This is a genomic window from Streptomyces camponoticapitis (genome assembly GCF_014646115.1).
In the GTDB taxonomy this organism is placed as follows: Bacteria; Actinomycetota; Actinomycetes; order Streptomycetales; family Streptomycetaceae; genus Streptomyces; species Streptomyces camponoticapitis.
Map to the genome: position 1 here is coordinate 1 of NZ_BMMV01000033.1, position 57,183 is coordinate 57,183.

At 70.9% G+C, this 57,183-nt stretch carries 55 protein-coding genes and 1 riboswitch (1 of these 56 only partly in view); of the genes, 42 read left to right on the plus strand and 13 right to left on the minus strand.

Translation table 11 applies throughout. The annotated features are described in order from the left end of the window. Window positions 1–298, plus strand: a 298-nt coding sequence (locus tag IEY79_RS33545; protein ID WP_189111432.1) for a transposase, incomplete at its 5' end; no start/stop codon positions are given. Between the two features lie 69 nt (window positions 299–367). Here IEY79_RS33545 and IEY79_RS33550 read toward each other — a convergent pair. Then, window positions 368–1,315, minus strand: coding sequence for a hypothetical protein (locus IEY79_RS33550; protein WP_189111507.1), 948 nt, complete (start codon window positions 1,313–1,315; stop codon window positions 368–370). A 465-nt stretch (window positions 1,316–1,780) separates the two neighbouring features. Between IEY79_RS33550 and IEY79_RS33555 the strand changes: the two genes are divergently transcribed. From IEY79_RS33555 to IEY79_RS33700, 31 genes are all read left to right on the plus strand, one after another. Next, entirely contained in the window at window positions 1,781–2,464 is a 684-nt protein-coding gene (locus tag IEY79_RS33555; RefSeq protein WP_189111433.1) for a TetR/AcrR family transcriptional regulator, read from the plus strand. 80 nt (window positions 2,465–2,544) lie between these two features. Next, window positions 2,545–2,829 carry a TcmI family type II polyketide cyclase gene (locus tag IEY79_RS33560; protein WP_229701352.1) on the plus strand — a complete coding sequence of 95 codons (285 nt, stop codon included), beginning with the start codon at window positions 2,545–2,547 and terminating at the stop codon, window positions 2,827–2,829. Then, a complete protein-coding gene (locus tag IEY79_RS33565) occupies window positions 2,826–4,097 on the plus strand; it encodes a beta-ketoacyl-[acyl-carrier-protein] synthase family protein (protein ID WP_189111435.1) in 1,272 nt (423 codons plus the stop codon). Before IEY79_RS33560 ends, IEY79_RS33565 begins: the two co-directional genes overlap by 4 nt. Further along, window positions 4,094–5,305: a ketosynthase chain-length factor gene (locus IEY79_RS33570; protein ID WP_189111436.1), complete on the plus strand. Its 1,212-nt coding sequence runs from the start codon at window positions 4,094–4,096 to the stop codon at window positions 5,303–5,305. The genes IEY79_RS33565 and IEY79_RS33570 overlap by 4 nt, the downstream gene beginning before the upstream one ends. Before the next feature lie 118 nt (window positions 5,306–5,423). Beyond that, entirely contained in the window at window positions 5,424–5,693 is a 270-nt protein-coding gene (locus IEY79_RS33575; RefSeq protein ID WP_189111437.1) for an acyl carrier protein, read from the plus strand. A 151-nt stretch (window positions 5,694–5,844) separates the two neighbouring features. Then, window positions 5,845–6,630 carry a 3-oxoacyl-ACP reductase FabG gene (gene fabG, locus IEY79_RS33580; protein WP_189111438.1) on the plus strand — a complete coding sequence of 262 codons (786 nt, stop codon included), beginning with the start codon at window positions 5,845–5,847 and terminating at the stop codon, window positions 6,628–6,630. 41 nt (window positions 6,631–6,671) lie between these two features. After that, the gene (locus tag IEY79_RS33585) at window positions 6,672–7,640 is read left to right on the plus strand and encodes an aromatase/cyclase (RefSeq protein ID WP_189111439.1); all 969 of its coding nucleotides are present in this window, start codon (window positions 6,672–6,674) and stop codon (window positions 7,638–7,640) included. Between the two features lie 2 nt (window positions 7,641–7,642). Further along, complete coding sequence (locus IEY79_RS33590) at window positions 7,643–10,126, plus strand: SDR family oxidoreductase (protein WP_189111440.1); 2,484 nt, start codon at window positions 7,643–7,645, stop codon at window positions 10,124–10,126. A gap of 97 nt (window positions 10,127–10,223) precedes the next feature. Then, the gene (locus IEY79_RS33595; RefSeq protein ID WP_229701353.1) at window positions 10,224–11,747 is read left to right on the plus strand and encodes an MFS transporter; all 1,524 of its coding nucleotides are present in this window, start codon (window positions 10,224–10,226) and stop codon (window positions 11,745–11,747) included. A 15-nt stretch (window positions 11,748–11,762) separates the two neighbouring features. Further along, window positions 11,763–12,335 carry an acyl carrier protein gene (locus IEY79_RS33600; protein WP_189111441.1) on the plus strand — a complete coding sequence of 191 codons (573 nt, stop codon included), beginning with the start codon at window positions 11,763–11,765 and terminating at the stop codon, window positions 12,333–12,335. 65 nt (window positions 12,336–12,400) lie between these two features. Further along, window positions 12,401–13,174: a 4'-phosphopantetheinyl transferase family protein gene (locus IEY79_RS33605; RefSeq protein WP_189111442.1), complete on the plus strand. Its 774-nt coding sequence runs from the start codon at window positions 12,401–12,403 to the stop codon at window positions 13,172–13,174. Between the two features lie 18 nt (window positions 13,175–13,192). Further along, on the plus strand, window positions 13,193–14,737 hold the full coding sequence (locus tag IEY79_RS33610; protein ID WP_229701354.1) for an acyl-CoA carboxylase subunit beta: 1,545 nt from the start codon (window positions 13,193–13,195) through the stop codon (window positions 14,735–14,737). Next, window positions 14,734–15,474 (plus strand): hypothetical protein, encoded by a 741-nt coding sequence (locus tag IEY79_RS33615; RefSeq protein WP_189111443.1) that lies wholly within the window; start codon window positions 14,734–14,736, stop codon window positions 15,472–15,474. The genes IEY79_RS33610 and IEY79_RS33615 overlap by 4 nt, the downstream gene beginning before the upstream one ends. Then, window positions 15,471–15,605: a hypothetical protein gene (locus IEY79_RS38115; RefSeq protein WP_268240658.1), complete on the plus strand. Its 135-nt coding sequence runs from the start codon at window positions 15,471–15,473 to the stop codon at window positions 15,603–15,605. The genes IEY79_RS33615 and IEY79_RS38115 overlap by 4 nt, the downstream gene beginning before the upstream one ends. Window positions 15,606–15,681: 76 nt before the next feature. Further along, entirely contained in the window at window positions 15,682–16,953 is a 1,272-nt protein-coding gene (locus IEY79_RS33620) for an MFS transporter (RefSeq protein ID WP_189111444.1), read from the plus strand. Then, window positions 16,950–17,822 carry an alpha/beta hydrolase gene (locus IEY79_RS33625; RefSeq protein ID WP_189111445.1) on the plus strand — a complete coding sequence of 291 codons (873 nt, stop codon included), beginning with the start codon at window positions 16,950–16,952 and terminating at the stop codon, window positions 17,820–17,822. Before IEY79_RS33620 ends, IEY79_RS33625 begins: the two co-directional genes overlap by 4 nt. 286 nt (window positions 17,823–18,108) lie before the next feature. Next, window positions 18,109–19,578 carry an FAD-dependent monooxygenase gene (locus IEY79_RS33630; protein ID WP_189111495.1) on the plus strand — a complete coding sequence of 490 codons (1,470 nt, stop codon included), beginning with the start codon at window positions 18,109–18,111 and terminating at the stop codon, window positions 19,576–19,578. A gap of 265 nt (window positions 19,579–19,843) precedes the next feature. Then, entirely contained in the window at window positions 19,844–20,080 is a 237-nt protein-coding gene (locus IEY79_RS38505) for an acyl-CoA carboxylase subunit epsilon (protein WP_189111446.1), read from the plus strand. A gap of 122 nt (window positions 20,081–20,202) precedes the next feature. Next, entirely contained in the window at window positions 20,203–20,796 is a 594-nt protein-coding gene (locus IEY79_RS33640; protein WP_189111447.1) for an NADPH-dependent FMN reductase, read from the plus strand. Between the two features lie 103 nt (window positions 20,797–20,899). After that, window positions 20,900–21,817: a hypothetical protein gene (locus IEY79_RS33645; protein WP_189111448.1), complete on the plus strand. Its 918-nt coding sequence runs from the start codon at window positions 20,900–20,902 to the stop codon at window positions 21,815–21,817. 89 nt (window positions 21,818–21,906) lie between these two features. Further along, entirely contained in the window at window positions 21,907–23,532 is a 1,626-nt protein-coding gene (locus IEY79_RS33650) for an MFS transporter (protein WP_189111449.1), read from the plus strand. 237 nt (window positions 23,533–23,769) lie between these two features. Then, window positions 23,770–24,390 (plus strand): DsbA family oxidoreductase, encoded by a 621-nt coding sequence (locus IEY79_RS33655; protein WP_189111450.1) that lies wholly within the window; start codon window positions 23,770–23,772, stop codon window positions 24,388–24,390. A gap of 524 nt (window positions 24,391–24,914) precedes the next feature. Next, a complete protein-coding gene (locus IEY79_RS33660; RefSeq protein ID WP_189111451.1) occupies window positions 24,915–26,180 on the plus strand; it encodes an activator-dependent family glycosyltransferase in 1,266 nt (421 codons plus the stop codon). A 116-nt stretch (window positions 26,181–26,296) separates the two neighbouring features. Beyond that, entirely contained in the window at window positions 26,297–27,448 is a 1,152-nt protein-coding gene (locus IEY79_RS33665) for a DegT/DnrJ/EryC1/StrS family aminotransferase (RefSeq protein ID WP_189111452.1), read from the plus strand. A 3-nt stretch (window positions 27,449–27,451) separates the two neighbouring features. Continuing rightward, window positions 27,452–28,051: a dTDP-4-dehydrorhamnose 3,5-epimerase family protein gene (locus tag IEY79_RS33670; protein WP_189111453.1), complete on the plus strand. Its 600-nt coding sequence runs from the start codon at window positions 27,452–27,454 to the stop codon at window positions 28,049–28,051. A 13-nt stretch (window positions 28,052–28,064) separates the two neighbouring features. Continuing rightward, the gene (locus IEY79_RS33675; protein ID WP_189111454.1) at window positions 28,065–29,132 is read left to right on the plus strand and encodes a glucose-1-phosphate thymidylyltransferase; all 1,068 of its coding nucleotides are present in this window, start codon (window positions 28,065–28,067) and stop codon (window positions 29,130–29,132) included. Beyond that, window positions 29,129–30,118 carry a dTDP-glucose 4,6-dehydratase gene (rfbB, locus tag IEY79_RS33680; protein ID WP_189111455.1) on the plus strand — a complete coding sequence of 330 codons (990 nt, stop codon included), beginning with the start codon at window positions 29,129–29,131 and terminating at the stop codon, window positions 30,116–30,118. The genes IEY79_RS33675 and rfbB overlap by 4 nt, the downstream gene beginning before the upstream one ends. A gap of 1 nt (window position 30,119) precedes the next feature. Further along, window positions 30,120–31,424: a lipopolysaccharide biosynthesis protein RfbH gene (gene rfbH / locus IEY79_RS33685; protein ID WP_189111456.1), complete on the plus strand. Its 1,305-nt coding sequence runs from the start codon at window positions 30,120–30,122 to the stop codon at window positions 31,422–31,424. Window positions 31,425–31,426: 2 nt separating this feature from the next. After that, the gene (locus IEY79_RS33690; protein WP_189111496.1) at window positions 31,427–32,896 is read left to right on the plus strand and encodes an NDP-hexose 2,3-dehydratase family protein; all 1,470 of its coding nucleotides are present in this window, start codon (window positions 31,427–31,429) and stop codon (window positions 32,894–32,896) included. Beyond that, window positions 32,890–33,882 (plus strand): Gfo/Idh/MocA family protein, encoded by a 993-nt coding sequence (locus tag IEY79_RS33695; RefSeq protein ID WP_229701356.1) that lies wholly within the window; start codon window positions 32,890–32,892, stop codon window positions 33,880–33,882. The genes IEY79_RS33690 and IEY79_RS33695 overlap by 7 nt, the downstream gene beginning before the upstream one ends. Before the next feature lie 97 nt (window positions 33,883–33,979). Continuing rightward, window positions 33,980–34,489 carry a nuclear transport factor 2 family protein gene (locus tag IEY79_RS33700; RefSeq protein WP_189111457.1) on the plus strand — a complete coding sequence of 170 codons (510 nt, stop codon included), beginning with the start codon at window positions 33,980–33,982 and terminating at the stop codon, window positions 34,487–34,489. A 42-nt stretch (window positions 34,490–34,531) separates the two neighbouring features. Here the strand turns inward: IEY79_RS33700 and IEY79_RS33705 are convergent, their stop codons facing one another. After that, on the minus strand, window positions 34,532–35,815 hold the full coding sequence (locus tag IEY79_RS33705) for an MBL fold metallo-hydrolase (protein WP_189111498.1): 1,284 nt from the start codon (window positions 35,813–35,815) through the stop codon (window positions 34,532–34,534). 338 nt (window positions 35,816–36,153) lie between these two features. Here IEY79_RS33705 and IEY79_RS33710 point away from each other — a divergent pair, with 338 nt between their 5' ends. The 3 genes from IEY79_RS33710 (at window position 36,154) to IEY79_RS33720 (ending at window position 39,111) form a co-directional block, all read left to right on the plus strand. After that, a complete protein-coding gene (locus tag IEY79_RS33710; protein ID WP_189111458.1) occupies window positions 36,154–37,335 on the plus strand; it encodes a Glu/Leu/Phe/Val dehydrogenase dimerization domain-containing protein in 1,182 nt (393 codons plus the stop codon). Between the two features lie 67 nt (window positions 37,336–37,402). Beyond that, a complete protein-coding gene (locus tag IEY79_RS33715; protein ID WP_189111459.1) occupies window positions 37,403–38,023 on the plus strand; it encodes a TetR/AcrR family transcriptional regulator in 621 nt (206 codons plus the stop codon). A 209-nt stretch (window positions 38,024–38,232) separates the two neighbouring features. Continuing rightward, window positions 38,233–39,111 (plus strand): carbohydrate kinase family protein, encoded by an 879-nt coding sequence (locus IEY79_RS33720; protein ID WP_189111499.1) that lies wholly within the window; start codon window positions 38,233–38,235, stop codon window positions 39,109–39,111. 18 nt (window positions 39,112–39,129) lie between these two features. Here the strand turns inward: IEY79_RS33720 and IEY79_RS33725 are convergent, their stop codons facing one another. Next, window positions 39,130–40,131 (minus strand): DUF6745 domain-containing protein, encoded by a 1,002-nt coding sequence (locus IEY79_RS33725; RefSeq protein WP_189111460.1) that lies wholly within the window; start codon window positions 40,129–40,131, stop codon window positions 39,130–39,132. Window positions 40,132–40,241: 110 nt separating this feature from the next. Continuing rightward, the gene (locus tag IEY79_RS33730) at window positions 40,242–40,571 is read right to left on the minus strand and encodes a DUF8820 family protein (protein WP_189111461.1); all 330 of its coding nucleotides are present in this window, start codon (window positions 40,569–40,571) and stop codon (window positions 40,242–40,244) included. 169 nt (window positions 40,572–40,740) lie between these two features. Here IEY79_RS33730 and IEY79_RS33735 point away from each other — a divergent pair, with 169 nt between their 5' ends. From IEY79_RS33735 to IEY79_RS33760, 6 genes are read left to right on the plus strand one after another with little or no spacing between them, the layout of a single operon-like run. Next, window positions 40,741–41,688: an STM4015 family protein gene (locus IEY79_RS33735; protein WP_189111462.1), complete on the plus strand. Its 948-nt coding sequence runs from the start codon at window positions 40,741–40,743 to the stop codon at window positions 41,686–41,688. Continuing rightward, a complete protein-coding gene (locus IEY79_RS33740) occupies window positions 41,685–42,653 on the plus strand; it encodes an STM4015 family protein (RefSeq protein ID WP_189111463.1) in 969 nt (322 codons plus the stop codon). Before IEY79_RS33735 ends, IEY79_RS33740 begins: the two co-directional genes overlap by 4 nt. Next, window positions 42,634–43,800 (plus strand): STM4014 family protein, encoded by a 1,167-nt coding sequence (locus IEY79_RS33745; protein ID WP_189111464.1) that lies wholly within the window; start codon window positions 42,634–42,636, stop codon window positions 43,798–43,800. Before IEY79_RS33740 ends, IEY79_RS33745 begins: the two co-directional genes overlap by 20 nt. A 55-nt stretch (window positions 43,801–43,855) precedes the next feature. Next, the gene (locus IEY79_RS33750; RefSeq protein ID WP_189111500.1) at window positions 43,856–44,665 is read left to right on the plus strand and encodes an STM4013/SEN3800 family hydrolase; all 810 of its coding nucleotides are present in this window, start codon (window positions 43,856–43,858) and stop codon (window positions 44,663–44,665) included. Beyond that, complete coding sequence (locus IEY79_RS33755; RefSeq protein ID WP_189111465.1) at window positions 44,665–46,026, plus strand: STM4012 family radical SAM protein; 1,362 nt, start codon at window positions 44,665–44,667, stop codon at window positions 46,024–46,026. The genes IEY79_RS33750 and IEY79_RS33755 overlap by 1 nt, the downstream gene beginning before the upstream one ends. Before the next feature lie 7 nt (window positions 46,027–46,033). Then, window positions 46,034–46,888 (plus strand): STM4011 family radical SAM protein, encoded by an 855-nt coding sequence (locus IEY79_RS33760; protein WP_189111466.1) that lies wholly within the window; start codon window positions 46,034–46,036, stop codon window positions 46,886–46,888. A gap of 19 nt (window positions 46,889–46,907) precedes the next feature. On the opposite strand, the gene IEY79_RS33765 is transcribed toward IEY79_RS33760, so the two are convergent. Next, on the minus strand, window positions 46,908–47,708 hold the full coding sequence (locus tag IEY79_RS33765) for an SGNH/GDSL hydrolase family protein (protein ID WP_189111467.1): 801 nt from the start codon (window positions 47,706–47,708) through the stop codon (window positions 46,908–46,910). Window positions 47,709–47,877: 169 nt separating this feature from the next. Beyond that, a complete protein-coding gene (locus IEY79_RS33770; protein WP_189111468.1) occupies window positions 47,878–48,804 on the minus strand; it encodes a LysM peptidoglycan-binding domain-containing M23 family metallopeptidase in 927 nt (308 codons plus the stop codon). Between the two features lie 2 nt (window positions 48,805–48,806). Further along, a riboswitch (cyclic di-AMP (ydaO/yuaA leader) is annotated at window positions 48,807–48,974 on the minus strand. A gap of 406 nt (window positions 48,975–49,380) precedes the next feature. Here IEY79_RS33770 and IEY79_RS33775 point away from each other — a divergent pair. Continuing rightward, the gene (locus IEY79_RS33775) at window positions 49,381–50,181 is read left to right on the plus strand and encodes a tyrosine-protein phosphatase (RefSeq protein WP_189111501.1); all 801 of its coding nucleotides are present in this window, start codon (window positions 49,381–49,383) and stop codon (window positions 50,179–50,181) included. A 34-nt stretch (window positions 50,182–50,215) separates the two neighbouring features. Here the strand turns inward: IEY79_RS33775 and IEY79_RS33780 are convergent, their stop codons facing one another. From IEY79_RS33780 to shc, 7 genes are all read right to left on the minus strand, one after another. Next, a complete protein-coding gene (locus IEY79_RS33780) occupies window positions 50,216–50,401 on the minus strand; it encodes a DUF6126 family protein (protein WP_229701357.1) in 186 nt (61 codons plus the stop codon). A gap of 56 nt (window positions 50,402–50,457) precedes the next feature. Next, entirely contained in the window at window positions 50,458–51,057 is a 600-nt protein-coding gene (locus IEY79_RS33785) for a helix-turn-helix domain-containing protein (protein WP_373292678.1), read from the minus strand. A 156-nt stretch (window positions 51,058–51,213) separates the two neighbouring features. After that, the gene (locus IEY79_RS33790) at window positions 51,214–52,662 is read right to left on the minus strand and encodes an aspartate aminotransferase family protein (protein ID WP_189111469.1); all 1,449 of its coding nucleotides are present in this window, start codon (window positions 52,660–52,662) and stop codon (window positions 51,214–51,216) included. A 30-nt stretch (window positions 52,663–52,692) separates the two neighbouring features. Continuing rightward, window positions 52,693–54,591, minus strand: a complete 1,899-nt coding sequence (gene dxs, locus IEY79_RS33795) for a 1-deoxy-D-xylulose-5-phosphate synthase (RefSeq protein ID WP_189111470.1) — start codon at window positions 54,589–54,591, stop codon at window positions 52,693–52,695. 128 nt (window positions 54,592–54,719) lie between these two features. Beyond that, window positions 54,720–55,739: an adenosyl-hopene transferase HpnH gene (hpnH, locus tag IEY79_RS33800; RefSeq protein ID WP_189111471.1), complete on the minus strand. Its 1,020-nt coding sequence runs from the start codon at window positions 55,737–55,739 to the stop codon at window positions 54,720–54,722. Window positions 55,740–55,744: 5 nt separating this feature from the next. Then, a complete protein-coding gene (locus tag IEY79_RS33805; protein WP_229701358.1) occupies window positions 55,745–56,392 on the minus strand; it encodes a phosphorylase family protein in 648 nt (215 codons plus the stop codon). 65 nt (window positions 56,393–56,457) lie between these two features. Beyond that, on the minus strand, window positions 56,458–57,183 hold the 3' portion of the coding sequence (gene shc / locus IEY79_RS33810) for a squalene--hopene cyclase (RefSeq protein ID WP_189111473.1). The gene runs 1,347 nt beyond the window's last position; only the last 726 of its 2,073 coding nucleotides appear in the window; its start codon lies beyond the right edge, outside the window; the stop codon is at window positions 56,458–56,460.

Genomic DNA, 57,183 nt, shown 5'->3' on the forward strand with positions numbered 1-57,183 from the left:
GCTACGGGCCGCCAGAGCCGAGCAGCAGACCGATGCCTGGAAGGAGCGCTACAAGATCCGCGCCGGGGACGAGGGGACCATCGCGCAAGGCATCCACCGCTGCGGCCTGCGCAGATCCCGCTACCGCGGCCTTGCGAAGACCAGCCTCCAGCACCAGCTCACCGGCGCTGCGATCAACCTCACCCGGATCGACGCGCACCTCACCGAAACGCCCCGGGCCCGCACTCGCACCAGTCACTTCGCAGCACTTCGCCCCGCCGACCAACCAGTCGACGGGGCGAAGCGAGGCCCGAATTAACCAACAGCGTCCGGGTGTCCGGTACGGGCCACCGGCGTCGTCGTCGCGGTCGTGTCCGGTGCGCGCGGGTCAGCGGGCGGTCGCGCCACGACCCGCGCGGTCGAGCGTCTGACGTACATCGGAGTCGTGGTAGTAGGTGCGCCCGGCACGGGTGCTGCGGCGCCAGCGGCGCTCGCTCGCGTGGCGGTAGACGCTGCCCGGCGCGATGCCCCACAGGCGGGCTATGTCGGCCGCGCTGACCCAGCGGGTGTCCGACGGGGAGTCGGCCCGCGCGTCCGACCCGGCGTCCGGCCGTGCGTCCTCGGCGGACCGCCCGGCCGCCGATCGGCCCGGCGTCGGTGAGGAGGCCTTCGCACGGCGGGAGTTGATGCGGTGGCTGAGCTGTAGCCACTCGTGGCCGAGCCAGCGGTGGGCCGGGTCGGCGTCGCAGATGATCTCGGCGGGGACCTGCGGCTTCCGCGGATCGACGCGGGCGGCCAGGGAGCCGGCACAGGACTCCTCGACGCAGACCCCGATCGGCACCCGGCGCGCCTCCGAGGGGTCGATCACCCGGCGGGCACGGCGTACGACCCGCGCCAGCTCCTCGGAGAGATCACCGGCGGCGTCGTGCGCGCCCAGCCAGTCGGCGTGCCGCGTGAGGAATTGCGCGAGCGCGTCGACCGAGCGGGGCGGGGCGCTGAGACGCCGCTCCTCGACGACCAGCCCGACCCAGGTCCAGAGGGTCGAGGCGAACGCCGAACGGGCCTCGGCCGCCGCCATGTTGAACGGCATGCCCGGCAGCGGCCCCCCACTCGTCCTCTCGCGCGGCTGGTCGGAGCCGCCGAGCAGCCGCCCGCACTCCTCGTACAGCCCCGCCGCCGCCTTCAGTTCGGCCAGCAGCCGTCTCTCGCACCCCGGGCACAGCCGGCGCCCGGCCTCGGCACGTCGGCGGACCAGCCCCGATGCCTCCCGGGTCGCGCAGCCGGCTCCCCCGCACACCGCTGTCGCCGCGGCGGCACGAATCGTGTGGTTACGCATGGCGGACTCCCCCTCAGTCGAATTGTCGCCACGCTAGTTCGGGAGTTCGACCCGGGCAACCGAGCCACCGGGAGTTGCAGGACACTTGACACCGATTTCGCAGGCACTTTCCATCTGCCATGACTCTGACGTGATTTGACATTTCCCTGTAGGGCCGGATCTTGACCGGGGCCGTACGAGCGAAGAGAGTCGTGGCTAACGTCCTTCGAACTGTGCCCGGTCGGCGGAGAGTTCACGATTCCGCAGACCGCACACCGTTCTGACGTCGAATTCACACAGCTCTGAAAGTGGACCGCTTGACGCGGGCTGCCGCCCCGAAGAGGCTATTGAATACCGTCCGCCGACGTGTGCTGAATCCCCGGTGAATGCCGCGCGCCGCGCTCGCCGGACCACAGCGACTCCGTCCGCGCCTCTTCCGGTCGGTGACCGACGACCGACCAACGAAACCATTCGGAGGAGCCGCTGATGGCTACGCAGGAAGCAACGATCCAGGTACCGCACGCGGGCCCGGCCCATGAGCGCCGGGCCATCGCGCGCAGCGCGCTGCGCGTCTTCGCCCGGGAGGGCTGGCAGCGCTCCGACACCGAGGCCGTGGCGGCCGAGGCCGGAGTCGACGCGAGCACGGTGCGCCGGTACTACAAGGACAAGGAGCAGCTCTTCCTCGGTGTCCTGCTGGAGAGCACCGCGTCGGTGTCGGCGGCGCTCACCGCGATCGCCGAGCGGCACCTCACCCGGATCACGGATCTCGAACCCGATCTGATCGCCTTCGGTCTCGCCTGGCAGTCGCCGATCGCCGACTATCCGGACCACTTCGCCCTGGTGCGGCGGATCTCGGCGGAGGTGTCGGTCCTCCCGCAGATAGTCATGGAGATCTGGCAGAACGCCGGACCGCGGCCGGCCCGGCGCGAGCTGGCCCGCCATCTGCAGCGGCTGTCCGAGGAGGGAGTGCTGGCCATCGAGGACGGCGACGCGGACCTGGCGGCGGGCCGTTTCATCCTGCTGACCTCCACCGGGATCGTCCAGCGGACGTTCCACGGGACCGTGCCGCTCGGCGACCGGGAGATCGAGCAGCACATCACCGACGGTGTGCGGGACTTCCTCAGCCTCTACCGGCCGGCCGACCGGCCGTCGCCGGACGCGAGCGCGTGAACCGGAACGGTCCCTGTCCGAAGGAGAGACGAGTGAGGCACAGCACGCTGACCGTGGCTCGGACGGATGTTGATCCGAGCGTGGACGTCGCCCGTCTGATCGGGGATTTCGACGCCACAGAAATGCCGCACCGGACGGGTACGCGGCGGCGGCGGCTCTTCGCGTACCGGGGGCCCCATTTTCACCTCCGGGATTTCGACGACGACAACGGCGGCCGGCTGATCGAGGAGGCGAAGTCGAATTCTCGCTCCATACGGATCAGTGACGAACTGAAGCCCCTTATCGATGCTTACGACCCGGCCACTCGGCGGTCCCCGAAGGATGCCATGGCCAGGCGTTTCTACAACTGGGAGGCGAAGGCGTGACACATCGTCGAGTGGTGATCACGGGAATAGGTGTCACCGCCCCGGGTGGGATAGGCCGCAAGAACTTCTGGTCCTTGCTGAGCGAGGGCCGCACCGCCACCCGCGGAATCACGTTCTTCGACCCGTCGCAGTTCCGTTCGCAGGTGGCGGCGGAGATCGACTTCGATCCGGAGGCCCATGGGTTCTCGCCGCACGAGATCCGGCGGATGGACCGGGCCGCGCTGCTCGCGGTGCTCTCCGCGCGCGAGGCGGTCGCCGACAGCGGGCTGGACTTCGCGGGCGTCGACCCGCACCGGATGGGGGTGACCATCGGCAGTGCGGTCGGCGCGACGATGGGCCTGGACCAGGAGTACCGGGTCGTCAGCGACGGCGGCCGGCTCGACCTGGTCGACCACCACTACGCCGTCCCGCACCTCTACAACCACTTCGTACCGAGCTCCTTCGCGGCCGAGGTCGCCTGGGAGGTGGGGGCCGAGGGCCCGGCAACCGTGGTCTCCACCGGCTGTACATCGGGCATCGACTCGGTGGGCCACGCGGTCGACGTGATCCGCGAGGGCACGGCCGATGTGATGGTCACGGGTGCCTCGGACGCGCCGATCTCGCCGATCACCATGGCGTGCTTCGACGCGATCAAGGCCACCACGGCACGCAACGACGACGCGGAGCACGCCTCCCGGCCGTTCGACGGCACGCGCAACGGCTTTGTGCTGGGCGAGGGTTCGGCCGTGTTCGTCCTGGAGGAGCTGGAGTCCGCGCGGCGGCGGGGGGCGCACATCTACGCGGAGATCGCCGGCTACGCCTCACGCTGCAACGCCTTCCACATGACCGGTCTGCGGCCCGACGGCAACGAGATGGCCGAGGCCATCCGGGTGGCGCTGGGCGAGGCCCGGCTGCCGGCCGATTCGGTCGACTACATCAACGCGCACGGCTCCGGTACGAAGCAGAACGACCGCCACGAGACGGCCGCGTTCAAGAAGAGCCTGGGCGATCACGCGTACCGGACGCCGGTGAGCTCCATCAAGTCCATGGTGGGCCACTCCCTGGGGGCGATCGGCTCGATCGAGATCGCCGCGTCCGCGCTGGCGATGGAGCACCACGTGGTGCCGCCGACCGCCAATCTGCACACGCCGGACCCCGAATGCGACCTGGACTACGTGCCGTTGACGGCGCGGGAGCACCGTACGGACACCGTGCTCTCCGTCGGCAGCGGTTTCGGCGGCTTCCAGAGCGCCATGGTGCTGGCCCGTCCCGACAGGAGCGTGGCATGACGAAGGTAGTCGTCACCGGCCTCGGCATCGCGGCCCCCAACGGGACCGGCGCCGAGGAGTACTGGGCCGCCACCCGCGGCGGCAAGACCGGCATCGGCCGGATCACCCGCTTCGACCCCGCACGGTATCCCTCCCAACTCGCGGGTGAGATCAAGGGGTTCGACGCGGAGAGGCATCTGCCGGGCAGGCTGCTGCCGCAGACCGACCGGATGACCCAGATCGCGCTCGCCGCCACCGACTGGGCCCTCGCCGACGCGGGGGTACGGCCGGGCGACATGAGCGACTACGACATGGGCGTGGTGACGGCGAGTTCGTCGGGCGGCTTCGAGTTCGGCCAGAACGAGCTCCGGAAGCTGTGGAGCCTGGGCAGCAAGCATGTCAGCGCGTACCAGTCCTTCGCCTGGTTCTACGCGGTGAACAGCGGCCAGATCTCGATCCGTAACGGTATGAAGGGCCCCAGCGGCGTGGTCGTCAGCGACCAGGCCGGCGGGCTCGACGCGCTCGCGCACGCCCGGCGGCAGATCCGCAAGGGCACCCGGCTCATCGTCACTGGCTCCATCGACGCCTCGATCTGCCCCTGGGGCTGGGTGGCGCAGATCGCCGGTGGGCGGCTGAGCACGAACGACCACCCCGACCGGGCCTATCTGCCCTTCGACGCGGAAGCCGGCGGTCATGTGCCGGGCGAGGGCGGCGCGATCCTCATCATGGAGAACGCGGACGGCGCCCGCGACCGGGGCGCCAGGGTCTACGGCGAGTTCGCCGGTTACGGAACGACCTTCGACCCGAAGCCCGGCAGCGGCCGGCCGCCCGGTCTGCGCAAGGCCATCGAACTGGCGCTGGCGGACGCGGAGGCCGAGCCGGGGGACATCGACGTGGTGTTCGCCGACGCCGCCGCCGTACCGGAGCAGGACCGTACGGAGGCCGAGGCGATCACCGCGGTCTTCGGCCCGAGCGGCGTCCCGGTCACCGCGCCCAAGACGATGACCGGCCGGCTCTACTCCGGCGCGGCCCCGCTCGATGTGGCCACGGCCCTGCTCGCCATCGAGGAGGGGCTGATCCCGCCGACCACCAACGTCGAGCAGTCGGCCGAGTACGACCTGGACCTGGTGACGGGCCGGCCGCGTACCGCCGCGGTGCGCGCCGTGCTCGTACTCGCACGCGGCGAGGGCGGTTTCAACTCCGCCGCCGTGATCCGCGACGCGCGCTGAGACCGCGTCGCGCCGTATGCCACCGGCCGCCCCTCGGCGGCCGGTCGGTGCGCCCCGCCGTGTCGCGGACGCACCAGCTCCACCCATCACCCACGAACGACAGTCCGAAGGGACAGCCATGGCCACGAACACCTTCACCATCGAGGACCTCAAGCGCATTCTCCTGGAGGGTGCGGGCGAGGAGGAGGGCGTCGACCTGAACGGCGACATCCTCGACACCGACTTCGAGGAGCTCGGTTACGAGTCGCTGGCTCTGCTGGAGACCGGCGGCCGGATAGAGCGCGAGTACGGCATCACGCTCGACGACGAGGCGCTGACCGAGAACCGGACGCCGCGGGCGCTGATCGCCGCCGTCAACACCCACCTCGAAGTCCCCGCCGCGGCCTGACCGTGCCGAAGCGGCAGCCGTGGCCGTCCGGGCTCCCTCCCCAACAGGGCCCGGACGGCCACGGGCCGCCGCCCCGCCGCGCGCCCTTCCACCCGCGGCGACCCGTCAACAGCCCTCATCACGCATCAACGTCGTTTGGAGAAGTGAAGTCATGTCGCAGCAGGAGAAGCGTGTTGCTCTGGTTTCGGGTGCCACGAGCGGGATCGGTCTCGCCGTCGCCCGGCTGCTCGCCTCCCAGAACCACCGGGTGTTCATCGGCGCGCGCAACGCCGAGAACATCACCTCGACCGTCAAGCAGCTGCGCGAGGAGGGCCTCGACGTCGACGGAACCGTCCTCGACGTGCGTGACAGCGCCTCCGTCACCGCGTTCGTGGAGGCGGCCGTGGCCCGTTACGGACCCGTCGACGTCCTCGTCAACAACGCCGGACGCAGCGGCGGCGGCATCACCGCCGACCTGACCGACGAGCTGTGGGACGACGTCATCGACACCAACCTCAACAGCGTCTTCCGGCTCACCCGCGAAGTCCTCAACACCGGCCGTATGCGCCACAGCGACCGCGGCCGCATCATCAACATCGCCTCCACGGCGGGAAAGCAGGGCGTGGTCCTCGGCGCCCCCTACTCCGCCTCCAAGCACGGCGTCGTCGGCTTCACCAAGGCGCTCGGCAACGAGCTCGCCCCCACCGGCATCACCGTCAACGCCGTCTGCCCCGGGTACGTCGAGACCCCCATGGCGCAGCGCGTCCGCCAGGGCTACGCCAGCGCCTACGACACCACCGAGGACGCCATCCTCACCAAGTTCCAGTCCAAGATCCCCCTCGGCCGCTACTCCACCCCCGAGGAGGTCGCCGGCCTCGTCGGCTACCTCGCCACCGACACGGCCGCCTCCATCACCGCGCAGGCCCTGAACGTCTGCGGCGGCCTCGGCAACTTCTGACCCGACCCCACCGGCCCCACCACCACAAAGGGAGTACGCGCATGTCCCAGACCGGCCCCGGCCCGCGCGAAGTCGAACACGAGATCACCGTCTCCGCCCCCGCCGCAACCGTCTACCAGCTCATCGCCGACGTCGAGAACTGGCCCCGTATCTTCCCCCCGACCATCCACGTGGACCACGTCGAACAGGGCGAGGCGCACGAACGCATCCGCATCTGGGCCACCGCCAACGGCGAGCCCAAGAACTGGACCTCACGCCGCACCCTGGACCCCGACGCGCTGCGCATCACCTTCCGCCAGGAGATCTCCACACCGCCCGTCGCCACCATGGGCGGCACCTGGATCATCGAACCCGTCACCGCGGACGAGTCCAGGATCCGGCTTCTCCACGACTACACCGCCATCGACGACAACCCCGCCGACCTGGCGTGGATAGACGAGGCGGTCGACCGCAACTCGCGCTCCGAACTCGCCGCTCTCAAGACCAACGTCGAGGCCGCGCACCAGGCCGACGAACTCACCTTCTCCTTCGAGGACACCGTCCACATCAACGGCTCCGCCAAGGACGTCTACGACTTCATCAACGAAGCCGGCCTCTGGAACGAACGTCTCCCCCACGTCGCGACCGTCCGTCTGGAGGAAGACACCCCCGGCCTCCAGACCCTGGAGATGGACACCCGCGCCAAGGACGGCTCGACCCACACCACCAAGTCCTACCGGGTCACCTTCCCCCACCACAAGATCGCCTACAAGCAGGTCACCCTGCCGGCGCTCATGACCCTCCACACCGGCCACTGGACCTTCAACGAGAACCAGCACGAGATCGGCGGCCGGACCGTGGTCGCCGCGACCTCGCAGCACACCGTCGTCATCAACACCGAGAACATCGCGCGCGTCCTCGGTCCGGACGCCACCGTCGGCGACGCCAAGGAGTACGTCCACACCGCGCTCAGCACCAACAGCCGCGCCACCCTCGGCCACGCCAAGAACTACGCAGAACAGCGGGCCTGACCATGCGGGGGCAGAAGCCGGAGCAGAGTGAGGTCCTTCAGACCCAGGTCATCGTGGTGGGCGCCGGACCCGTCGGGCTGATGCTCGCGGGTGAACTGCGTCTCGGCGGGGCCGAGGTGATCGTGCTGGAGAGCAGGACGGCCCCGACGACGGAGTCGCGCGCCTCCACCCTGCACGCCCGCACCATGGAGATCCTCGACAGTCGCGGGCTGCTGGAGAAGTTCGGCAGCCCGCCGACCGAGCCCCGTGGGCACTTCGGCGGACTGCCTCTCGATCTGACGTCGAGCAGCCGCTACCCGGGCCAGTGGAAGGTCCCGCAGACGCGGACCGAGGAAGTCCTCCAGGAGTGGGCCCTCTCGCTCGGCGCGGAGTTGCGGCGCGGCCACGAAGTGGTGGCACTGAGCGTCGCGGAGGACCACGTCGAGGCGGAGGCCGCCGGCCCCGGCGGGACGGTGCGGGTACGGGGGCGCTATGTGGTCGGGTGCGACGGTGAGGACAGCGCCGTACGCCGTCTGACCGGGACTCCGGCGCCCGGACAGGGAGCCGGACGCGAGCTGATCCGGGCCGATGTGGCGGGTGTCGAGATCCCCGACCGGCGCTTCGAACGGCTGGAGAAGGGGCTCGCCATCGCGGCGCGGCGCGCCGACGGCGTCACCCGGGTGATGGTGCACGAGTTCGGCCGGACGGCGGAACCCCGCACCGGGGAGCCGGAGTTCGAGGAGATCGTCGGGATCTGGAAGCGGGTCACGGGCGAGTCCATCGGACACGGCACACCTCTGTGGGTCAACGCCTTCGGTGACGCCAGCCGGCAGGTCGTGCGCTACCGCGAGGGGCGGGTGCTGTTCGCCGGCGACGCCGCGCACCAGCAGATGCCGATCGGCGGCCAGTCCCTCAACCTGGGACTCCAGGACGCCGTCAATCTCGGCTGGAAGCTGGCCCTGGAACTCGTCCGGCCCTCGTCCGGCGAGCTGCTCGACAGCTACCACACCGAGCGGCACGCGGTCGGCCGCCGCGCGCTGTCCCACATCAAGGCGCAGGCGATGCTGCTGCTCGGCAGCCCCGAGGTCGAGGCGATCCGTACGGTCTTCGGTGAGCTCATCGACCGGCCGCGGGTCCGCGGGCATCTGGCCGGGACCATCACCGGGCTAGACATCCGTTACGACGTCGGGCCGGGCGACCACCCGCTGCTCGGCGCGCGGCTGCCGGACGTCCCACTGCGCACGGAGCGGGGGGAGAGCAGCACGACGGCTCAACTCCGCACCGGGCGTGGTGTGTTGCTGGTCCTCGACGAGAGCGGGCCGGCGGACGGCCCGGGGGACGCCGGGCCGTCCGCCGGGCCGGACACCTCGGACGGCTCACGGGGCGACGGCCTGCGCGCGGTCGCCGAGCCCTGGGCGGACCGCGTCGTGACCGTCGCGGCCGGTCTGCGGCGCGGCGGCCCGCTGGCGGGCGCCGGTGTCGTCCTGGTGCGGCCGGACGGGCACATCGTGCACACCGGACCCGGGACGGACGGCCTGGTGACCGCCCTGGAGCGGTGGTTCGGCGCGCCGGGCGCCCCGGAGCCCCGGACCGCGAGCACGGCGGCGGGACCGGCCGCGGCCCCGGTCACGGCCGAGGCCGTCGCCGTCGCCGTCGCCGTCGAGACACGACCGGCCGGAGCGTCGGCCGGATCTTTCACCGGTCCGTCATTCGCCGGGCCATCCATCGACACTGGGAGAAACGACATGGGCAGGCTCACGGGCAAGACAGCTCTGGTCACGGGTTCGAGCCGGGGCATGGGCCGGGCGACGGCCGTACGGCTGGCGCGGGAGGGCGCGCTGGTCGCCGTCCACTACACCAGTCGCGCGGACGCCGCCGAAGAGGTCGTCGCCTCGATCGAGAAGGACGGCGGGCGCGCCTTCGCGGTCCAGGCGGAGCTGGGTGTCCCCGGAGACGTCCACGAGCTGTTCGTGGGCCTGGAGCGGGGGCTGAAGGAGCGCACCGGTTCGACCGAGCTGAACATCCTGGTCAACAACGCGGGTGTGATGGGCGGTGTCGCTCCCGAGGAGACCACCCCGGACCAGTTCGACCGGCTGTTCGCGGTGAACGCCAAGGCGCCGTTCTTCCTCATCCAGCGCGCGCTCAAGAACATCCCGAACGGTGGCCGGATCATCAACATCACCTCCGGACTGACCCGTTGCGCCAATCCGCAGGAGATCGCCTACGCGATGACCAAGGGCGCCGTGGACCAGCTGGCGCTGCACTTCGCCAAGCACCTGGGCCCGCGCAACATCACCATCAACAGCGTGGCGCCGGGCATCACCCGTAACGGCAACCCGGTCTTCGACATGCCCGAGGTGGTCGAGCAGATGGCGCAGCTGTCGGCTCTCGGCCGGGTCGGTGAGCCGGAGGACATCGCCGACGTGGTGGCCTTCCTCGCGTCCGACGAGGCCCGTTGGGTCACCGGCTCGTTCGTGGACGCCACCGGCGGCACGCTGCTGGGGTGAGTCCGTCCGAGCGGCTCTCCGCCGCGCCGACAGGGCCGACCGCGTCATCGCGGCCGGCCCTGTCGCGTTTCCGCTCCAACCGATCCGGGAGAGGACCTTGACGTCGTACAGAACATCCACCGGCACCGCCGCGATCGCCCCGGCGGCGGCCCCCACGGCGGTGAGTCCACGGCTGTGGGGGCTGCTCGCCGTACTGGCGGGAAACATGCTCATCGACGCCCTCGAAGTGTCCGTGATGGTCGTGGCGATGCCTTCGATCGGCGCCGGCCTGGGTCTCTCCCTGACCGTGTTGCAGTGGACGATGAGCGGTTTCGCGCTGGGCTTCGGCGGTCTGATGCTGTTCGGCGGCCGGGTGGTGGCGCTGCTCGGCCGGCGGCGGGTGTATCTGGCCGCGCTGCTCGTCTTCGCCGCCGCGTCCCTGGTGGCGGGGGTGACGAGCGATCCGGCGCTGCTGATCGCCACCCGCTTCGTCAAGGGCTTCTGCGCCGCGCTGACCGCGCCGACGGGGCTGGCCATCATCAGCACCGCCTTCGCGGAGGGGCGTGAGCGCGGTCGCGCGCTGTCCGTGTACACCCTCTTCGGCGCCGGGGGTTTCACCGCCGGGCTGCTGTTGTCCGGTGTGCTCACCGAGATCAGCTGGCGCTGGACGCTGGTCTTCCCCGCCCCCGTGGTGCTGCTGCTGTTCGTCTTCGGATTGCGGCTGATCCCCTCCGACGAACCGGAGGCGGCGGGGCCACGACACTACGGTGTGGCCGCGGCGCTCAGTTTCACGGGCACCCTCGCCGCGCTCGCGTTCGCGATCGCGGCCGTGCCCGGGGCGGGCTGGGGCGGTGCGCGTGTGCTCGGCCTCGGCGCCCTGGCCGCGACGCTGTTCAGCGTCTTCCTCGCCGTCGAACGCCGGGCGTCCCGGCCGCTGGTGGGGGCGGGGGCGTGGGTGAACCGGGCTCTGATCCGTTCCGCCCTGGGGGCGGCCGCGCTCAACGGCTCATATCTCGGGCTGCTGTTCGTCATCACCTTCCACCTTCAGACACGGCTCGGCTGGGGCCCGCTGCACACCGGACTCGCGCTGCTGCCCGCGAGCGCCCCGCTGGCGGCGACCGCGCTGCTCTCGGGGCGCATGGTCAGCAAGTTCGGCGCCCCCAGGCTGATCGCTCTCGGCGCGCTGCCGCCGCTGCTGGGCCATCTCTGGTTCCTGCGCCTGTCCGCGCCGACCGATTACGCGTACGACGTCCTGCCGGCGCTGCTGCTGGTCGGGGCGGGCTTCGTACTCACCTTCGCGGCGTTGAACGCGCAGGCCACCGCAGGCGCACCGGCGGCCGGGCGGGGCATGGCGGGCGGGGTCTACCAGACGGCGGTGCAGGCGGCCGCGGTCGTGATGATCGCGCTGGTCGCGACCCTGCTGGCCGGCGACGTGGCGCCCGCCGGCGCCTTGGAACCGGCGGTCCTGGAGAGCTACCGGCCGGCGGTCCTCCTGATCACCGGTGTCGGCGCGCTGGGGTTCCTCGTCGGTCTGTCCGGGCTGTTCCCGCGTACGCGTGAGCGCCCGCCCGCGTCCGCACCCGCCTCCGAGCCCGGCTCCGAATCCGCTCTCTCCGCCCCCGTACCTCCTCGCACACCGTGACCTGAAAGGAATCACATGAGCCTCCAACAGATTCTGTCCGTCACGCCCCTCGACGGCTCCGGCACCGACCTCGACGACGACTACTCCGACACGTACGCGTACGCCTATGACGACGGCTACGACGACGAGTACGACTTCGACTTCGACGACGAGGACGGCGTCTGGGACGCGGACATCCTCGGCCCCGAGGTCACCGTGCCCGACCGGGACGTGCTCGCCGAGCTCCCGTCGGCCGAACGCACCCGGATCATCGAGGAGTTGGTCCGTCAGGAGCTCGGCCGGGTGCTGCGCGTTCCGCCGTCGGACATCGAGACGACCGGCAGCACGATGAACGCCCTGGGCGTGGGTTCCATCGCCGGGCTGCAGATCCAGAGCCAACTGGAGGCCGCCCTTCAGGTCGAGGTGAACCTCCAGCAACTCCTGCTCGCCAACAGCGCCGCCGAGCTGATCGACTGCCTCGCCGGACAACTCGGTCCGGGTGACTCGGTCCACGCGAGGAACGCCGGGAACCGGGGACGGCACACCGCGAAGCCGTCCGGCGCCCCCACAGCTCCGGACGCGAGAGCCGGGACGACGGGCTCGCTGTGAACGCGAGTCGCACCGGCAGCGCCGTACCTGAGGGGACCGGACGGCCCGGCCCGATCGCGGCGCCCATGGCGGGGGATGGGCGTCTGGACCTGTGGCTGCTGCGGCTGCCGAAATACGACCGTATCGCCGGTTCGCTGGACCGGTCCGAGCTGAGCGACGCGGAGCGCGGCCGGGGCGCCGCGTTCCTCCGGCCCGCCGACTCGGTGCTCTATCTCTCGGCGCACATCGCGCTGCGCCGGGTGCTGGCGTCGTATCTGGGGATCCACCCCCGCGACGTGGTGTTCTTCCGCGAGCCCTGTCCGGGTTGCGGCGGCGCGCACGGACGGCCGGCGGTCCGGCCGGTGGCGTCGCCGGGCGTCCTGTCGGCGGAGCCCCCGCTGCATTTCTCCCTCTCGCACAGTTCAGGTGTGGCGCTGATGGGAGTGGCCGGGGTCCCGGTGGGCGTGGACGTGGAGCGGCATCCGCGCGAGGAGACCGCCGAGGTCTGCGCCAGAGCGCTGCACACCGACGAACGGGCGGAGCTGGCCGCGCTGCCGCGAGAGGCACGCCCGGACGGGTTCGGCCGGATCTGGACGCGAAAGGAGGCCTATCTCAAGGGCCTTGGCACCGGTCTGGGGCGGGAGCCGTCCCTGGACTATCTCGGTTCGGACACCGGCAGGAGGCCGGAGGGCTGGACGATCCTCGACGTTCCGTGCGGTCCGCGCCACCACGGCGCCGCCGCTCTCCTGGGGACCGGGCCGGTTTCGGCGTCGGTCCGTCGGCTGCCCATGAACAGTCTCCTCCTCGGCGGTGCCGTGGAGTCCGACGACGGTCCGGACGCGCAGTCGTCCGCCGCGTAGATCGTGAAGGAGCAGGTTGTGCAGCAGCAATTGAACGAGTTGAGCCAGCTCAAGGAGGCGGCGCGCGGCGGACCGAGCGAGCGCGCCACCGAAGTACAGCACGAGAAGGGCAAGTTGACGGCGCGCGAGCGTATCGACCTGCTCCTGGACAAGGGTTCGTTCAACGAGGTCGAACCCCTGCGCAGGCACCGGGCGTCCGGCTTCGGACTGGAGAGCAAGAAGCCCTACACCGATGGTGTGGTGACGGGCTGGGGCACCGTGCACGGCCGTACCGTCTTCGTCTACGCGCATGACTTCCGCATCTTCGGCGGGGCGCTGGGCGAGGCGCACGCGCAGAAGATCCACAAGGTGATGGACCTCGCCGAGGCGGCCGGCGCCCCGCTGGTGTCGCTCAACGACGGGGCGGGCGCGCGTATTCAGGAGGGGGTGCTGGCGCTCGCCGGCTACGGCGGGATCTTCCAGCGCAACACCCGTTCCTCGGGGGTGATCCCGCAGATCTCGGTGATGCTCGGCCCGTGCGCGGGCGGCGCCGCGTACTCGCCGGCGCTCACCGACTTCGTGTTCATGGTCCGGGACACCTCGCAGATGTTCATCACCGGGCCGGACGTGGTGCGCGCGGTGACCGGTGAGGAGATCACCCAGAACGCGCTGGGCGGCGCGGACGTGCACGCCTCGGTGTCCGGTGTGGCGCACTTCCCGTACGACGACGAGGAGACGTGCCTGGAGGACGTGCGCTTCCTGCTGTCGCTGCTGCCGTCGAACAACCGCGAACTGCCCCCGGTCGTCAGAACCGACGACCCGGCGGACCGCACCACGGAGGCGCTGCTCGACATCGTCCCCACCGAGTCGGGGCGTTCCTACGACGTACGGGCCGTCATCGAGGAGATCGTCGACGACGGCGAGTGCTTCGAGGTGCATCCGGCATGGGCGACCAATCTGGTCTGCGCGCTGACCCGGCTGGACGGGCAGGTCGTCGGCATCGTCGCGAACAACCCGGGCTCGATGGCGGGGGTGCTGGACATCGAGGCGTCCGAGAAGGGGGCCCGGTTCGTGCAGTGGTGCGACGCGTTCAACGTGCCGCTGGTGACGCTGGTCGACGTGCCGGGCTTCCTGCCCGGTGTCGACCAGGAGCACAACGGCATCATCCGGCGCGGCGCGAAGCTGCTCTACGCGTACTGCAACGCGACGGTGCCGCGGATCTCGCTGGTGCTGCGCAAGGCGTACGGCGGCGCGTACATCGTGATGGACTCCCGCTCGATCGGCGCGGACCTGGCGCTGGCCTGGCCCGGCAACGAGATCGCCGTCATGGGCGCGGAGGGCGCCGCGAACGTCATCTTCCGCCGGGAGATCGCCGCCGCGGACGACCCGGAGGCCGTCCGGCAGCAGAAGATCAAGGAGTACAAGGCGGAGCTGATGCATCCGTACTACGCCGCGGAGCGTGGCCTGGTCGACGACGTGATCGACCCGCGCGACACCCGCAAGATCCTGATCCGCTCGTTGGCGATGCTGCACGCCAAACACGCCGACGTGCCCTGCCGCAAGCACGGCAACCCGCCGCAGTGAGGGGCCGGGACCGCCCGGCGGCCGGGTTCGTGACGTTCGGGGTGCTGCGGGTGGACGGCCCCGGCACCGCCGCCGAGCTGGTCGGGATCCTCACCGAAGAGGTGACCCGCTGGGTGCGGCACACCGAGGGGTTCGTCTCGGCCCGGGTGCATGTGAGCCTCGACGGCGGCACCGTCGTCAACCGGGGCCAGTGGACGAGTGAGGAGGACTATCACTCGTCGTTCCGCAGCCGGCCCGCCGACGGTGTGCTGCCGACCATCGCCGGCCGTCCGGGGGTGCTGGCCGCCACCGTGTTCACCGGCACCCCGGCGCCGGGCATCGAGGGCCCGCAGGCGGCGGAGGAGCCGGGCGTGGTGGCCGTGGCCACCCGGCATCTGAGCGGCCACGAGTCGGCCGTCGAGGTGACGGGCCTGCTGGCGCGCAGCGGTGAGTGGAAGCGGCACCATCCCGGCTTCATCTCCGCGACGCCCTATCTCAGCCAGGACGGCACGACGTTCATCAACTACCCCATGTGGGTCAACGAGTTCGCGTACTGCTCCTGGATGCGCGACCCGCGGATCACCGAGGGACAGGAGGAGATAGCCCGTCTTGAGGTCGCCCCGCCGGAGTACCTGTTGTGCACGGTGGCGGCCGAGGTGGAAGCCCCGGCGCGGCCCGCGCGGCCCGGCGCGGCCGGCGAGAACGGCAAGGAACCCGGCTCGCGGAGAGCGGGCCCCCAAGGAGGAGGAGAGAGTTGAGCACCGAAGCTCCGGAACGACACCTTTCCGGTCCGACCGCCGAGGAACACCGCGCGGCGCCACCGCCCGGACTCGCCGGGGAGGACGACGAATATCCGGCGGACACGCACATCATCCGCGGCATCGACTGAGCGGCGCGAGCGGCGCGCGAGAGCGGGCGCGGCCACGCGGAGGGGTTCTGAGACCCGTAGGGAAGTGAGGGAATCCATGACCGCGAAGGGCCAGGCGAGGACCGGCACGACCGGCACCATCGGCCGAGCGGCACCGGCCGTGCTCCTGTTCGCCTCCACCCTCACCGTCATGGCGGGGACGGTACTCGTCCCCGTCCTGGCGCTGATCCGTGACGACCTCGGTATCGGCTCCACCGCGGCGGGGCTGCTGCTCACCGCGCACGCGCTGTCGATCGCGGTGGCCGGTCCGCTCGCGGGCTGGTCGATCGACCGCTGGGGGCTGCGCGCGCCACTGGTCACGGGGCTGCTCGTGTACGGACTCGCGGGCGGCGCGGGCCTGTTCGTCGAGTCGTACACCGCGCTGATCATCAGCAGGCTCGTCTTCGGCGTGGGCGCCGCGGCGGTGTTCACCGGTTCCACGGTGGCCCTGCTGACGCTCTATCAGGGGGCCGAGCGGGACCGGGTGATCGGCCGGCGTTCGACGGCCATCAGCTTCGGCGGCATCGTGTGGCCGCTGCTGGGCGGCGCGCTCGGCGGGATCTCCTGGCACAGCCCCTTCGCGGTCTATCTGGTCGGTCTGCCGGTCGGTGTGGCGATGCTGTGGGTGCTGCCCTCGGTCCCGGCCGCCGAGCGCGGTGCCGGTCGCGGGAACACGGTGCGGCTGCTGCGCCTGTTGCCCGTGCGGGTGTGGGGGCTCTACGCGGTGTCGTTCGTCAGCTCGCTGCTTCTGTACGTGCTCGCGGTCTTTCTGCCGCAGCGGCTGGCGCAGGTGGGTGTCGAGCGGCCGTTTCTCGTCGCCTGCTACACCATGGCCACCTCGCTGAGCGGCGCGGTGGCCGGTCTGGTCTATGTACGGCTGCGGCGGCGGTTCGACTACGCCGGACTGCTCCGGGTGGCCGCGGCGGCGTGGGTGGCGGGGCTGCTGGTGGCCGGTACGGCGCAGCACGTGGCGCCGCTGGCCGCCGCTCCCGCGCTGTTCGGGCTCGGCATGGGGGTGGCGGTGCCCACGCTGACCGTACTGATCGGTGAGGGCGCTCCGCCCGGTACGCGCGCCCGGGCCACCGCCCTGTCGGGGACCGCCGCGTTCACCGGCCAGTTCGTCTCGCCGCTGCTGGTGTGGCCGCTGGTGGGGGCGACCTCGCTCCGGGCGGGGTTCCTGGCCGCGGCGCTGCTCGCCGGGGCCGTGCTGCTCGCGGTCGGGGCGGTCCGGCCGGCGCCGCCACTCGTCACGGCGGGCGCGTTCCACCCTGATCGACACCGCCCCACCAGGCCGGTCGCCGGCCTTGAGAAGAACGGAGACGCGGCATGAACGACGACACACCGGAAGTCCGTGAGATCACCCTGAACGCCGACGGCATCCCCCTGTCGGCGCTGCTCGCCGAACCGCGCCACACACCCTCGCGGGCCGTGGTGGTCGCCGTGCACGGCGGCGGCATGCGGGCCGGCTACTTCGACGGCCGGGCCGCCCCGGGCCAGTCGCTGCTGGAACTCGGCGCGCGGCTGGGCTGGACCGTGCTCGCCGTGGACCGCCCCGGTTACGGCGGGTCGGCGCGGCGGCTGCCGGAAGGGCAGACCCTGGGGGAACAGGCCCTCACCCTGCACGCGGGGCTGGCGGACTTCGCCAACCGGTACGACACGGGCGCCGGGTTCCTCATGATCGCCCACTCCTTCGGCGGCAAACTCGCCCTGACCGCCGCCGCTCAGCAGGGGGTCGAGCTGATCGGGCTGGACATCTCCGGCTGCGGACACCGTTACGCCGTGGAGACGGCCCAGTTGCCGACCACCGGCGCCCATGGCAACTGGCGGCTGAACTGGGGTGTGCTCAGGCTCTATCCGCCCAACGCCTTCAGGCTCAGCGGCCCGTTGGTGGCCCGGGTGCCCGCCCTGGAGGCGCGCGAGGCGCACACCTGGCCGCAGCGGTTCCCCGAGATCGCCGCGAGCATCCGGGCACCGGTCCGCTTCACCTTCGCCGAACACGAACTGTGGTGGCGTCACAGCGACGAGGAAATCGTCGCGCTGACGGGGCTGCTGAGTTCTTCACGCGTGGTCGTTGACCGGCTGCCGAACGCGGGCCACAACATAAGTCTCGGCTGGGCGGCCCGTTCGTACCATCTGCGCGCTCTCGCCTTTCTGGAGGAATGCCTTCTGGAGCGCCAGGTCGCGCTGTCGCGTCATTGAACGCGCGACGTGCCCGGAGGCGCGGGGCCCGACACTCCTCTGACGTGCCTCTGACCTTCCTCTGACATACGCGTCACGTTCTTTCGGCCGGCTGCGCGTATCTGAGGAAACTTCACCGGGATCTGATCCGCGGTCCCTTGAACTCGACCTGAGAACCGAAGAGTCTGGGTGTCATATTTCGCCGCGCTGTCTTCCCCACCGACGTGCGATCCGGCGGCCGCCCAGGGCCTTGCCGCCAATTCCATCTCCCTTGAAGGAAGTTCCGACGATGGCCAAGGAGAAATACATGGACGCCGCTGTTGTTGTCGTGGGTGCCGGCCCGGCCGGTCTGATGCTCGCGGCCGAACTCAAACTCGCGGGTGCGGATGTCATCGCGCTGGAGAGCCGCTCGGAACGGAGCGGGGAGTCGCGCGGACTGGGCTTCACCACCCGCACGATGGAGGTCTTCGACCAGCGCGGGCTGCTGCCCCGCTTCGGGGACATCGAGATAAGCACCCAGGGCCACTTCGGCGGCCTGCCCGTCGACTTCAGCGTGCTGGACGGCGCGCACCAGGCCGCGAAGACGGTGCCCCAGTCCCAGACGGAGGCGAAGCTGGAGGAGTGGGTCGGCGAGCTCGGTGTGGACCTGCGGCGCGGCCACGAGGTGCTGTCCTTCACCGACGACGCGGACGGCGTCGAGATCGAGGTCCGGGGCCCGGACGGCGTCGAGACACTGCGCGCCGGGTATCTGGTGGGCTGTGACGGGGGCCGCAGCATGGTGCGCAAGGCCGCCGGCTTCGACTTCCCCGGGACCGCGTCGACCATGGAGATGTTCCTGGCCGATGTGAAGGGGCTCGACCTCGAACCGCGGATGATCGGCGAGACGCTGCCGGGCGGCATGGTCATGATCGGCAAGCTCGGTGGCGGCATCACCCGGCTCATCCTCTGCGAGCGCGGCAACCCGCCCCAGCGCCGTACCGAGGCGCCGGCCTACTCCGAGGTCGCCGACGGCTGGAAGCGCGTGACCGGCGACGACATCTCGCACGGCGAGCCGGTGTGGGTCAGCGCCTTCGGCAACGCCACCCGGCAGGTCACCGAGTACCGCCGGGGCCGGGTCATCCTCGCCGGCGACTCGGCGCACATCCATCTGCCGGCCGGCGGCCAGGGCATGAACACCAGCATCCAGGACGCGGTGAACCTCGGGTGGAAGCTGGCCGCGGTGGTGCGCGGCAAGGCCCCGGAGAGCCTGCTCGACACGTACCACTCCGAGCGGCACCCGGTGGGCAAGCGGCTGCTGATGAACACTCAGGCCCAGGGCCTGCTCTTCCTCAGCGGTTCGGAGGTCCAGCCGCTGCGTGACGTGCTGCGGGAGCTGATCGGGTACGAGGAGGTCAGCCGGCACCTCGCGGGCATGGTCAGCGGTCTGGAGATCCGTTACGACGTGGGCGGCGGCTCGCATCCGCTGCTGGGCCGCAGGATGCCGCACCTGGAGCTGATCGGGGAGAACGTCAAGACCAGCAGCACCGAGCTGCTGCACGCCGGGCGCGGTGTGCTGCTCGACCTCGGCGACAACGCGGTGCTGCGTGACCGCGCCCGGGGCTGGACGGACCGGATCGACGTGGTGACGGCGGCGCCGCACGGCGTCGCCGAGGGCAGCCCCCTGGCCGGCTCCGGCGCCCTGCTGATCCGCCCCGACGGTTACGTCGGGTGGGCCGCTCCGGGCAGCCACAGCGACCTCCCGATGGCGCTGGAGCGCTGGTTCGGGCCGTCCCGCTAGCGGGCGGTGGGCCGTTGGGGGCCGACGTCCCCGCCGAAACGGGACCGGCGGCACCACGCCGGTCCCGCCGTCGTGTGCGCCGCACGTCAGAGATTCAGGTCGGCGTGTGCGGACTGTCAATCCCCGGTGAAGTGCGTTGACCCGTGAGGGTCGACCGAAGAAGGTGGTTATCAGTCTCCATTGCTGTGCCTCCTGATTACGGCCGCCTTTCCGAGGGTGGCCTTCTTCCATTTGTCGGGGCTTCAGCGATGAAAAGGAGTCAGCGATGGAAACGACCGGGACAGAACATGTTGTCCGGGTGGAGAAAGGTAACCCCGACGACGAGGAGCTGGCCGCGGTGATCGCGGTGGTTCTCGCGTGTGCCGCCACCGCGGACGGGGACCAGGACGAATCGGACGAGAGCCCCGGAGCCGCCTTCAACTGGCGCCCCACGGAACGGGAATCCGCTTATCGCGGCCCTCGGGCCTGGCGGCATATTCCACCCGCTACAAGTCTTCGTTAAGAAACTTGTCGGCCGCCCCCGCAGCCGAAGAAGCTGTTCATGGGGGCTGCGCCGGTGACTCGGTTTCCCCAGCAGGTCGATCCCGTCCCTGACAGGTCGATCCCGTCTTGAAAGGCACGGTAATGACTGAGAATCCCATCAAGCTGGCGGTGATCATCGGCAGTGTGCGGCGCGGACGATTCGGCCCCACCGTGGCCAAGTGGTTCGCCCGTCAGGCACGCGCCAACGGTGGTGTGAGCGTGGATGTCATCGACCTGCTCGACTTCCCGCTGCCGCTCCAGATGCCCTCACCCGGCCGGCCGTGCGAGACGGAGACGGCCGAGGTGCGCGACAGGCTCGGTGCCCGGCTGGCCGCCGCCGACGCGTTCGCCGTGGTGACCCCGGAGTACAACCACACGTTCCCGGCGGCCCTCAAGAACGCGATCGACTGGTACCGGGACGAGTGGCACGCCAAGCCGGTCGGCCTGGTCAGTTACGGCGGCATGAGCGGTGGCCTGCGCGCGTCGGAGCATCTGCGGCAGGTCTTCGCGGAGGTGCACGCCATGACCGTGCGCGACGCGCTCAGCTTCCACAACGCCTGGCGCCAGTTCGAGAAGGACGGTGCCCCGGTCTCCCCGGAGGGTTCCGAGGCCGCGGCCAAGGGCCTGCTCGGCCAACTCCTCTGGTGGGCCGAGACGTTGCGCGAGGCGCGGAGCACCCGCCCGTACAAGCACTGAACAACCGGCCGGGGCGAGCCCGCCGGCACCCCCCACGACCGGTCCCCCACCGACGAATGTCCCTGAGCACCATCCCCATGTCACCCATGTTGGAGGCTTTCCCGTGCGTATCCCCCGCTCCCGTCTCGTCCTGGCCAGTCTGGCCGGCACGCTGATACTCGGCTGCGCCGTCGCGCCGTCGACCTCGGCCGCCCAGGCCCCGCCGGCCTCGGTGGAGGTCCGCGGCAGCCGTGTCCTGGACATCTCGGTGGGCCCCGGCGGACTGACCGCCCCGGCCACGACCACCCCCGGCGCGGTCACCTTCCGTGCCAGCACCACCGACCCCGCCGCCGGCCTGATCGGGCTGACGCGGCTCTCCCCCGGTGTGACCTGGGAGAGGTTCCGCGACATCCAGCGCCGGACGCTCTCCGACGACCCGGCCGTGGTCGTGCAGGCCCAGACGGAACTGGCCGCCTCCGCCGATCTGCTCGGCGGTGTGGTCACGCACCCGGGCCTGTCCGGCTCGTTCAGCCAGGACCTGACGCCCGGCACCTATCTGCTCTTCGAGTACTTCGACCTGGAGAGCCACCCCGCGCCCCGCTACCGCTGGCTGACCGTCAGCGGCGCGGCGAGCGGCACGCACCCGACGCCCACCGCGACCCTGGTCTCGGAGCGCGTCGCGGGCGCGCCCCGCTTCACGCTGTCGGGCACGGTGAAGGCCGGGCGCCCGCTGAAGTTCGTGAACAAGCTGCCGCAGGAGAACGAGGCGGTCTTCTTCCCGCTTGCCGCCGATGTGACCGAGTCCGACCTCACCTCGTACTTCGACAAGTTCGGTCCCAACGGTGAATGGCCCGCCGACCCGCCGCCCTTCGACCAGTCCAAGGGCGTCGGCTCGCTGCCGCTGAACCCGCAGCGTTCGTCGGTCATCCAGATCCCGCTGACCACCGGCCGCTACGTGGCACTCACCTGGCTGAAGGACGCGAGCGACGGCAGGACGCGGCTGGTCAAGGAGGGCCAGTACAAGATCGTCGAGGTCCGCTGAGTGCGGCTCTTGACCTCAACCGCAGTTCAGCTTCTAACGTCACTGACCAGCGGGTTCGTCGCCTACGGCCCACGAGACAGGGGAATTTCATGACTACGACCGCCGCGCCCCGCGCGGGCCGGAAAGAGTGGATCGGACTGGCCGTACTGGCCATGCCGACGCTGCTCATCGCGATGGACATGACAGTCCTTCACCTGGCGGTTCCTTCACTGACCGCGGACTTGCAGCCCAGCACGTCGCAGCTGCTGTGGATCATGGACATCTACGGATTCCTGGTCGCCGGCCTGCTCATCACCATGGGAACCCTCGGCGACCGGATCGGGCGGCGCAAGCTGCTGATGACCGGCGCCGCCGCCTTCGGTATCGCCTCGGCACTCGCCGCGTTCTCCAACAGCGCCGAGATGCTGATCGTGACCCGGGCACTGCTCGGTGTCGCGGGCGCGACCCTGATGCCCTCCACGCTCTCCCTGATCCGCAACATGTTCCACGACGCCGCCCAGCGCACCGTCGCCATCAGTGTCTGGATGACCTGCTTCGCGGTGGGTGGCGCCCTCGGCCCGCTGCTCGGCGGATTCCTGCTCGACTACTTCTGGTGGGGCTCGGCGTTCCTGATCGGCGTCCCCGTCATGGTGATCCTGCTCGTGCTCGGCCCCGTGCTGCTGCCCGAACACCGTGACGAGCAGGCGGGCAGGCTGGACTTCGGCAGCGCCGTGATGTCCCTGATCGCCGTCCTGTCCGTGGTCTACGGTCTCAAGCTGGTCGCCGAGGACGGCTTCGGTCTCCAGCCGGTCGCCTTCGTGCTGCTCGGTCTGGCCGTCGGGTACGCCTTCGTCCGCCGCCAGCGGTCGCTCGCCGACCCGCTGCTCGACCTGAGGCTCTTCCGTGAGCGCACCTTCAGCGCGTCGGCGGGTCTGCTCACCATCGGCATTCTGGTGATGGCGGGTTCGCAGCTCTTCACGCTCCAGTACCTCCAGCTCGTGCACGGACTCTCCCCGCTGTCGGCCGGCCTCTGGTCGCTGCCCAACGCGGCCGGTCTGATGGTCGGTGCCATGTCGGCCCCGGCTCTCGCGGCGAAGATCCGCCCCGGTTACGTCATCGCCGGCGGCCTGGTCGTCGCGGCGATCGGGCTGGGAATGCTCACCCTGGTCAGCGCGAGCGCCGGGCTGGGCATCCTGGTGACGGCCTCCGCGATCATGGGTGCGGGTCTGGGGCCGATGGCCTCTCTCAGCACGGACCTCGTGGTCGGCGCGGCTCCGCCGGAGCGCGCCGGTGCGGCCTCGGCCATCTCCGAGACGGGCACCGAGCTGGGCTCGGGTCTGGGTATCGCGGTCCTCGGCAGCATCGGCTTCGGTGTCTACCGCAGCGAGATCGAGAGCACCATGCCGTCGGGCGTCGACTCCGAGGCGGCGCACGAGTCGCTCGGCGGCGCGGTGGCGGCGGCCGAGGAGCTCGGCGGCAGGGCGGGCGACGAACTGCTCACCGTCGCCCGGGAGGCGTTCACGTACGGCATGCACGTGACGGCCATCGTCGGCGCCGCTGTCGCGCTGCTGCTGGCACTGCTGGCATCCGTCCTGCTGCGCGACGTCAAGCCGGGCGCCGGCGGTCACGACGAGTCGGCGGACGGCGCCCCGGGGGGCGGCCCGGACGGCGCGGCCGAGACCTCCTCGGGCTCCGAGACGTCGAAGAGCGGGACCACGCTCGGAAGCAACATCTGAACCACCTGAAGCACCGGGCCTGCTGACGGGCCGTCAGGCCGAACCGCACGGTCGGCGGGTCCGGAGTTGCGAAGGGCCGGGGAGTCCGCTCCCCGGCCCCTCGCCCGGACCATCCGGTGTCGTACGAACGCCCCGCCGGCGCCGCCGGACCACGGCACCATCGGGGCACGCGCGTGTGATCGCAGCCATACGAAAGGCCGGCTCGGCCGGCCACGAAGAGAACGGGAGGCTCGCCCTATGGAGCAGTCGGAAGACAGGACCGCCACGGTCGAATTCGTGCTGGACGTCATCTGCGCGGCGTCGTACATCGCGTACGTCCGCCTGGAGCGCGCGATCGAGCGGGTGCGGGCCGACGGAGGCAAGGTCGAGGTGGTCTTCCGTCCCTTCCAACTCGCGCCGGACGCGGCCTTCGACGGAGAGCCGCTGCTGGAGGTGCTCACCGGGATGTTCGGCAAGCACGTGGTGGCGGAGACCCAGCAGGCCGCGGCCGACGCGGTGAAGGACGGCGTGACGCTGGACTACGGCCGGGCGGTGGCCGCCGACACCTTCGAGGCGCACCGTCTGATCCAATCCGCGGCCTCGCGCGGGCTGGGCGAGGCGGCGGTCGAGCGGCTGTTCCGGGCGCACTTCACCGACGGTCTGAACATCGCCGACCCCGCGACGCTCCAGCGGCTGGCGGCCGAGATCGGGGTCGACGCGAACGACGCCCCGGCCGACCGGCTCCGCGCCGATCTGGCCCGCGTGCGCGCCGGCGGCATCCGTTCGGTGCCGCAGATCTCCTTCGACGGCGGCCGGGCACTGGCCGGCACACAGTCGGAGACGACCTACGCCAAGGCACTCCAGACGGCAGCGGCGTAGGACAGGCCCGGGTCTTCACGGCCCGGGGCGCCCGGCGCGGTGCGTCGCGACTCGCGGGATCCGGCTCCTACCGGGCGTACGCGAGCGGGTGAGCACAACGCGCGGCAAAGCGCCCTGCCGGGCCTTACGGGCCCGTGAAAATCCGCCGGACAGGGCTGGGACGTGCCACGACGTGGCACGGTCCGCCCACCGGACAGGCCCGGGGCGCCCGGCGCGGTGCGTCGCGACTCGCGGGATCCGGCTCCTACCGGGCGTACGCGAGCGGGTGAGCACAACCGCGCGAGGCGTCCCGCCGGGCGGCGCGGTCCCGGCGTCCCTAGCTGCTTTCGACCTCTCACGGCCAATCCACGAACCCACGGCTGAGCCCTCCCGGCCCGCTCCATCCCCCGCAGCAGGCCGGGAGCCGGCCGGCCGTGTGCCGCCGGGGCGCCCACGCGCCTCGGCGGTTCTCACGTCCAGGCCCTGTTTCGATCCGGGACACCCGGAGACCGGGCCCAGCCCCGCCCAATCGAATGGAGACACCGATGCGGGTCTTGTTCGCGGTCTTCCCGGCCACAGCACATCTGCATCCCGTGACGCCTCTGGCGTGGGCGCTGCAGAGTGCCGGCCACGAGGTGCGGATCGTCAGCCACCCGGAGATGGCCGACACCATCAGCGCCGTGGGCCTCACCCCGGTGCCGCTCGGCGAGACCGTGGATCTCACGGCTCCCGCCCCGGACATCGGGCCACAGCTCGACCGGGTCACCCGGGCGCTGTCCCTGACCACCGACACCCATCTGTGGGAGATCCTGCGCCGCCGGGTGCTGCCCGCGCTGGCGAAGTACTTCCCCGCCGGGCCGGCCGCCGCCGGACACCGGGACATGCTGGACGACCTGGTGGAGTTCGCCCGCGGCTGGCAGCCGGACCTGGTGCTCTGGGACCCCGCGTTTCCCCCGGCGCCGGTCGCCGCCCGGGTCAGCGGCGCCGCGCACGCGCGGCTGATGTGGGGCCTGGACTACTTCGCCTGGGCCCGGCAGAAGTTCCTGGAGCGCCCGGAGCGGCCGGGCGGCGAGCCGGTCGAGGACCCGCAGGTCGCGGTGGTGCGGCCGATGCTGGAGCGGTACGGCCTGGAGTTCGACGAGGAGACGCTGCTCGGGCAGTGGACCGTCGACCCGATGCCCGCCCGGCTGCGGCTGCCGCTGGCCGTACGGTCCGTACCGGTGCGCTGGGTTCCCTTCAACGGTTCCGCCGCGGTTCCCGACTGGCTGCACGAGCCGCCGAAGCGACCGCGGGTCTGTCTCTCCCTCGGGCTCACCGCCCGTGAGCGGGACAAGGACAGCGAGGTCGCCATATCGGACCTGCTCGACATGGTCTCCGATCTCGACGTCGAGCTGGTCGCCACCTTGAACAGCTCCCAACTGGCCTCGCTGAGCGGCGTTCCGGACAACGTCCGCACGGTCGACTACCTGCCTCTCAACCAGCTGCTGCCGAGCTGCTCCGCGATCATTCACCACGGCGGCTACGGCACCTACGCGGCCGCGGTCGCGCACCGCGTACCGCAGCTCATCACATGGGAGGAGGGCGGCGACGCGATGGTCACCGCCCGGTACGTCACGGAGCGCGGCGCCGGGCTGGCGATGGACCGTGAGCACTTCTCGGTCGACGGGCTCAAGCGGCAGCTCGTACGCATCCTGGAGGAGCCCTCGTTCCAGGAGGGCGCGGCCGGGCTGTACGCCGACTCGCTGACCGCGCCCGGCCCGCAGGAGATCGTCCCCCTGCTGGAGAGGCTGACCGCGCGGCACCGGAGCTGACCGACACGTTACGCGAGGGCGGCGGCCCACCGGGGGAGACCCGGTGGGCCGCCGCCCTTCGCGTGCACCCGTCCGTGACCCTTCCCCACCCCGATCCGTTCTTCCCGGAGGAAACAGTGATCAACGTATTCCAGCCCAGCCTGGGCGACGAGGAACTCCAGGCGATAGCCGAGGTGTTCGCCGACAACTGGCTGGGGCACGGGCCGCGTACCAAGAAGTTCGAGGCTGAGTTCGCCGAGCACCTGGGCGTCGAGCCGGAACAGGTGATGTTCATCAACTCCGCCACCGCGGGTCTCTTCCTCTCCACGGAGCTGCTCGGGCTCGGCCCCGGCGACGACGTGGTGCTGCCCTCCGTGAGCTTCGTCGCCGCCGGCAACGCGGTCGCCGCGACCGGTGCCCGTCCGGTCTTCTGCGATGTCGACGAGCGCACGCTCAACCCGACGGCCGCCGACATCGAGCGGGCGCTGACCCCGCGCACCAAGGCGGTCCTGGTGCTGCACTACGGCGGGTATCCCGGCGACATCGCCGCGATCGCCGCGCTGTGCGAGGAACGCGGCATCCCGCTCGTCGAGGACGCCGCCTGCGCGGTCGCCTCCACGGCGGACGGCACCGCGTGCGGCGCCTTCGGCGACATCTCCATGTGGAGCTTCGACTCGATGAAGGTCCTGGTCACCGGCGACGGCGGGATGCTCTATGTCAAGGACCGTGAACTGGCCCGGAAGGCACGACAGTTGGCGTACCACGGGCTGGAGCAGTCCAGCGGGTTCGCCAACGCCCGGGTCTCGCACCGCTGGTGGGAGCTGAACGTACGCGACTTCGGCCGCCGCGTGGTCGGCAACGACATCACCGCCGCGATAGGCAGCGTCCAGCTGCGCCGGCTGCCGGAGTTCGTGGCGCGCCGCCGTGAGATCGCCGAGACGTACGACCGGCTGCTCGCCGACGCGGCCGGTGTGCGGCTGCCCCCGGCGCTGCCCGCGGGCCACACCTCGTCGTACTACTTCTACTGGGTGCAGCTCGACCCGGCCGTCCGCGACAAGGTCGCCGCGGACCTGCTGGACCAGGGCGTCTACACCACCCTGCGCTACCCGCCGCTGCACAAGGTCCCCGCCTACCAGGGCGACTGCGGGCCGCTGCCCGGCACCGACGCGTGCGCCGAGAACACCCTGCTGCTCCCCCTGCACCAGGCGCTCGACGACGCGGAGGTGCACAGCGTCGCCGCCGCGCTCCGCAAGTCCGTCGAGCTCCGGTCAGCCCCGGATCGGAGCTGAGCCTTGCGTATCGCCGAGACCGGGGTGCCGGGCGCGTACGTCGTCACACCGGAACAGATCACCGATGAACGAGGCAACTTCTACGAGGCGCTGCGCTCCGAGGAGTTCGAGCGCGTGACAGGCCGGCCCTTCGTCCCGGTACAGATCAACTACTCCGTGTCCAGGCGCAATACGCTGCGCGGGATCCATGGAGTGGCGATCCCGCCGGGCCAGGCGAAGTACGTCACCTGCGTACGCGGAGCGCTGCGCGACATCGTCGTCGATCTGCGGGTGGGCTCGCCCACCTTCGGACACCACGAGACCAATGTGCTGGACGCCGACTCGGGACGCTCCGTCTACGTCCCCGAGGGCGTCGGCCACGGTTTCCTCACCCTCACCGACGACGCCTGCATCTGTTACGCGCTCTCCAGCGCGCATGTGCCGGGCACCCAGATCGACATCAATCCGCTGGATCGCGATCTCGCACTGCCCTGGGGATTCGCGGAACCGCCGCTGCTGTCCGAGAAGGACAGGGCGGCACCGACCGTAGCCGAGGCCATGTCCGCCGGAACTCTCGCCACCTGGTCGGAGGCGAACGGCGGGGCCCACCCCGTAATGCTGTGAGGAGAGAACTGTCATGAAGGCTCTGGTGCTGTCAGGCGGCTCAGGCACTCGTCTGCGCCCGTTCAGCTACTCCATGCCCAAACAGCTCATCCCGATCGCCAACAAGCCCGTCCTGGAACACGTACTGGAGAACATCCGGGCGCTCGGGGTCACCGAGATCGGCATCATCGTCGGCGGCTGGGCGACCGAGATCGCGGACGTCCTCGGGGACGGCTCCCGGCTGGGTGTGCGGATCACCTACATCCCGCAGGAGAAGCCGCTGGGGCTGGCGCACTGTGTGACGCTGGCCCGCCCCTTCCTCGGCGACGACGACTTCGTCATGTATCTCGGGGACAACATGCTTCCCGACGGGATCGAGTCCATCGCCGCCGACTTCAGGGCCGCCCGGCCGGCCGCCCAGGTCGTGGTGCACAAGGTGCTCGACCCCCGCGCCTTCGGCGTCGCCGAGCTGGACGTCGACGGCAACGTCGAGCGGCTGGTCGAGAAGCCCGAGCAGCCGCTCAGCGATCTCGCCCTGATCGGCGTCTACTTCTTCACGCCCGCCATCCACCGGGCGGTCGGCGCCATCTCTCCGAGCGCCCGGGGCGAGCTGGAGATCACCGACGCGATCCAGTGGCTGCTGACCGCCGGCTCCGAGGTGAAGGCCAGCGAGTACAGCGGCTACTGGAAGGACACCGGCCGCGCCGAGGATGTCCTCGACTGCAACCGTCAGCTCCTCGCCGATCTGCGCCCCGGTGTCTTCGGCGAGACCGACGCGGCGAGCGAACTGGACGAGGGCGTACGCATCGAGCCCGGCGCGCGCGTGCTGCGTTCCCGGATCGAGGGCCCCGTCGTGGTCGGCTCGGGCACCGTGATCGAGGACAGCCACATCGGTCCCAACACGTCCATCGGCCGCGACTGCACCCTGCGGGGCACCCAGGTGAGCGAGTCCATCGTGATGGACGGCGCGACCATCTCCCAGGTCCCGGGCCTGCAAGGCTCGCTCATCGGCCGTAACGCCACGGTCGGCACGACCCCCGAGCAGGACCCCCACCACCGTCTCGTGGTGGGCGACCACACCCGAATCGAGGTGGCGGCATGAGGACACTGGTCACCGGCGGTGCGGGCTTCATCGGCTCGCACTACGTCAGGACCCTGCTCGACGGCGGCTATCCGGGCTCCGAAGGCACCGAGGTCACCGTCCTGGACAAGCTCACCTACGCCGGCAACCGGGACAACCTCCCCGCCGCGCACCCCCGGCTGACCTTCGTCGAGGGCGACATCTGCGACCCGGAGCTGGTGCGCGCGCTGCTGCCCGGACACGACGCGGTGGTGCACTTCGCCGCGGAGTCGCACGTCGACCGGTCGCTGGAATCCGCCGCGGAGTTCGTCCGCACGAACGTCGGTGGCACCCAGACGCTGCTCGACGGCTGTGTCGCGGCGGGCATCGAGCGGTTCGTGCACGTCTCCACGGACGAGGTGTACGGCTCCATCGACCACGGTTCCTGGACGGAGGAGTGGCCGCTCGCGCCCAACTCCCCGTACGCCGCGAGCAAGGCGTCCTCGGACCTGATCGCCCGCGCCTACTGGCGCACCCACGGGCTGGACCTGTCGATCACGCGCTGCTCCAACAACTACGGCCCGTACCAGCACCCCGAGAAGCTGATCCCGCGCTTCATCACCAACCTCCAGGAGGGTGTGCCGCTCCCGCTGTACGGCGACGGGCGGAACATCCGCGAGTGGCTGCACGTGGACGACCACTGCCGGGCCATCCAGCTGGTCCTCGACCAGGGACGGGCCGGCGAGATCTACAACATCGGCGGCGGCAACGAGCAGACCAACCTCGGGATCACCGAACTGCTTCTGGAGCTCTTCGGGGCCGACCGGTCGATGGTCCGGCGCGTCGCCGACCGCAAGGGCCACGACCTGCGTTACTCCCTGGACGAGAGCAAGATCCGCGACGAGCTCGGCTACGCCCCGCGCGTGCCGTTCGCCCAGGGGCTCGCCGACACAGTCGCCTGGTACAGCGACAACCCCGCGTGGTGGAAGGCCGTCAAGCAGCGCACCGACAACCTCCAAGGAGTCTGAGATGAGCGAGCACAAAGCACTGATTCTGGACGAGACCCGCAAGTACCACCTCGACACGCAGAACGACGGCGGTTTCGTCCCGGGCGTCAGCGAGATCTGGCCCTCGGGCGCGGTGCTCGACGAGGACGACCGGGTGGCCCTGGTCGAGGCGGCACTCACGATGCGGATCGCGGCCGGCCACAGCTCACGCAAGTTCGAGTCGGCCTTCGCACGCAAGCTCAAACGGCGGAAGGCCCATCTGACGAACTCCGGCTCGTCGGCCAACCTGCTCGCGATGGGCGCCTTCACCTCGCATCTGCTGGAGGACCGCAGGCTGGTGCCGGGCGACGAGGTCATCACCGTCGCGGCGGGCTTCCCGACGACGGTCAACCCGATCCTGCAGAACGGCCTGATCCCCGTCTTCGTCGATGTCGAGCTGGGGACGTACAACACCACCGCGAAGCGGGTGGAGGAGGCGATCGGGCCGCGTACCAGGGCCATCATGATCGCGCACGCGCTCGGCAACCCCTTCGAGGCCACCGAGATCGCCCAACTCGCCGAGGACCACGGCCTGTTCTTCATCGAGGACAACTGCGACGGGGTCGGCTCCACCTACGACGGGAAGCTCACCGGCACCTTCGGTGACATCACCACCGTCAGCTTCTACCCGGCCCACCATCTGACGATGGGCGAGGGCGGCTGCGTGCTGACCGCCAATCTCGCGCTGGCGCGGATCGTCGAGTCACTACGCGACTGGGGCCGGGACTGCTGGTGCGAGCCGGGCGAGAGCAACAAGTGCCTCAAGCGCTTCGACTACCAGATGGGCACGCTGCCCGAGGGCTACGACCACAAGTACATCTTCTCGCACGTCGGTTACAACCTGAAGGCCACCGACCTCCAGGCGGCCCTGGGGCTGTCCCAGCTCGCCAAGCTCGACAGCTTCGTCGACGCCCGCAAGCGCAACTGGCGCCGGCTGCGCGAGGGCCTGGACGGCCTTCCGCATCTGATGCTGCCCGAGGCCACCCCCCGCAGCGACCCGAGCTGGTTCGGCTTCGCGCTGACCGTGGACCCGGACGCCCCCTTCAGCCGGGCGGAGCTCGTGGAGTACCTGGAGGACCGGAAGATCGGTACGCGCCGGCTCTTCGCGGGCAACCTCACCCGGCACCCGGCCTACATCAACCAGCCGCACCGGGTCGTCGGCGACCTGGTCAACAGCGACATCATCACCATGCAGACGTTCTGGATCGGTGTCTACCCGGGGCTCACCGACGAGATGATCGACTACGTCGTCTCCACGATCCAGGAGTTCGTCGGAGCCCGCACATGACCATGACCGCCACCAACACCGCCGCCGCCACGGGCACTTCGGGCACGTCGCCCCGCTCGGCCACCGCGGCGCCCGTCCCCGCCGGGACGCTGCGGCCCCGCGAGGACGTGAACCTGCCCTTCAGACTGGCCCGTTCGGCCGCCGCCACCGGCTCCGGCGCCGGGCCGCGCACCGACGAGGTCGCCGACTGGCTCGCGGGTCGCGAGAAGGCGCACCACTTCAAGGTGACCCGCATCGGCTTCGATCAGGTCAACGGCTGGGACTTCGACGCGACGACCGGAAACCTCCGGCACCACAGCGGGGGCTTCTTCACCGTCGAGGGCCTGGAGGTCACGGTCTCCGAAGGCCCCGTACGGAACTGGCGGCAGCCCATCATCAAGCAGCCGGAGGTCGGCATCCTGGGCCTGCTGGCCAAGGAGTTCGACGGGGTGCTGCACTTCCTGATGCAGGCCAAGATGGAGCCGGGCAACCCCAATCTGCTCCAGCTGTCACCGACGGTGCAGGCCACCCGGAGCAACTACACCAAGGTGCACAAGGGCGCCGACGTGAAGTACATCGAGTACTTCGTCCGGCCGGAGCGCGGCCGGGTCCTCGCCGACGCGCTGCAGTCCGAACACGGGTCGTGGTTCTACCACAAGTCCAACCGCAACATGATCGTCGAGACGGACGAGGACGTCGTCGTCGACGACGACTTCTGCTGGCTGACGCTCGGTCAGATCGGCGAACTGCTGCTGCGGGACAACGTGGTGAACATGGACGCCCGTACGGTGCTGGCCTGCGCGCCGACCGCCCACGACGAGCACGGAGCGCTGCACACCGACACCGAGCTGCTCTCCTGGTTCACCTCCGAGCGCTCCCGGCACGATGTGCACGCGCGGCTCGTCCCGCTGAACGAACTGCCCGACTGGCGGCGCGGCGACTCCACCATCGACCATGTGCACGGCCGTTACTTCCGGGTGGTGGGCGTCCAGGTCGAGGCCGGCAACCGCGAGGTCACCGGCTGGACCCAGCCCCTCTTCGAACCGTGCGGTCCCGGAGTCACCGCGTTCCTGTCCCGGCGGGTCGGCGGGGTGCCGCACGTCCTGGCGCACGCCCGGGTCGAGGGCGGCTTCCTCGACACCGTCGAACTGGGGCCCACGGTCCAGTACACGCCCGGCAACTACGCCCATCTGGCGGGCGGCGACCGGCCGCCCTTCCTGGACCTGGTGCTGAACGCCGATCGCTCCCGTATCCGCTACGAGGCGCGGCACTCGGAGGAAGGAGGCCGGTTCCTGAACGCCGAGAGCCGCTACATGGTCATGGACGTGGACGGGCTGGACGGGATCGGCGACGGCGGGATCGAGGACGTACCGGCCGGCTACCGGTGGGTGACCCCCGGCCAGCTCAACTCCCTTTCCCGGCACGGGCATTACGTCAATGTCCAGGCCCGCACACTGCTGGCCTGCCTCAACGCCGGGGCGGTCCCGTGGTAGCCCCTCCGTCGCCGCTGCGCGTCGGCGTGCTGGGCTGCGCCGACATCGCCCGCCGCCGGATGCTGCCCGCGATGGCGGCCTCGGAGGGCATCGAGATCGCCGCCGTGGCCAGCCGCGACGCGGACCGGGCGGCCCGTACCGCGCGGGAGTTCGGCTGCCTCGCGGTCCACGGCTACGCCGAACTGCTGCGGCTCGACGAGGTCGACGCGGTCTACGTACCGCTGCCCGCCGCCCTGCACGCCCGGTGGGTGGAGGCCGCCCTGCGCGCGGACAAGCACGTCCTGGCGGAGAAGCCGCTCACCACCGAGCGGGCCGGCACCGCGGACCTGCTTGCGCTGGCCGACGCACGCGGGCTGGCGCTGATGGAGAACGTCATGTTCGTCCACCATCCGCAGCACGCGGCGGTACGTGAGCTGCTGGCGGACGGGGCGATCGGCACCTTGCACGGCTTCCAGTCCGCCTTCACCGTCCCCCGCCGCCCGGCGGGGGACGTGCGCCTCGATCCCGACCTGGGTGGGGGCGCGCTCTGGGACACCGGCGTGTATCCGCTGCGCGCGGCTCTCCATCTGCTGGGTCCGGACCTGGAGTTGGTCGCGGCGCTGCGCGGCTCCGGCCCGCAGGACCGGGTGGACACCGGCGGCGCCGCGCTGCTGAGCACGCCCGCCGGTGTCTTCGCCCAGGTCGTGTACGGGCTGGACCATGCCTACCGCTCGTCGTACGAACTGGTGGGCAGCGAGGGCCGGATCACCCTGGACCGTGCTTTCACCCCGCCCGCCGGCCATCGGCCGGTGATCCGTGTCGAACGGGCGTCGGGCACCGAGGAGATCGTGCTCGAACCGCACGACCAGGTGGCCGCCACCCTCACCGCCTTCGTCTCGGCGGCACGGACCGGCGGCGTCCCCCGGGACGCGGTGGCGGACTGTCTGCGCCAGGCGGCCCTGCTGGAATCGGCGCTGTTGAAGGGCGTCCGGCCGCTCACCCCATGACCTCTGGACCTCTACCCCGTACTCCGTCACTCCCCTACTCCGTGACCTCCCGGCCAGTGAAGTCCAGCCAGTGACCAGTTGAGAGCAGGAGCTCAGAATGGAATCGATCGAGAACGAGGTGGCTCGGCTGCGCTCGCAGCTCCGGGTGGTGACCGACCGCTCGGACGTCAGGGATCTCGTCGAGCGCTACGTGGTCGGTCTCGACACCCTGCACGAGCCGGAGTTCGACGAGAGCTGGTACCGGACCGTCTTCACCGAGGACGCCCGGCTGGACTTCCCCGTCGGCAGCCACCGGGGGGTGAAGGGCCTGGCCCGTTTCCAGCGCGAGGCCAAGGGGAGGTGGGCCCGCACCCACCACCTCGGCTCGAACTCCACCATCCACTTCGACGGCGACCGTGCGGAGGTACGCGCGCACCTCATCGCCACCCATGTGCACCACGACGACGAGGGTCCGCACTTCAACGTCGGCACGTACTTCGACATCGGTGCGGTCCGCACCCCCGACGGCTGGCGGATCGACCGGCTCGCCTGCCGTGTGGTCTGGACGGCGGGCAAGGGACTGGCGTCGGTGCCGGGCGCGGACCGCGGGTCGATGAGCTGCGCGTAGCGGGCCGCAGGTGGAGCCCCGCGGCGGGCGCGTGGCTCGTCGTTACGGCGCGCTCCGCGCGGAGGGCGCCGCCTCCGACGGGTCCGCGCCGGTGGTGCCGGTGGCCGACTTGTCGCCGTTGGCCGGGACGGCCGGCGTGGCCTTGTCCGCCGTGACCGCTTCGGCGCCGGAAGCCGAGGAGGTGCTCCCGGCCGTGGCCGGGACGGATGCCTTGTCCCCGGACGGTACCGCCTCCGGCCAGCCGCCGGCCGGCGGCATCGCGACCTCGCGCCACCACGGAGTGCCGGGGATGCTCTCGGTCACCGTCGGCTCGTAGGACTCGCCGGGGCGCGGCAGCGCCACGCGTACGCCGGTCTCGGCCGCCGCCGTGACCGTGCCCTCGCCGGGCTCGGCCCACGGGTGCGGCGCGAGGTTGAAGGTGCCCCAGTGGATCGGCAGCATCACGCCGGAGGGGCTGCCCTGCTGGAGGTCGACGTGCGCGCGCAGGCCCTCGGCGGGGGTCATGTGGATGTCCGGCCAGTATTCGCTGTAGGCGCCGATCTGGATCATCGTGGCGTCGAAGGGGCCGTGCGCGGCGCCGATGTCCCGGAACCCGGAGAAGTAACCGGTGTCACCGCTGTGGTAGATGCGGTGGTCGGGTCCCGCGACGACCCAGGACGCCCAGAGGGTGTGCTGCTGGTTGCGCAGGCCACGGCCGCAGAAGTGCCGCGCGGGCGTCGCAGTGAACGAGATGCCGGCCACCTCCGCCGTCTCGTTCCAGTCCAGCTCGCGCACGCGCGCCGCGGGCACTCCCCAGTGCTCCAGATGCGCGCCGACGCCCAGCGGCACGGCGAAGATGGTGTTCGTGGAGGCGAGTCCCTTGATCGTCGGCAGATCGAGGTGGTCGTAGTGGTCGTGCGAGATGACGACGACGTCGACCGGCCCGAGTGCGGCGAGCGAGACGGGAACGGGGTGCAGCCGCTTCGGTCCGGCGAAGGAGTAGGGGGAGCATCGCTCACCCCAGACCGGGTCGAAGAGCACGCGCCTGCCGTCGATCTCGGCGAGGACGCTGGAGTGCCCCATCCAGGTCAGCCGCAGCCCGGAGGCGGGCGGTACGGCGAGGTCCGCGAGGGTGTCCCGGTGGACCGGGATCGGGGCGGCGGGTGCGCGCCGGGCGCGCGACTCCTTGCGGAGGTAGACCTTCGACAGCTCCAGCATGGAGCCTGAGGGTCTGGTCCTGGCGGTGCCCTCGGGATTCTGGAACACACCGTCGGCGAAGTTCGGGGAGTTGAGGATCCGCTCCAGACGCTCGCCGGCCGGGTCGGCCCCGAAGGTCTCGGACCGCATCGCGCGCAGCCGGGAGCGGAGTGAGGGTGGGGAGCCGGCGCCGTTCACTGCATCTCCTGAAGGTTCGGGTTCATTTCATTATGAGCGTTTCTCGCTACCGGGGTGCCAGGCCGGCTGTGCCGTCCGGGGCACCTGACTGCAACGTCCGGACGATCTCCCGGATTCCCCGGAGCGGCCATGGACAGTCGAGATCCGGCCACTCGGGCAGGGCTCCCCGAGCCCGTCGCGACCGCCTCCGCGCCCTCTTTGACAGCCGCGCCTCCCGCTCCGGATACTGACCATCCATTCAGTTGCAGCACTCCCCCACGGTCTGCCGTCGCCCCCGGAGGCGCCCACCCATGTCCCCCCTGATATCGCTGACCTGGCGCGACCACATCACCGGCCGCGAGGGGTATCTGGTCGTCGACCGGCTCGTGCGCGGAGTCTCCAGCGGCGGACTGAGGATGCGGGAGGGCTGTTCGCTGGAGGAGGTGACCGGGCTCGCGCGTGGCATGACCATGAAGGAGGCCCTGCACTTCAACGACGACCCCTCGGCGCGCTACATCCCGCTCGGCGGGGCGAAGGGCGGTATCGACTGCGACCCCCGGGACCCGGCGGCGTACGGCATCCTCGTCCGCTACCTGCGCGCGGTGAGGCCGTACATCGAGACCGTCTGGACCACCGGCGAGGACCTGGGGCTGACCCAGGATCTGATCGACAGGGCCGCGGCGGAGGCCGGGCTCGTCTCGACCATTCAGGCGATCCATCCGCTCCTCGACGACGAGGAGGCCGCGCGGCGCCGGCTCGCCGACGCCTTCGCGGTGGACGTCGACGGGATCGGCCTGGACGAGTTGGCCGGGGGCTGCGGGGTGGCCGAGGCCGCGCTCACCGCGCTGGACCGGGCGGGGGTGGCGTACGAGGGGACACGGGTCGCGGTGCAGGGCCTGGGGACCATGGGCGGGGCGACCGCGCGGTTCCTCCTGAGGGCCGGGCTCACGATCGTGGCCGTAGCGGACGTGAAGGGCACCATCTCCTGCCCCGAGGGCCTGGACGTCGAGTCGCTGCTCGCCGCGCGTGACGCGTTCGGGACGGTGGACCGCGCGGTGCTGCGGCCCGGCGACCGCGAACTGCCGGGCGACGCCTGGCTGTCGGCGGACGCCGAGATCCTGGTGCCCGCGGCCGTCTCGTACGCGATCGACACCGCCAACCAGGCGCGAATCAGGGCCCGTTGGATCGTCGAGGCGGCCAACATGCCTGTTCTGGCCGAGGCGGAGGAGCTGCTGGCCGCACGCGGGATCACCGTTCTTCCGGACATCGTTGTCAACTCCGGTACGAACGCCTGGTGGTGGTGGACCCTCTTCGGCGACATCGGCCCCGACGCCGACGAGGCCCTCGCCCACACACGGCGCTCCATGCGCGCGCTGACGGAGCTGATGCTGGAACGCGCGGAGGCCGGGGGTACGACTCCGAGAGCCGCCGCGCACGCGATCGCCGCGGCCCGACTGCCCCTGATCGCCGAGCGGTTCGGCCATTACCACTGACCGGGCGGGACTGCCCGTGGTTTACGGCCCGACGGTTCGTGTCAACCGGCGGGAGTTAGGGTTCAGTGTGGCGAGAGTACGGCTGAGTGTGGAGGAGCGGCGCGAGGACCTCCTGCGCGCCGCCGTCGATCAGATCCAGACACGAGGGGTGGCGGCCGTGCGGGTGGCCGACGTCGCCGCCGTCCTCGGGGTGAGCAACGCCCTGGTGCTGTACCACTTCTCCACGAAGGAGAAGCTTCTCGCCGCCGCCTTCCGGCACGCCGCCGAGGAAGACCTGGCGCAATTGCGGGAGTTGCTCGGCCGTCGTACCAGCGCCCTGCGCCGGCTGCACGCCGCGATCCGCTGGTACGCGCCGACCGGCGGGGCCAAGGGGTGGCGGCTCTGGATCGAGGGATGGGCGGCGGCGCCGCGCGAGCCGGCGCTCCACGAGGTGGCCAGCGAACTCGACCAGCAGTGGAAGGCCGCGCTCGCCTCCGTCATCGACGAGGGCGTCGACGCGGGCGAGTTCCGCTGCCCCGACCCGGTCGCGGCGGCCTGGCGGCTGACCGCGCTGCTGGACGGGCTGGCGGTGCAGATGACCTCGTACGCGGGATCGCTGACCCGCGCCACTCTCCTGGACTGGACGGACGAGGCGCTGGCACGTGAGCTCGGTGTCGACCGAGCGGAGCTCACCGCCGCCGGCCGATGACCGGTCCCTCGGGGCCGGCGAACCACGGCTGACGAACCGCCACCCCAGGTCGCCATGACCGGCCGGCACCACCACGGCCATACTGTGCGCGAGATCCGGAATCCGGAACGAAGGTGGAGACTGTGGCGCAGCGGCAGACCGAACATCCGGACGTCGAGAACATAACCGAGCCGGGGGACGGGCCAGGGGCCGGGCAGCGCCATGACGTGCTGGTCGTCGGCGGTTGCGGCGTCGACACGGTCGTCCGTGTCGACTCGCTCCCCGTCCCGCTCGCCGACTCCGTCGGCGTCGGGCCGATCCTCGAACGGCCCGGCCAGACCGGCGGCAATGTGGCCCTGGGCTGTCGTGCCCTCGGACTGAACGTCAAATTCCTGGACTTCGTCGGTGACGACCCGGCGGGCGCTCAGATCCGTGAACATCTCGCCAAGGGCGGTGTGGACTTCGAGGGGCTGATCTCGGCCGCGGGCACGCGCCGTGCGGTCAATCTCGTCGAGAGGACGGGGCGCCGGATGTCCTTCCACGACGCGCGCGATCCGGAGGACCTGCGGATGCCGCGCGACTTCTATCTCCCCCACCTCGCGCGGGCCCGCCATGTCCATGTGTCGATCACGAACTTCACCCGTTTCCTCTTCGACGACATCATCGAACAAGGTGTCCCCGTCTCGACCGACCTGCACGACTGGGACGGGGTGGACGCCTACCACCGTGAGTTCGCCTACCGCGCCGACCTGGTCTTCCTCAGCGCCGCCGGGGCGAGCGAGCGGATAGCTCCGGTGATGCGGGAGATCCTGCGTGAGGGCAGGGCACAGGCGGTGGTGGCCACGGCGGGCGCCGGAGGCTCGTACCTGCTGACCCGGGAGGGCAGCCGTACGCCCCGGCCGATCCCGGCGACCGTCCCGCCCGCACCGGTGGTGGACTCCAACGGCGCGGGCGACGCGTATGTCGCCGGGTTCCTCTACGGGCGGCTGGCCGGACGGGACCTGGAGGCCTGTGCGCGCCTCGGCGCGGTCGCGGGCGCCTACGCCTGCACGGTGGAGGGCAGTTCGTCGCTGATCGGCATCGACGCGCTTCTCGCCCGCAGGGCCTGAGGCAGGCCGGCCTCCGCCTCAGGTCTGCTTCAGCGGGTCGTACTCCTTGGCGTCCAGGCCGAACGTCCAGGCGACGCCCTCCTTGGCGGTACGCGTCCCCGGCGGCACCCGCAGCCAGTAGGTGCGGCTGGTGCCGTCGGGCTCGGGGGTCGAATTGACGACTTCGACCATCACGACGTCCTCGTCACCGGCGAGCGCTATCCGCCACAGGATGCCGGTCTCGTCCTTGCTGATCGGCTCGGCGCCCGACTCGGTGAGATACCGGTCGTAGCCGTAGTGCTCCAGCATGACGCGGCGCAGCTCCGCGTTCTCCTCGTTGCGGATCCGGGCCGGGTCGAGCGAGGTGAGCTCGTCGAGGAAGTCGGCCGGGACCGGCATACCGCGCCACGCGTAGAGGGCGAAGCCGTCCGGGTAGGCGAGGGCCGGGCCGTCACCGCGGTCGAGACGCCCCGCCTCGTCGCGGTGCAGCTCCACGGGACGTTCGCAGACCACCGTCACGTTCTCGTACGGCCACCACCAGCCCGCGTGCGCCGCCACCTCGGCGAGCCCGGCGAGCCGGTCGCCGCGGCCGTCGAACGCGGCGAGCCAGGCGGCGTCGTGCTGCCCGAGGACCGCGTCGAGCAGCAGCTGACGTGTCTCGGCGAGGTCCGTCGCCTCCGTGCCGGACGCGTCGGTGATGCCCGACCGGATCCGGTCGGCGAGGGCGCGGGTGTTGTCCCACAGCCGGGCGCCGGTCGCCCCCCACCACTCGGCCCAGCCCGCCGGGCCCAACTCGTCGTGGATACGCCGCCGTTCCTCCGCCCACGGCTTGGTGCGCACCTCCTCGCGGACCGATCCGCCCTGATCCGTGAGGGACCTGACGGCGGCGAGTCCCGCGAGCGGGGAGTCCGCCCAGATGATCCGCTCGGGCTCGGCCAGCCCGGCCGTCCGGTAGGCGAGCCGTATCCCCGCCTCGGCCGCCGGCCGGTCGGCCGCGCCTGTCGCCGCGGCGACGCCCCGCCACTTGTCCACATTCCGCATGTCTGAAGCCCCGTCCCCTGTCGTCACTGTCCCGTGTATTTTCCTGCCGAGCCGTCGTCGACCGTCTTCGAGTCGTCGTCGAGCCGCACGCCCGGTCCGTTCGCGCGTCCTCAGTCGGCGACGACGCGCACCGCTCCCGGCAGGTACTCGCGCTGGCGCACCACGCGGAACCAGCCCTTCGGCAGCGCTATCGCCGCGTGCTCCTCGTGCACCACCCGGCCGCCCTCCGGCAGATGGAGCAGCATCGGCCCGAACTCGCCGCCCGTCTCGCGGACGAGCAGACCCGGGCCCGTCACCGCGTGGGCGTGTCCCGTGACCTCACCGAGCGCCAGAACGAGGCGCCCCCGCGCGTCCCTCGACTCGCCCCTCGTCCCGGCGACACCGGACGGCACGCTCTCCTCCGCCACGGGCACGATGAGCACGTCTCCCTGCCGGTACATGGCTCTCCCCTCGACCGGCGGCGCCGAGTGCGCCGACCTGTGAACGACGCTAGACGGTGGGTCTGACAATCGGCTCCGCCCCCGAACCGGGCTTGTCAGTGGGGCCTGTTACAACTTCTCTCAGCATCAAGCCGATCAACGCCGACGCCCGGTGTCTGGAGCACTCGCCATGACCATTTCGAGCCACCTGCAGGAGCTGGACGGCCTGCCCGCGTTCGACTTCCCCGCCCCCGAAGCAGAGCCGAAGACGACGCTTCCCGACGCGGGTTCGGTGGCCTGGCGCATCACCGCGGACGTGTACGACGGCGAGGAGGAGTGGGAGTCGGCGTTCGCCCGTTTCCTCCGGGCCGTCGACACGACCGAGGTCCGCGCACTGATCATCGGCGCGTGGTCGGAGGCGTACGAGTCCTCTCCCGACGGCGTGGTGGAGGCGCTGGTCGCCGCGAGCGGCCAACTCCCCTCCCTCAGGGCGCTGTTCCTCGGTGACATGACCTACGAGGAGTGCGAGATCTCGTGGATCAACCAGCGAGAGATGCGGTCGCTGCTCGACGGCCTCCCGCAGCTCCACTCGTTCGGGGTCCGCGGCGGCCAGGATCTGGACATGTCCGGCATCAAGCACGAACGGCTGCGTTCGCTGACCGTCGAGACGGGTGGTCTGGACGCCGGCGTGGTGCGGAGCATCGGCGCGGCCGAACTGCCCGCGCTGGAGCATCTGGACATCTGGCTGGGCACGTCCTGGTACGGCGCGAACACGATCGTGGCCGACCTGGAGCCGTTCCTGACCGGAGAGCGTCTTCCGGCCCTGACGTCACTCGCGCTGCGCAACAGCGAGATCCAGGACGACATAGCGGCGGCGATGGCGGGAGCGCCGGTGGTGGCCCGGCTGGAGACGCTGGACCTGTCGATGGGCACCCTCGGGGACGAGGGCGCCGAGGCGCTGCTCGCCGGCCAGCCGCTCACGCATCTCAAGAAGCTCGATCTGCACCACCACTACCTGAGCAAGCCCATGGAGGACCGGATCCGCGAGACGCTGGAGCCCGCCGGTGTGGTCGTGGACCTGTCCGAGCGCGAGTCCCCCAGGGACGACGAGTCGCGTTACACGGCGGTGGCCGAATGAGCGACGGGATCGACCACATCGAGGAGTTCCACGGGCTTCCCGTCTTCACCCTCGCGCGCGACGAGGCGCCCGCGCCGGGGGCGTTGCCCGAGCCGGACGCCGTCGCGTGGCGGCTGGACTGCGGGTGGGACGAGAAATGGACGTTCCCCGAGCTGTGGCGGCACTTCACGAGTGTGGTGGACACCGAGCGCGTGCGCGCGCTGGTCATCGGGCCGTGGTGGAGCGGCGAGTACTCGGAGCTGGCGCCCGTCCAGGAGCTGATCGTCGCCGACGCTGCACGCTTCCCGGCCCTGCGCGCGCTGTTCCTGGCGGACGTGGTGGGCGAGGAGTGCGAGGTGTCCTGGCTGCGGATCAACGACATCACGCCGGCCATCGAGGCGTTCCCGCTGCTGGAGAATTTCGGCGTGCGGGGCTGCGGCGACACCTACCGGGACGGTGATCTGCGGCTGCGGCCGGTGAAGCACGACCGGCTGCGTGTCCTGCGTTTCGAGTCGGGCGGGCTCCCGGGTTCGGTCGTGCGCGCCGTCGGCGCGAGCGAACTGCCCGCGCTGGAACATGTGGAGCTGTGGCTGGGCGTCGACGAGTACGGCGGCAACGCGACCCTCGCCGATCTGGCGCCCCTCCTCGACGGCGGCCGATTCCCCCGCCTGCGCCATCTGGGGCTCCAGAACAGCGAGATCCAGGACGAGATCGCCGGCGCGGTGGCCGCGGCGCCGGTCGTCGCCGGGCTCGAATCACTGGCGCTGTCGATGGGCACGCTCACCGACGCGGGGGCCGAGGCACTGCTCGCCGGCCAGCCGCTCACGCACCTCGACGAGCTGGACCTGAGCCACCACTACATCTCAGCGCCGTGGCGCACCCGGATCCAGGAGGCTCTGGAGCCCCACGGTGTGCGGGTGGAGCTGGAGGTGGCCCACGACATCGACGAAGACGACGAGTGGCGTTATGTCGCCGTCTCCGAGTAGCGGCGGGCCGCGCCTCGCGGTCGTCGGCAATCCCGCGAACCGCCGCGTGCGGCTGTTCCAGGACGCGGTGGGCGCGGCGGGCCTGCCACCGGCGCGTGAGGTGGCCTGGCTCGATGTGCTGGGCGGGCGTGCCGAGTTCCGGCCCGGTGAGGTCGTCCGGGTGGAGTCGCCGGGCGAGGACGCGGAGGTGGAGCGGCTGCTGCGCGGCACGGACGATCCGACGCGGGTCGAGGGCACAGCCCTCTGGTACGAGCGGTTCACCTCCGCCGTACGGAAGTTGGGCCGCGCCGTGCGGGAGGCGGGGGCGCGTCTTCTGGACGAGCCGGACGAGTTGGCGGTGCTGTTCGACAAGCGGCTGTGCCACGAGGTCCTGGACCTGGCGTCCGTACCGGTGCCACCGTCACCGACGTCCGGGGCCGGCGCCCCGCCCGTGCGCGGCTGGGACGATGTGCGGGCCCTGATGGGCGGTCCCGGCATGCGCCGGGCGTTCGTCAAGATCGCCCACGGCTCGTCGGCCTCCGGGGTGCTGGCCGTCGAGACCGCCGGCCCCGGCCGGGTGCGCGCGACGACCTCTGTCGAACGCGACGCGACCGGGCGGCTGTTCAACTCGCTGCGGGTGCGGCGTCTGACCACTGAGCCCGAGGTGGCGGCGATCGTCGACGCGCTGGCCCCGGACGGGCTGCATGTCGAGCGGTGGCTGCCGAAGGCCATGCAGAACGGCAGAGCGACGGACCTGCGGGTGGTGGTCGTCGCGGGCCGGGCGACGCACGCCGTCGTACGGACCAGCTCGTCGCCGATGACCAACTTGCATCTCGGCGGGTCGCGCGGCGATCTCAACGCGGTGCGGGCGGCGACCGAAGCGGCGAGCGGCGGCGGGGGCTGGCGGGCCGCCCTGGAGATCTGCGAGCGGGCCGCCTCGTGCTTCCCCGGCACGCACTGTGTGGGGGTGGACCTGCTGCCCGCGACCGGCTGGCGCCGCTTCGCCGTCGGCGAGGTCAACGCCTTCGGCGATCTGCTGCCCGGCCTCACCGGACTGCCCGGCAGCGGCGCGGAGGGCCTGGACACCTACGGGGCGCAGCTCGCGGCCCTGCGGTCGAAGGTGCCGTGTAGGGCGGACGACGGAGGTGAGTGGCGTGCACGCCTCTGAGACGACGGGTCCCGCGACCACGGGCCCCGGGACCACGGGCGCGGAGCCGCCCGACATGCGCGGGGTCGTCGGCCGCGACGACCTTCTGCTGATCACGCTCGACACACTGCGTTACGACGTGGCCGCCGAGCTTGCGGAGGCGGGCCGGCTGCCGAATCTCGCCGGGCATCTCCCGGGCGGGCGCTGGGAGAAGCGGCACGCCCCCGGCAACTTCACCTATGCCTCGCACCAGGCGATGTTCGCCGGGTTCCTGCCGACGCCCGCCTCGGCTGGGCCCCATCCGCGGCTGTTCGCGGCCCGGTTCGAGGGGAGCGAGTCCACGGCCGCGAGGACGTTCGTCTTCGACACGCCCGACCTCGTGTCGGGTCTCGCGGACGCCGGGTACCGCACGGTGTGCATCGGGGGTGTCGGCTTCTTCAACAGGCGGGGCGCGCTCGGTTCCGTACTGCCGGGGATGTTCCAGGAGAGTCACTGGGAGCCGGAGTTCGGTGTCGCCTCGCCCACGTCCTTCGAGTCGCAGGTGGCCCGCGCGGAGCGGGTCGCGGCCGAACTGCCCGCGAGCCGCCGGCTGTTCCTCTTCGTGAACGTGCCGTCGCTGCACCAGCCGAACTGGTTCCATCTGCCCGGCGCCACCCGTGAGGCGGGCGACTCACGTGAGACGCACGCGGCCGCCCTCGAATACGTGGACCGGCACATCGGCCGGCTCTTCGCCGCGGCGAGCAGCCGGCGCCGCTGCTTCACGATCGTCTGTTCCGACCACGGCACGGCCTACGGCGACGACGGCTGGACGGGCCACCGCCTCGGCCACGAGTCCGTCTGGACCGTGCCGTACGCCCACTTCTTCCTTGAGCCAGGGGCACCTTGATGACCAACACGACCAGTACCACCGGCACCGCGCCCCGGCCGCGCCCGTACGAGAGTTACGTGTACGCGTATCCGCACAAGACCGCGTACCGGCGGCTGGCGGACCGGCCGGCGCTGAGCGGCCTGTGGGCGGGCGAGCGGAAGAACGCGCTCTCGCTCTATCTGCACATACCGTTCTGCGAGGTCCGCTGCGGCTTCTGCAACCTCTTCACCCGGATCGGCGCGCCCGACGAACTGACGACCCGTTATCTCGACGCCCTGGACCGGCAGGCGACCGCCGTGGCCGACGCGCTCCACGCCGACGGCACGGACGGTGTGCGCTTCGCCGCGGCCGCCTTCGGCGGCGGCACGCCCACCTTCCTGACGGCCGGCGAGCTGGAGCGGCTGTGCGACATCGCCGAGAAGCGGATGGGCGCCGATCTGCGGGCCGTGCCGCTCTCGGTGGAGACGTCGCCGTCGACCGCGACGGCCGACCGGCTCTCGGTGCTGGCCGAGCGCGGGGCGACGCGCTTGAGCATCGGCGTGCAGAGTTTCGTCGAGGGGGAGGCGAAGGCGGCTGTGCGCCCGCAGCGCCGCTCCGACGTCGAGGCCGCGCTCGGCCGGATCCGGGACGCGCGTATCCCGGTCCTCAACATCGACCTCATCTACGGCATCGACGGGCAGACCCCGGGGTCCTGGCGGCTCTCCCTCGACGCGGCGCTCGCCTGGCGGCCGGAGGAGCTGTATCTCTACCCTCTGTACGCACGGCCGTTGACCCCGCTCGGCAGGCGCGCGCATCCCAGTGAGGCCGACTGGGACACGCAGCGGCTGGACCTCTACCGGCGGGGCCGGGACCATCTCCTCGCCGAGGGGTACGAGCAGGTGTCGATGCGGATGTTCCGCCGCGCCGGCGCGCCGCACGAAGGCGCGGACGACTACGCGTGCCAGACCGACGGCATGATCGGCCTCGGCTGCGGCGCGCGTTCGTACACCTCGGAGCTGCATTACTCCTTCGACTACGCGGTCGGGATGCGTGAGATCCGGAACATCATCGACGACTACACGACCACCGAGGACTTCTCCCGCGCCGAGGTGGGCCGCGCGGTCGACATGGACGAGGCGCGCCGCCGCCATCTCCTCCAGTCGCTGCTCCAGGCGGAGGGCATGGAGCTGGAGGAGTACCGCGCGCGGTTCGGCAGCCGTCCGGGTGACGACTTCCCCGCCGAGCTGGACCGTTTCGCCGGCCTCGGCTGGCTCGACGAGGGGGCCGGGCCCGGCCTGCTGCGGCTCTCGCCCGAGGGGCTCGCCCACTCGGACGCGCTGGGCCCGGCCCTGTTCTCCCCCGCCGTCCGGGCCGCGATGACCGCGTACGAACCGAAGTGAGGCACCCGTGGACCTGACGATCCTCTACCGGGGCCCGCTCGCCTCCTGCGACTACGACTGTCCCTACTGCCCGTTCGCCAAGCGCCGTGACACTCCTGACCAGTTGCGCGCGGACCGGGCGGCGCTGGCGCGCTTCACGACGTGGGTGGCCGAACAGACCGACGACCGTCTGTCGGTCCTCTTCACCCCGTGGGGCGAGGGCCTCACCCGCTCCTGGTACCGGCGGGCGCTCACCGATCTCTCGCACCTGCCGCACATCGCCCGGGTCGCGATCCAGACGAACCTCAGCTGCCGCACGGACTGGCTGAAGTCCGCCGACCCGGCCAAGCTCGCGCTCTGGTGCACGTACCACCCCGGTCAGACGCCGTACGACCGTTTCCTCACCAAGTGCGGCGAGCTGGGCGCCGCGGGCATCCGCTTCAGCGTCGGCGTCGTCGGCTTCCCCGACCACCTCGACCAGGCACGCCGGCTCCGCGCCGATCTGCCGGGCCATGTCTATCTGTGGGTCAACGCGGCGGAGGGCCGCACCTACTCGGACCCGGAGGCCGCCGACTGGACCTCGATCGACCCCCTGTTCCCGTTCAGCCGCCACCCCCACCCCTCGGCCGGCCTCCCGTGCCGCACGGGCGAATCGGTGATCTCGGTCGACGGCGAGGGCACGGTCCGCCGCTGCCACTTCGTCCCGGCGGAACTGGGCAACCTGTACGACGGCTCCTACCGGCGGGCCCTCGAACCCCGTGCGTGCCCGCTCGCCACCTGCGACTGCCACATCGGCTACGTCCACCTGGAGACACTGCCGCTGTACGACGTCTTCGCGGGCGGCGTCCTTGAACGCATACCGGTGAGCCCGGTGGCGCGCTGAACTCCGCGTCCCCGCCGGCTCAGTGACGCACCAGCGGCAGCAGGTCCGGGCGTTTGGCGACCGTGTGGTCACCGGAGGACGCGCCGCGCAGGCGGCGGCCGATCCAGGGAACCAGATATTCGCGTGCCCACTGGATGTCGTCGCGGCGCACCTCCAGCGTGCCGCGTGGCGGCAGGGGCGGCCACGGCTGGTCGGGGTCGGCGGGGGTGTCGAGGCCGAGGACCTGGGCCGCGCGCAGTGCCACGCGGGTGTGGCCCTCCGGTGACAGGTGCAGCCGGTCGCCGTCCCAAGCGCGCCTGTCCTGGACCGACTTGAGGGACCAGAGGTCCAGGACCGGGCAGTCGTAGCGGTCGGCGATGGAGCGGACGTGGGCGGTGAACGTGGCTATCTTGCCGCGCAGATGGCGCAGTACCGGGACGCCCCGGGTGTCGAACCCGGTGGGGACCATGACGGTGCCGACCGCGCTCGTCAGGTCGGCCAGCGCCCGTTCGAAACGTTCGGCGACGTCGTCGGGGTCGGAGCCGGGCCGGATGATGTCGTTGCCGCCGGCGCAGAACGTGACAAGATCCGGGGCGAGTTGCCTGGCGCGCGGGATCTGCTCCGCCACGATCTGGTCGAGCAGCCGTCCCCGTACGGCGAGGTTGGCGTACCGGAACGATCCGTCCGCCGTCCGGTCGGCGAGCAGTACCGCGAGCCGGTCCGCCCAGCCGACATAGATTCCGCCCGGTCCAAGGTCGCCGACGCCCTCGGTGAAACTGTCACCGATGGCCGCGTAAGACTCGAAGGCACCTCTGTTTTTTGATCTCGAATCGTCAGCCACAGCAGAACATCATTCACCCGGCCATGTGACCTACGCGACCGTAAGAAGGTGTGGCCCCCGGTGAGAAACACCACCGGTCAAGATTCGTTCAACCGGGAATAGCGGAAAGGCCGTCGGCCGGCACCCGGGGGTGCCGGCCGACGGCCGATTACATGGGGGACCGAACAGGTCAGATGGAAACGCCGTGCTCGCGCAGGTACGCCAGCGGGTCGACGTCGGAGCCGTAGCTCGGACCCGTGCGGATCTCGAAGTGCAGGTGCGGACCGGTGGAATTGCCGGTCGAGCCGGAGAGGCCGATCTGGTCGCCGCCGGCGACCCGCTGACCCGCCGAGACGGACAGCGAGGAGAGGTGGCCGTACTGCGAGTACTGCCCGTCGTCGTGCTTGATGACGACCTCGTTGCCGTACGACCCGGCCCAGCCGGCCGAGACGACGGTGCCGGGGCCGACCGACTTGACCGTGGTGCCCGAGGCGGCCGCGAAGTCCACGCCGGTGTGGTAACCGCTGGCCCAGCTGCCGCCGGCCGCGCGGTACGGGGTCGTGATGGTCGCACCGTCGACGGGCGCGGTGTAGCCGGAGTCCGCGCTCTGCGCCGCGGGCTCGTTCGCCGTGGTGTCGGCCTCGGGGGCGGGCTCGGCCGGTGCGGGCTTCGCGGGGGTGGCCTTCTTCGGGGTGGCCTCGGCCTTGCCCTCGGAGGACGCCTTGGCCTTCGCGCCGATGGTGAGCTTCAGGCCCGGGTGGATCAGCGACGGGTTGTCGCCGACGGCCTCGCGGTTGTCCTCGTAGAGCTTCTGCCAGCCGCCGCTGACCTTCTGGGTCTCGGCGATCTTGGCGAGGTAGTCCCCCGCGGTGACCGAGTACGTCTTCACGGTCTTGGCGGTCGCGGCCTGCTGGGCCGTCTGCGCGGCGGCGGTGGTGTGTGCGGCGGACACGGCCCGCTCGGGCGCCACCGACGGTGCGGCGGTCTGCGCGGCGGCGTGGGCGCCCGTGGCACCGATGAGCGGAATTGCTATGGCGGCGCCACCCGTTCCCGCGACGACGAAGCCACGGGTGATCGGGTTGGTCCTCGGACGACGGTGCTTACCCTTTCCGGGCATGGCGAATTCCTCTCCGGCGCCTACGAGGTGAGCTGTCGGGTTCGGGCTGGAGATGCCCGGCCGCGCCGTGACGCGACTTCACCCCAAGCCGTCCGGATCTCCGGAAACGGCGTACTACCTGGGTCCCCCGCTCCTGCCACACGTTGATGAGTGCTGGGTGGATGCGGATTCCGAACGGCGGCAGGATTCGGCGATCCGCTCGGATTGCGGTGACCGTAAGCCGCGCGGGCCGACCCGTACAAGCCGCTGTTTTCCTCCCGCAATCCACTCTCGAATATCGACATCCGCGAGCGGTCACCCTGCGTGGATTACGGATCTTCGAATTCCGTGCGACGGCCCAATTCCCTTCCCGGGCGCGGCCACACACCGTCACGGATATGATCCTGCTCACCAGCCGTGGCCGATCTACCACCATCTCCCCCACGACCGGGGCACCTTATGGCCAATCACCCAATCCGGACAGAAGCCCTATTCCCAAGGCGCTTTCAGGGGGAACCGATGTCGTAAAGTCGGAGCGCGACAGCGTCGGCGACGAGCGCCGACCGCACACGCGGAGGAGCCCACGTGACGCACGAGGTGCCGCAGCAGGTCCCGCCGAGCGAGCCCGATCTCGCCGGGGTACGCAACTTCCGCGACGTGGGAGGCCTGCCCACCGTCGACGGGCGGCGCGTACGGTACGGACGGCTCTTCCGCAGCGGCCATCTGGCGCACGCCACCGCCGAGGACGCGGCGTTCCTGACCTCGCTGGGGCTGCACACCATCTTCGACTTCCGCAACGCGGCCGACCAGAAGCTCGACGGTCTGGACGTCGAGCTCCTCGGCGTACGCAATGTGAACATCCCGCTCACCGACCCGGCCGACGGCACCGAGTTCTGGAAAATGGTCCGCGACGGCGATCTCGACCAGCTGCGCTCGATCCTCGCCGACGGCAAGGGCGCGGCGCGGATGTCCGCTTCGTACCGTTCGATCATCCTGGACCGCACCGCCGAGCACCGGCGGGTGCTGGACGCGCTGGCCGAGGAGAGCCTGCCCGCCCTGATGCACTGCGCGGCGGGCAAGGACAGGGCCGGTCTCTCGATCGCGGTGTCGCTGCTCGCCGTGGGCGTGGAGCGGGACGCGATCGAGGCGGACTATCTGAAGTCGAACGATCCGCACCGCAGGTACCTGGTACGGCGCAGCGACCCGACACCCGGCGGGACCTCTCCGGAGGTACTGGAGCTGCTGGCCCCGCTCTTCGACGCGCGCGCCGTCTATCTCGAAACGGCGTTCACGACGATGGAGGAGACGTGGGGCAGCGTCGACCGCTATCTCACGGACGGCCTCGGGCTGACGGACGAGACGCGCGAGCGGCTGCGGACGCGCCTCGTCGAAGACTGAAGGACCGGAGGACTGGAGGGCTTGAAGACATGGCCTAGCGGCCGCCGGCGCCCGCCTCGAACAGCAGGTAGAGGAAGCCGGCCAGGACATGGCCGGCGACGAGGTAGGCGAAGAGCCGGATGGCGAGACCGCGCGGGAAGTTGCGTTCCTCGTCCATGACGGACTTGGCGGGCTCCTCGGGCGAGGGGTTCTGAACGGCGTCCACTGGGTTGTCGGACACGGGGATGGCCTCTCTGGTCGGGTGGGCGGAGCTGACAGCAGGTGAGTGCCGCCCGTTCAGCGGCGGTGGGCCCCGCCGGGCAGGCACAGCTCACCGACGGGGCTGGTCAGCAGGGTGTGCACGAACAGCAGCTCGACGCCGGTGGGACCGGCCGCCGCGAGACGGTGCGGGGTCGTCGAGTCGAAGTGGGCGCTGTCGCCCGGGTCGAGCACATGGACGGTGTCCCCCAGGCTCAGTCGCAGCCGCCCCTCCAGGACATGGATCCACTCCTCCCCCGGGTGGACCCGGACGAGGTCGTCCTGTGCGCCGTACGGCACCGTCACCCGCAGCGGCTGCATCGCCCGGCCGGACGGGCTGCCCGCCTGGCGGTACGTCCAGCCGTCCGCCTCCACGGGCTCCGCCCGCGCCGCGCGGATGACGGGGTCGCGCTCGGGCGGCTCCTCGCCGAGCAGCTCGGAGACCGTCGTGCCGTAGACGCGCGCCAGACCGAGCAGCATCGGCAGCGAGGGCTGGCGCCGCCCGGTCTCCAGACGGGAGAGATGGGCCGGGGAGAGCCCGGCCCGTGCGGCGGCGGCCTCCAGGGTGAGGCCCCGGCCGCGTCGAAGCTCGCGCAGCCGGGGTGCGACGTCAGGCAGACTCTCTGTCATGGCGTCCATGGCGTCGGTCCGGCCGGTCGCCTGTTCAGGAGCGGTGGCGGGGTGTTTCATACCCCCATTGCGCCAGGAATTCTCCTCTGAGGCAAATTTATTGCCTCAGAGGCAATCCGTCGGCCACACCACGTGCCATCGCCACGCGCCGGCGCCGCCCGCACCTCACCGGCCGGCGATCGCCTGCTTCACCAGCGTCCTGCCGAAGTCCCACATCAGCCCGCCGCCCGTGTGCGCGTCGTCCATCACGGCCGTGAAGGCCGTCACGAAGCGGTCGACCTCCCGCTCCCCGATGGTCAGCGGCGGAATCAGCTTGATCACTTCCAGATGGTCCCCGGAGACCTGGGTGAGAATGCGGTGCTTCCGCAGGAGCGGCACCACGACCATCTGCGCGAAGAGACCCTTCCGGGCCGTCTGGAGCATCGTCCACCGGCTCCGCAGCCCGATCGACGTCGGCCGGCCGAATTCGATACCGATCATCAGCCCCCGGCCGCGCACGTCGCTCAGCAGCTCGTACCGGTCGACCAGCGCGGCCAGCCGCGACCTCAGCAGATCACCGGTCGTCCTGGCGTTGGCGACGAGCCGCTCGTCCTCGATCACCGACAGAACGGCCAGCCCCGCCGCCATCGCCTGCGCGTTGGATCCGAAGCTGGCCGAGTGGACCAGCACCCGGTCCATCGAGGAGTAGACCTTCTTGAAGATCCAGTCCTTGCCGAGGGTCGCGCCGACCGGCACGTAGCCGCCGGAGAGCGCCTTCGCGACACACACCAGGTCCGGCTCGACGCCTTCCTCGTGCTGGTACGCGTAGAAGTCGCCGGTCCTGCCGAGCCCGGTCTGCACCTCGTCGACGACGAGCAGTGCCTTGTGCCGGTGCAGCAACTCCTGCGCCGCGCGCAGGAAGCCGGGCGGCGTCGTCTGGACGCCCTTGCCCTGGATCGGTTCGATGACGAAGCCCGCCACGTCGCCGCGCTTCAACTCCCGCTCCAGCGCGTCGAGATCACCGATCTCGATCGACGTGTCCGGGAGCAGCGGCGCGAAGCCGGCGCGGAAGCCGTCCTCGCCGTTGACCGAGAGCGAGCCGATGGTCAGGCCGTGGAAGGCGTGGGAACAGTAGAGGATCCTCGGCTTCCCGGTGGCGTACCGGGCGAACTTCAGCGCCGTCTCGACGGCTTCCGTACCGCTGTTGCCGAAGAAGACCCGGTCCAGGTGAGGGCTGTACTCAAGCAGTTTCTCGGCGAGCAGACCCGGCAGCGGCTGGCAGTCGAAGCGGGTCAGGTCGGCGAGAGAGGCGTCGAGGACGTCGTGGAGGGCCTCGCGTACGACGGGGTGGTGCCGGCCTAGCCCCATCACACCGAAGCCGGCGAGCATGTCGAGGTAGTCGTTGCCCTCGGAGTCCCAGAAGTAGGCGCCCTCGGCACGCTCGTAGACCTTGTCGAAGCCGATGGTGCGCAGCATGCGCGGGAGTTGGTGGTTCAGGTGGGCGCTGTGCAGCTCGTAGCGTTCGCCGCCGCGTTCGGCCAGCAGCTTCGCGAGGTCGAAGGCCTTGCCCGGCGTCTCCGCCGGACCGGACCCCCGCGCGTGAGCCGGCGGCTCGTGCCCTGTCGGCTCGGTCATCGCGTGTTCTCCGTCATCGGGTCTTCTCCGTCATCGCGTGTTCTCCTCGCGCTCTTCCCGGCGCGCCAGTGCGGCGCTGATCTGTCCCGCGATCTCGACGGGTGTGAGTCCGATGTCGGCGAGCACCTCACCGCGTTTGGCGTGCGGGAGGAACTGTTCGGGGATGCCGAAGGTGCGCAGCGGTACGTCCACGTCGGCGTCGCGCAGCGCCTGCCCCACGGCCCAGCCGACTCCGCCGCTGCGGCTGTTGTCCTCCACGACGGCCACGATCCGGTGCCGCGCGGCCAGCGGCGGCAGCTCCGCGTCGACGGGCTTGACCCACCGGGGGTCGACCACCGTGCAGCCGATGCCGCGCGCGGCCAGCAGCTCCGCCGTACCGAGACAGACCCCGGCGAGCGCCCCGACGGACACCAGCAGCACCTCGGCCCCGCCGGCCTCCGGCGCGTGCAGGACGTCGAGCCCGCCCGTACGGCCGACGGCGGGAATCGTCTCGCCCACCGACTCCTTGGGGAAGCGCACGACGGTCGGTGCGTCGTCCACGTCCACGGCCTCCCGCAGCAGGGACCTGAGCTGGTCGGCGTCGCGCGGGGCGGCGATCCGCAGGCCCGGTACGCACTGGAGCAGCGACATGTCCCACATGCCGTTGTGGGAGGGGCCGTCGACGCCGGTGACACCGGCCCGGTCGAGTACGAACGTGACTCCGCAGCGGTGCAGCGCGACGTCCATGAGCAGTTGGTCGAAGGCGCGGTTGAGGAAGGTGGCGTAGACGGCGACGACGGGGTGCAGTCCACCGGTGGCGAGCCCGGCGGCGGAGACCGCGGCGTGCTGCTCGGCGATGCCGACGTCCCAGACGCGGTCGGGGAAGCGCGCGGCGAATCCGGTCAGTCCGACCGGGTGCAGCATGGCGGCGGTGACGGCGACGACGTCGGGGCGCTCCTCGCCGATGGCGACGATCTCGTCGCCGAAGACCGACGTCCAGGACGGCCTGCCGGGGGGCGCCAGCGGTTCGCAGGTCAGCGGGTCCATCACGCCGACGGTGTGGAAGTGGTCGGCCTCGTCGTCCAGGGCGGGCTGGTAGCCGCGGCCCTTCTCGGTCAGGCAGTGCACCAGTACGGGGCCGGTGAAGCGGCTCGCGCGGCGCAGCGCCGACTCGACGGCTCCGACGTCGTGTCCGTCGATGGGTCCCAGGTATTTGAGCCCGAGGTCCTCGAACATGCCCTGCGGGGCGACGGCGTCCTTGAAGCCCTTCTTCGCGCCGTGCAGCGACCCGTACAGCGGCCGGCCCACCACGGGGGTCCCGCGGAGGACTTCCTTGCCCCACGCGAGCACCTGCTCGTAGCCGTCGGTGGTACGCAGGATGGCGAGGTGCCTGGCGAGGCCGCCGATGGTGGGACCGTACGAACGCTCGTTGTCGTTCACCACGATGATCAGCGGGCGGTCCTTCGCCGCGGCGATGTTGTTGAGCGCCTCCCAGGCCATGCCGCCGGTGAGCGCCCCGTCCCCGATGACCGCCACCACGTGGTCGCCGCCGCCGCGCACCTGGCGGGCCTTGGCGAGCCCGTCGGCCCAGCCGAGCACGGTGGAGGCGTGGGAGTTCTCGATGACGTCGTGGTCGGACTCCTCGCGCGAGGGGTAGCCGGAGAGGCCGCCCTTCGTCCGCAGCTTGGAGAAGTCCTGTCGGCCGGTGAGCAGTTTGTGGACGTAGCTCTGGTGTCCGGTGTCCCACAGGATGCGGTCGGCCGGTGAGTCGAAGACCCGGTGCAGGGCGACGGTCAGCTCCACCACCCCGAGGTTGGGCCCCAGATGGCCCCCGGTCCTGGCGACCGCGGGAATGAGGAACTCCCTGATGTTCCGGGCCAGTTCGTCGAGTTCGGCCCGGCCCAGCGCCTTCAGGTCGCGCGGCCCCCGGATGTTCTCCAGCATCGACATGCTCAGCCCCCTCTGGATCCTCTCGCGGATCCGTCAGCTGTCTGTGACTGCCGGTCACGGCGCCGGAAGGACAGCGGCGGAGTGCGCCGCTGTCCTTCCGGTGGCCATGACGTCACGGGCCGCCGGTCCTACTTGCTCCCGGCGACCGTCTCCCGCACCGCTCGCAGCGACTCCTTGAGGGAGCCCATGGTGGCGAGTACGGCTGTCGGCTCGTAACCGCAGTGCGCCATGCAGTTGGCGCAGCGCGGGTCCTTGCCCCGGCCGTACTTGTCCCAGTCGGTCTCCTCGACGAGTTCCCTGTACGTGGGGACGTACCCGTCGCTCATCAGATAGCACGGGCGCTGCCAGCCGAAGAGCGAGTAGTTGGGGATCGCCCAGGCCGTGCAGGGGAAGTCGGCCTTGCCCTCCAGGAAGTCCAGGAAGAGCGGTGAGTGGTTCAGGCGCCAGCGCCCCCTGTTGCCGCCGGCGAAGGCCTTCTTGAACAGCTCCCGCGTCTGCTCGACGCCCAGGAAGTGCTCCTGGTCGGGTGCCTTCTCGTAGGCGTAGGCGGGCGAGATCATCATCTCGTCGACCTTCAGGTCGTCGTTGAGGTAGTTGAGGACCTCGATGATGGTCTGCGGGGTGTCGGTGTTGAAGAAGGTGGAGTTGGTGGTGACCCGGAAGCCGCGCTTCTTGGCCTCTTTCATCGCCTCGACGGCCTCGTCGAAGACACCTTCCTTGGCGACGGACTCGTCGTGCCGCTGGCGCAGTCCGTCGATGTGCACGGCGAACGCGAAGTACGGCGAGGGGGTGAACTTCTCCAGCTTCTTGCGCATCAGCATCGCGTTGGTGCAGAGGAAGACGTACTTCTTCTTCGCGACCAGCTGCCGGACGATCTCGTCGATCTGCGGGTGCATCAGCGGCTCGCCGCCGGCGATGGAGACCATCGGCGCCCCGGATTCGAGCACCGCCCCCACCGCTTGCGCCACGGGCATACGCTGCTTCAGGACCCCGGCCGGGTGCTGGATCTTGCCGCAGCCCTCACATGCGAGATTGCAGGCGAAGAGTGGTTCCAGCTCGACGATGAGTGGAAACTTCTCACGCTTGCGTAGCTTCTGTTCAACGAGGTACGTCCCGACCCTGATGGTCTGACGGAGCGGCATGGCCATCTAGCTCACCTCCTGGGGAGCAGCAAAGAACGGTGCCATTCAAGAAAAGCCGGAATGACGGCACGAAGGACACGGAAAGCTGATATTCCACCGCTCACCGTGCCAATTCGGACTAGCTCATGCTCTGGAGCGTCCACGACCACCCGTACGGCCGCAACCGGGCGGGGCCCGGCGCTCAGGGCGGTGCGGAGTGTCGCGGCGGACTCCATGTCCACCGCGACGGCTCCCGTGGCACGCAGCCCGGCTCTCTCGGGGCCGCGCACCACATGGTCGGATCCGGCCAGCGGGCCGGTGTGGACCGTGCGTCCGGGCAGCGCCAGGGACAGCGCCTCCACGAGCAGACCTGTTCCCGTACAACGCGTCACGCCGTGGGAGCCCCGGGTCTCGTCGGCGACGATCAGGTCCCCCGGGTTCATCCCGGGGACCAGGCCGGCACAGAATCCGGACGCGATGACGGCCGCGTCCCTGTGCCGGTCGGTTCCGAGCGCGCGCGCCGTCGCGTGCTCGGCGTTCTTGGGGCCCATGCCCGTACGGAGCACGGTGACGGGCCCGGTCCCGTGTGTCCGGCCGCCCCGGCCCGCCAGACCACTCCGCAGGGCGCTGCGCAGGGCCACCTGCTCGATGCCCAGGGCGCAGGCGATCAGCAGCGGCATGACGGCCGGGGCCGTTGCGCCGTCCGTGGGAACGGCTCTGCCGGCGCCGCCGGGGGGCGAGTCCATCAGGCCCCCTTGCGGCTGTCCGCCCGGCTGTCGGGTCGTCGCTCCTTGACGTTCCTCGTCCGGCCGTCCCCCAGCAGCTCGGCACGGGCGGGTCCGCGGTCCGGACGCGGCTCCCCGTTGACGTACCTGCCGAGGGCCGTGAGCGGGAACACCTGCCGGTAGAGGTGGTAGTTGATGGAGAAGTCCCACGGGAACCCGGTGCCGGTGAAGTACGGCTCGTCCCAGGAGCCGTCCTCGCGCTGGGCCGCCGCGAGCCATGCCACCGCGCGCTCGACGGCGGGCGTCTCGCGCCGCCCGGCCGCCAGGAGCGCGAGCAGCGCCCACGCGGTCTGCGATGCGGTCGACGCGCCGTGCCCGATCCACTTCTCCTCGCGGTACGAGCGCAGGTCCTCGCCCCAGCCGCCGTCGTCGTTCTGTACGGACTCGACCCAGCCGACCGCGCGGCGGATCGCCGGGTGACCGACAGGCAGCCCGGCGGCGACGAGCGCCGGTACGACGGACCCCGTCCCGTACACGTAGTTGACGCCCCAGCGGCCGAACCAGGAGCCGTCCGCCTCCTGTTCGGTGAGCAGCCACTCGATACCGCGCCGGGTGTCGGGGTGCTCGGCCATGCCCTCGTACGCCAGCATCTCCACGACGTGCGCGGTGACGTCGGCGGACGGGGGGTCGATGACCTCACCGAAGTCGCAGAACGGGAGCCGGTTGGGGAACGGGCTGACGTTGTC

Coding starts and splice junctions, on each gene's coding strand:
- IEY79_RS33550 (WP_189111507.1), bottom strand. CDS start 1,315: ATGCGTAACCACACGATTCGTGCCGCCGCGGCGACAGCGGTGTGCGGG.
- IEY79_RS33555 (WP_189111433.1), top strand. CDS start 1,781: ATGGCTACGCAGGAAGCAACGATCCAGGTACCGCACGCGGGCCCGGCC.
- IEY79_RS33570 (WP_189111436.1), top strand. CDS start 4,094: ATGACGAAGGTAGTCGTCACCGGCCTCGGCATCGCGGCCCCCAACGGG.
- IEY79_RS33575 (WP_189111437.1), top strand. CDS start 5,424: ATGGCCACGAACACCTTCACCATCGAGGACCTCAAGCGCATTCTCCTG.
- fabG (WP_189111438.1), top strand. CDS start 5,845: ATGTCGCAGCAGGAGAAGCGTGTTGCTCTGGTTTCGGGTGCCACGAGC.
- IEY79_RS33585 (WP_189111439.1), top strand. CDS start 6,672: ATGTCCCAGACCGGCCCCGGCCCGCGCGAAGTCGAACACGAGATCACC.
- IEY79_RS33590 (WP_189111440.1), top strand. CDS start 7,643: ATGCGGGGGCAGAAGCCGGAGCAGAGTGAGGTCCTTCAGACCCAGGTC.
- IEY79_RS33600 (WP_189111441.1), top strand. CDS start 11,763: ATGAGCCTCCAACAGATTCTGTCCGTCACGCCCCTCGACGGCTCCGGC.
- IEY79_RS33605 (WP_189111442.1), top strand. CDS start 12,401: ATGGCGGGGGATGGGCGTCTGGACCTGTGGCTGCTGCGGCTGCCGAAA.
- IEY79_RS33620 (WP_189111444.1), top strand. CDS start 15,682: ATGACCGCGAAGGGCCAGGCGAGGACCGGCACGACCGGCACCATCGGC.
- IEY79_RS33625 (WP_189111445.1), top strand. CDS start 16,950: ATGAACGACGACACACCGGAAGTCCGTGAGATCACCCTGAACGCCGAC.
- IEY79_RS33630 (WP_189111495.1), top strand. CDS start 18,109: ATGGACGCCGCTGTTGTTGTCGTGGGTGCCGGCCCGGCCGGTCTGATG.
- IEY79_RS38505 (WP_189111446.1), top strand. CDS start 19,844: ATGGAAACGACCGGGACAGAACATGTTGTCCGGGTGGAGAAAGGTAAC.
- IEY79_RS33640 (WP_189111447.1), top strand. CDS start 20,203: ATGACTGAGAATCCCATCAAGCTGGCGGTGATCATCGGCAGTGTGCGG.
- IEY79_RS33650 (WP_189111449.1), top strand. CDS start 21,907: ATGACTACGACCGCCGCGCCCCGCGCGGGCCGGAAAGAGTGGATCGGA.
- IEY79_RS33655 (WP_189111450.1), top strand. CDS start 23,770: ATGGAGCAGTCGGAAGACAGGACCGCCACGGTCGAATTCGTGCTGGAC.
- IEY79_RS33660 (WP_189111451.1), top strand. CDS start 24,915: ATGCGGGTCTTGTTCGCGGTCTTCCCGGCCACAGCACATCTGCATCCC.
- IEY79_RS33675 (WP_189111454.1), top strand. CDS start 28,065: ATGAAGGCTCTGGTGCTGTCAGGCGGCTCAGGCACTCGTCTGCGCCCG.
- rfbB (WP_189111455.1), top strand. CDS start 29,129: ATGAGGACACTGGTCACCGGCGGTGCGGGCTTCATCGGCTCGCACTAC.
- rfbH (WP_189111456.1), top strand. CDS start 30,120: ATGAGCGAGCACAAAGCACTGATTCTGGACGAGACCCGCAAGTACCAC.
- IEY79_RS33690 (WP_189111496.1), top strand. CDS start 31,427: ATGACCGCCACCAACACCGCCGCCGCCACGGGCACTTCGGGCACGTCG.
- IEY79_RS33700 (WP_189111457.1), top strand. CDS start 33,980: ATGGAATCGATCGAGAACGAGGTGGCTCGGCTGCGCTCGCAGCTCCGG.
- IEY79_RS33705 (WP_189111498.1), bottom strand. CDS start 35,815: ATGCGGTCCGAGACCTTCGGGGCCGACCCGGCCGGCGAGCGTCTGGAG.
- IEY79_RS33710 (WP_189111458.1), top strand. CDS start 36,154: ATGTCCCCCCTGATATCGCTGACCTGGCGCGACCACATCACCGGCCGC.
- IEY79_RS33725 (WP_189111460.1), bottom strand. CDS start 40,131: ATGCGGAATGTGGACAAGTGGCGGGGCGTCGCCGCGGCGACAGGCGCG.
- IEY79_RS33730 (WP_189111461.1), bottom strand. CDS start 40,571: ATGTACCGGCAGGGAGACGTGCTCATCGTGCCCGTGGCGGAGGAGAGC.
- IEY79_RS33735 (WP_189111462.1), top strand. CDS start 40,741: ATGACCATTTCGAGCCACCTGCAGGAGCTGGACGGCCTGCCCGCGTTC.
- IEY79_RS33740 (WP_189111463.1), top strand. CDS start 41,685: ATGAGCGACGGGATCGACCACATCGAGGAGTTCCACGGGCTTCCCGTC.
- IEY79_RS33745 (WP_189111464.1), top strand. CDS start 42,634: ATGTCGCCGTCTCCGAGTAGCGGCGGGCCGCGCCTCGCGGTCGTCGGC.
- IEY79_RS33750 (WP_189111500.1), top strand. CDS start 43,856: ATGCGCGGGGTCGTCGGCCGCGACGACCTTCTGCTGATCACGCTCGAC.
- IEY79_RS33755 (WP_189111465.1), top strand. CDS start 44,665: ATGACCAACACGACCAGTACCACCGGCACCGCGCCCCGGCCGCGCCCG.
- IEY79_RS33770 (WP_189111468.1), bottom strand. CDS start 48,804: ATGCCCGGAAAGGGTAAGCACCGTCGTCCGAGGACCAACCCGATCACC.
- IEY79_RS33785 (WP_373292678.1), bottom strand. CDS start 51,057: ATGGACGCCATGACAGAGAGTCTGCCTGACGTCGCACCCCGGCTGCGC.
- IEY79_RS33790 (WP_189111469.1), bottom strand. CDS start 52,662: ATGACCGAGCCGACAGGGCACGAGCCGCCGGCTCACGCGCGGGGGTCC.
- dxs (WP_189111470.1), bottom strand. CDS start 54,591: ATGTCGATGCTGGAGAACATCCGGGGGCCGCGCGACCTGAAGGCGCTG.
- hpnH (WP_189111471.1), bottom strand. CDS start 55,739: ATGGCCATGCCGCTCCGTCAGACCATCAGGGTCGGGACGTACCTCGTT.
- IEY79_RS33805 (WP_229701358.1), bottom strand. CDS start 56,392: ATGCCGCTGCTGATCGCCTGCGCCCTGGGCATCGAGCAGGTGGCCCTG.